Here is a 56,729-nt window from a genome sequence, read left to right as displayed (position 1 = left end):
TTAGGTGATATTTATTTTAACCAGAACTTTTATAAAAAATCGATCTGGTACTATCTTGATGCTTCACAACGAGATCAAAATAACAAGGATATTTTATATAAACTAGGAGAGAACATTTATTATTTAAAATATTATGAACTTACAGAAGCGTTAATGAAAAAAATCATAGAAAAGGATCCTTTATATACTCAAGCATACATTACTTTAGGTTTAGCTCAGCAAGAAATGGATAATATAGAAGAAGCAATCATGTGTTATGAAGATGCAATTAACATTAATCCTAAGGAAGTTTTTGCTTACCTCAACCTAGCCCTAATACATAAAAAAAATAAGAATTTTGATGAAGCGATAAAAGTTTATCAAAATGCAATTACAAATAACCCCAATAATCACTTTATTTTAAGTAATCTTGGGAACTTATTTTATCTTCAAAAAAAATATGATGACGCCGTACTATGTCATGAAAAAGCGGTAAAAATAAAACCAGACTCATCAATTGCACATTTTAATTTTGCAAATACCTTATTCCATTCTGGTAATTTTGATCGTGCAAAGGAAATTTATGAAGCAACTTTAAATTTAAGTCCAGATTTTAGTCGTGCGAATACAAATTTAGGGTCTATTCATTTATTAACGCAAAATTTTAATGATGGATTTGACCGTTATCACTCACGAATATTTAATGATCCATTGTTAAAAAATATTTTAAGTAAGAAGAAAACAATTTGGCGTGGTGAACCATTAGCTGGAAAAAGAATACTAGTTTGTAGTGAAAATGGTTATGGAAATATTATTCAGTTTTCAAGGTATATTCCACTTTTAAAACAACTTGATTGTGAAATAGTTTTTAGTTGTCCAATGGAAATACAACATCTGTTTGAAAATATAGCTGAAATTGACGAGTTTGTATTACCTGATCAAAATTATGATAATTTTTTCTATTGGGTTCCATTATTAGATTTACCAAAAATCTTAGCACCTAATATTTTAGAGCAATGTCCTCAGCCAATTGAAATTAAAGTTAATGATAATAAGCTTGAGGAATGGGAAATGTTACTTGGGGTTGATCAAAAAGTAAAAATTGGTTTATGTTGGCAAGGAGATCCTTTAAATCCAAGAGATCACTTGAATAGTGTAAATCTGTCTATGTTCAAAGATGTATTATCGATTCCAAATGCATCATTTATCTCACTACAAAAAGGTTATGCAAGAAACCAAATTCTAAAAAATGAATTTGAAAAACAAATTATTGATTATGATCCTCTAATCGATCAGGGATCAAATAAGTTTCTAGATACCACCGCAATTTTAAAATATTTAGATTTGGTTATTACGACCGATACGTCTATTGCGCATCTTGCAGGTTCTCTTGGAACACAAACATGGGTATTATTATCTAAGGTTCCTGATTGGAGATGGTTCTTAGATAAAGAAGATAGTATTTGGTATGACAATATGAGATTGTTTAGACAGACAGATCACCATTGGGAAAAAGTTTTTAAAAATTTAAAAAATGAATGCGAAGCTTTAGTTAATAATATCTCTGAAATTCGAAAAGAAACTGAAACTACTTCTGAAGCTTAGTCCAGAAACTTCCATTAATATCATTTGATAACGTCTTCATTCTTTTAATCATTAGTTTTGCTTTTCTAAAAATAACGACATCTTTTGTCATAACGTCTCGCATTTTTTTATTCTTAGTAATTAAATAAGCAAACACTTCAGCTTTATCTTCAAATTCATTATTTTTTGCATAATGACTTACAAACCCTCTACCATCTGACAAAACCTCATTCACATTGGCTTTTAAGTTTTCACTACTATAAGGATTTTTATTTATTTTAACCCAGTCATCATCAACTACAGCTTTAGTTAAAGTGCTATCAATGACATGGTAATACTCATGGTGAAAAATATGTTTAATAATTTGAGGTTGACCAGCATCGATTTGTTTTTTTATTTTTTGAACTGATAACATAAAAACACCTGGGGATTGATCATAGTGAGCAGGTGCTAACCCTTCAGGTGAACTTCCCAATGCTTTGATATCACCACATATTAAAACAAACTTTAATCCAGCTTTTCCTAAAAAAGAATTTGGATAAAGATCAATTTGAGATACGATCATATCAACAATAAAATCATTGTCTTTAGTGGTCTTTGCACAAGTAAAATCTTTGGCTTGATAATCTGATGTTGAAAAGACAAATGAAATTCCTTTGTGAGATAACATAAAATTTGAAGGGATATCCTCCAGACCAACATTTAAGCTTCCTTTACTATTGTCAAAAACTGCAAATCGATTGTATTCAGGGTTGATCGCCAAACCCCTAAACCTAATTTTGCATCCTTTATTATTTCTTTTTTTACACGTGTTAATCGCTTGAGCTTCAACTTCATCTTGAGACTTTTTATCTAATGCTTGAAAAAAAGAACCTGTAAGAGATTCTGCAATTGCTCCGTTATAATCGGGATCTTTTTTTCTTAACGCTTGGAGTTCTGTAATATATTCTTTTATAAATTTTGCTCTTCCTTCATAAAAAGCTTTATTGTTAGACAAAGATGGAAAAGAGCAAAATACAAGAAGCAGTATGTAAAAGCTAATTTTCATCAATAAATAATTTTAAAGAAAAATAACTTTTAATATCTCTATATGACTCAGGATAACAACTCATGTAAATTTCTGATGGTTGAATTGCGCTTGTAACTAATAGCAATTGATCAAGATTTTCTTCTCTACTCTTTTTTTCAAATTCAAAATTGCTAAAATATTCTTTCCATTCCGCAATTAAAGATCTGCAGTAATCAACATTCCCAACTCTATAATCTCTATAAGCGATTACTCCATAAACGTGTTTATTAGCATTTATGTAATAATAATATTTATTAAAGTGAGTTGATTTTTTTTTGGGAACTACAATTTTACAATCATAACCCTCTTGGGCAGGTGTACAGTTACCGGATAAATTTGCATATCTTGGATCTATGGGTTTGCCTAGCGGTTGAAGAAAAATTGTATCAATTGGATTTTTTGGTAATTGAATATCTGTATTAACTAATTTTTGTTTTATAACTTCTTTCTTTTTAATAGTTTTTTGGCTATCAACTTTTTTATCTTGTTCGATTTGCTGAGTTTGTTCTGTTCCAGGCTCACCTGCATAACCACTTATAGTTAAAAATATAAGTGATAAAGATAACAAAATTACTTTTAAAAATACCATCAAATAATGTATATCAATATTTGATTTTTACTGAAATCATTCATGAACGAAGTTGTTGAGCAAAATATAAAAGAAATTATGTCTTTACCTGGTCTAAAAAAGGTGAAAGATGAAGTTAAATCTTTGGTTGCTTATCTTGAAACTGCAGCTGAGAGAAAAAAATCTGGCCTGAGTGATTCTCCAGATATTTCAAATCATTTAATTTTTTCAGGAAATCCTGGAACTGGTAAAACTACAGTAGCTAGAATTTTAGCAAAAATTTTTAGAGAGCTTGGATTAATCTCAGGTGGTAAACTAATTGAAATTACAAGAAGTGATCTTGTTGTTGCTCAAAAAGGTGAAACAGCAATTAAAGCAGCGGATAAATTTAACAGCGCTATCGATAATGTTTTGTTTATAGATGAGGCTTACACTCTTGTAAAGCCGGATGACCCTAATGACTTCGGGCAAGAAGCAATTGATGAATTGTTAAAGTATATGGAGGATTATCGTGACAGATTAATTGTCATTGTTGCTGGTTATGAGAAAGAAATGCATCGATTTATAGATGCAAATGCAGGATTAGCTTCAAGATTTAAAAGAACAATTTTATTTGAAGATTATAATGATTTAGATCTTTACCAAATTTTTTATAAATTTGCTAAAGATAACCAATACCTTATTCAAGGTGATGCAAACAATACTCTCAAAGATTGTTGCAAAAAAGTCATATCTATAACTGGTGACAAGTATTCAAATGGTAGAGATATCAGACGTTTCTTTGAATCTTCACTTCAACAACAGGCAGTCAGACTTGGAAAACAAGAAAACAAAACTAAAGTTGACTTGATGATGCTTAAGAAACAAGACTTAGAAACAGCAATACAAAATTTTGGTTAATAATTAGCATCTGAAGACACATTAATCTCAGAAGTAGTATATCCTGTTGAACCACACCTAGCAATTCCAGCACTTTCGGTTAACCATGCTAAATTAGGATTTGATCTTTCTGCAGCAGGAGGATTATTATCACCTTTATTCCACCACTGTGATGCAATGTTGCCCGTTGGTACATAAGTTGCTGTACCACCAAGCCTTGTATTTGTATCAGATCTATTTGAATCTTTGACTAAACCATCTTGATAGTAAGCAAGAATATGAAACAATGAGTCTTGTATTTTGCAATTCCACCCTTTTGTAAAACCAGATGATCGATGACAAACAAGCTGTAACATGCCTTTTTTATGAAATGATTGTGCTTTTGTATCAATAGTTATCATAACTGTACTTTTTGTTCCCCAAGGATTTTTAAATTCTTTAAAATGTTCTTTTACAGAATAAAGAAAATTTTCACATGAAGTTTCACTATTAATTTTTCTTTGTGCACCAGCAGATGTAGTGGTCATGCCGCTTCCATCAATCATATTGCCATTTCGATCTACTTCTTTAATTGCTGAACTTAATTCGTTTTTAATTACTGTATATTCAAAATCTATTGCGCGGGTTACTGTTTCTACATTTTGGTCAAAAACTTTTCTTTTTGCATTTTCAACATAACGATCATAACCAACAACGCCGACACCAGCTAATACGCCAATGATTGCAACAACAACTAGTAACTCAACTAGTGAAAAACCTTTTTTAGAATTTAAAGCTTTGCAAATATTATGTGCAAGGCTGTCCACTTGATCCTCCACATGAACCTCCTGCATCTGCTGATATTGTACTATTCTGAATATACCAAGGGCTCGGGTTTCCACAGTCTGCCTGAGCTTCGGCTTGAGTTGCTCTTTTATTTCCACCAAAAAATTTTATCCAAACGCAATCTGATTGTGTTTCAGTTAAATCAGTTGTTCCAGGTGCCATAGTTCCACCGCATAATCCATCTGTAGTATTCCATCTGCCTCTATCTTTGAGATAATTAATAACTAAAACCCTACAAGCATCCATACCGATTGGACACCCTCCGCCATTACCAAAATTTCCAAACATTGAATAACAAACTAGCTGTATCTGTCCTTGGCGATGGGCTGATTGACCTACTGTATCGACAGTTATAGCTTCTAAACTTGGATTCCAAGGATTTTTAAATTCTGCAAAATGTTCCTTAACACTAAATAAAAAGTCATTACAAGTTGTTGTAGAACTAATTTTATTTCCAGTTGCGGTACCATCCGATTGTACCTCATTAACTGCACTTGAAAGTTCATTATTTGCTACTGTTAACTCGAAACCTACAGCTCTTGAGACTGTTTCATAATTTTGTATTGCAACTTTAATTCTTGCATTATTAACGTATCGATCATAACCAACAATTCCAACTCCGGCCAATACACCAATGATCGCTACAACAACTAATAATTCTACTAATGAAAAACCACTTTGTTTCATAAAACTTTAAATAATATAATTTTTTAACATTAACAATTAATAATCTGCTTCAGATAAAATAGAATTTGTAACTTTCCAAGCACCATAAACAGGATCAGTACTAGCTGAACTGTCGGCCCAACCACAATCAGATTTTTTTTGCGGCCAATTTGTTGAAAAATTTCCACCTCCTATATAAGCAACCATTTCTTTTGGATTGGGACCAGTTCCCTGTGAACCTCTATCGGTAAAATAAGTATGAACTCGAGCGGCAGCAGCTCCTGAACTTATAGCACATCCAGACCCTGAACCAAATCCACCATTTGTTAGATAACAATACATCTGAATATGGCCTTGTTTATGATTTGCTCTACCCTCAGTATCAATGGTTATTGCTTTTTTTCCTTTAACCCATGGATTTTCAAATCCATTTTCATTCGACTCAAAATGTTTTTTTAATGACCATACGAAATTATAACAGGTTGTATATTCTCCAACCTTTGAAGCAGTCGCTTCAGTAATCCCGGCAGTCGTTGGTGTACCATCTGTAGCTCTTTGGATCCAATTACCTGCATTATCTCTTTCTCTCATCGCAGATCCAAGTTGATTTGATAATATTGTAAATTCAGTTTCAACAGCACGAACAATGTTATTATGCATTTGTTCTAAAACTTTTCGTTTAGTATTTTCTACGTACCTGTCATAGCCAACAACTCCAACGCCAGCCAATACGCCAATAATTGCAACAACAACTAACAACTCTACTAATGAAAAACCCTTATTGCTCATGTACAAATTTTTAATAATATTGACGTCAAATTTCAATACCCAATATCGTAATGTCATCATGAAGTTTTTGATTTTCAATAATTAAAGATTGATTGATTGATGATATAATATGTTTTATTGGCCTATTTTTTAATTGATTAATTTTCTCTTTAACGCCTTCTCTTCCAAATTCTTTTCCAGAACGAAGTCTGCCTTCAGTGACACCATCAGTAAAAGTTAAAAAAAAGGCTTTCTCATTTTTTGGGTTATAGGTTTGTAAAACAAAGTCATTAAGTTCAATTTCCATCATTCCCATTGGAGGAGATTTGCTCTCGAGATCAACAAATGAACCATTATCCTTTGCAATCATGACTGGCTCATGTCCAGCGTTTATAAATTCGATAGCTTTAATTTTTTTATAATAAATTCCCATCACAAGGGTGACGAACATTCCTTGAGATGAGGTTTCGCATAATTCTTTATTTACTCTCCATGCAATTTTTTGGATATTTTTTTCTATTTTAGTTAAACTTCTAAAAAGAGCTGACGTTTTTGCCATTAAAATTCCAGCATGCATTCCTTTACCTGATACATCAGCTAAAATAAATGCATATCGATCGCTATCAATATCAATGCAATCATAAAAATCTCCAGAGACCCCTTTTGCAGCAATATTACTTGCATAAAAATTATCTGGAAAATAAGCTTCAGATGGAATTAAACTTTTTTGAACATCCGCAGCAACTTGTAAATCATGTTTTTCACGGTCTCTAAATTTTTTTCTTTCTAAAGAAGAATAAATTTTTGCTTTTAATAATGTACTATTAATTGGTTTAGTTAAATATTCATCAACACCAGCTTCTATACATCTCACAATCGTATCTTCTTCTTTAAAACCACTGATCATAATGACGGGAATATCTTTAAGTTTAAAACTTTGTTTCATTTCCATTAAAACTTCATAACCATTTTTTTTAGGCATTAACACATCAAGCAAAACAGTATCGTAATCAGATTTATTAAGTTCATTGATTGCCTCAACCCCATCAAAGCAAGTCATTGTTTTGTGCCCTTCTCTTTGCAATTGTCTCTCGATCATTTCGCAATTACTTTTATTATCATCAACAATTAAAATTTTACCTGTAATCAAATTATTCTTATCTTGCTTGGCCAAAGGTTTGATCATTGATGCAAGTTTTTTTAGAATTTCACTTTCTTCTGAATTTGTTTTTTGTTCTTGCGTTGATAGGTTTAATTGAACAAGCTGCTCTAAATTCGAATTAAATTTTTTTGTCTCTTCTAATAAATTTTTTATATCAAAATGATTTTGATGTGACGGATCAAGATCTTCTATAATCATTTCACTATAACCAAGAATAATATTTATGATATTTCTTAAGTCATGCCTTGTTTTTTTCTGAAATTCCAAAACTTCGTTGGATTCTAATTTTAAAACATCATCTGAAACTGCATGATTGATTTCATCGATAAGTTTTTTAGATGCATCAATAATTTTACTTAACTCATCTTCAAACTCACCAAGTGATCGGGAGACATTTTTTTCGTTTAAAATGTTAGCATATGATAAAATAATATTTGATGGCTCTAATAAACGCTGTTTAAGTGCTTCTATATTGTTTCTATCAATTGAAGACATATGCAATGATACTTAACATAATTGATTAATAATCTAAAAAAAATTTAGATTATAATGTTAAAAAAATAGGTAAATTAATATAAAGAATAATAATGCTAAAAGCACTTAAAGTACTCACTATTTCTATTTTTTCGTTATCTAGTTCCATTGCTTTTGCGTCAAACCTCATCTTGTTTGATAAACCAATCAAGGAATACAGAATAAAAAACTATGAGGGTGAAAATAAAATTAGTAGAATTAAAAGCTTAGATGATGAGGTTATCATCACTCATAAATCTAATAGCTCTGCATCTGGGCTATTTTACGATATAAATATAAATTTAAGAAAACAAGGTTATCGTTATTTAAATTTTGAATGGAAAGTTGAAAAATTTAAAAATACAGATGAGAAGAAGAAAAAGTTTCATGATTTTCCAGCTCGAGTTTATCTCACTTATAAAGATGGGATGATGCCATGGAACAAGTATTTTATTAACTATGTGTTTTCTAATACCAATTTAAAAAATACTCATTGGAAAAGTCCATATAACAACTTGTTTACCAAATCATATGATGTTGCCTTAAATGGTTATCATGATCCAGGTTTTTATTGGATAAAACATAAAGTAGATTTAAGAAATGATATTCAAAAATTTTGGAACATCGATATTGATTATTTGGAATCAATTGCCCTGATGGTTGATACCGATAATACAAAAACAAAAACTGAAACTTCTTTTAAAAATATTTATTTAAGTAAAAACTGATGCAATTTTTAAATAAAATAAAAATGAGCTTGTATCAAAAGCTATCCATATTGGTATTTTTGATATCAATGATGGCGATACTTGTTTTTGGAACTTTTACTTTCGTACAATATTCTAATGATGTCAAAAATGAAAAATCTTCTTTACTAAATAACCTAAGAGATAGACAGCTAGAAACGCTTAATGAATACTATAAAAGTTTAGAAAATTTAATTTTATCAAAAAGCCAATCGCTTGATACAAAAATGGCTTTGAGTGATTTTGAAAAATCTTACAAAGAAATTAAAATTACAGAATTTCAAAAAGAAGATTTAAAAAAAAATGTAAGAATTTTTTACGAGGATCAGTACAAATTTAGAATTCAAAATGAATTTAAAGATGTAGATCAAACCCAGTTAGATCTTTTCTTAAAAGTAGCTTACGCATTCGGAGAACAACAAGATCAAACACTTTATTTACAAAATGCCTATCTAAATAACCCTGATCACCCGACGGGTTTTAAAGATAAAATTTATTATTTAAACGATGGTACAAAGTATAACTTGGTAACCCATCCAAAATATCATGATAAGTTCAAGCAATTTAATGATTTAAATAATTTTTATGATGTATTTTTAATCTCTAAAGAAAATCTACAAATTGTGTATTCGGTGTTTAAAGAAACTGATTATGCCACAAGTTTAAAAGACGGTCCTCATAAAGATACAAATTTTGCTAAAATGGCAAAAAAAATTGTAAATGAATACGAAAGTAATGCGTTTAAAGAACCTGAAGTTTATTTTACAGATTTTGAAAGATACGGCCCCTCATACTTTGCGCCTGCTGCATTTGTAATGGCGCCCATTTTTACTGCAGATGGTGATTTTAATGGAGTATTTGCTGCGCAAATTAAAGCTGACAATTTAAATCGAGTGATGGCTAACAATTATCAATGGAAAAAGATTGGTTTAGGTCTTACTGGAAACTCTTATCTTGTTGGTGAAGATTTATTACTAAGATCAGACCTTAGATTATATATTCAGGATAAAGAAACATTTTTTAAATCAATTACCGATCAAAATAACAAAAAAAATATAAATAGAATAAAAAATTTAACCACTTCAAATCTTCTTTTAAAAGTTGAAAACGAGTCTGTTGATATGGCTTTTGATCGTGAGACTGGACTAAGAGTTTCGTCTAATATTCAAAATAAAGAAGTCTTATCATCTTATACTTTGTTTGAGTTTAAAAACATTAAGTATGCTCTTGTTACTGAAATGCAAACTAGTGAGCTCTTTGGACCAATTCGAAACCTATTTATTAATATGTCATCTGCAGTTTTGGTTGCGCTGTTACTGGCATTTGCTTTAACGACCTATTTAATCTTAGGTCTATTAAAACCATTAAGGAAGCTAATTGAAGTCTCGGAGAGAATTAAGCTTGGATATTATAGTGAAAGAGCGCGCGTTCAGACAAGAGATGAAATAGGTGAATTATCTAAGTCATTTAATGAAATGGTAAATGCTGTTGAAACAGATGTCATCCGAAGAGAAAAAGATAAACAAACTGTAAGTGTTTTAAAAGAAGAGGCTGAACAAGCAAACAAAGCAAAGAGTGCTTTTTTGGCTAACATGAGCCATGAACTTAGAACTCCGATGAATGCGATTATTGGTTATAGCGAAATTTTAACTGAGGATGCAACAGATAATCAGCATCAAGAATATATTCCTGATCTTAAAAAAATTAATTCTGCTGGAAAACACTTACTTCAATTAATAAATGACATTTTAGATATTTCTAAAATTGAAGCTGGGAAAATGGAGCTTGATATACAAGATATTAATTTTACCTCATTAGCTCAAGAAGTAGCAGATACAAGCAATGCACTTGTTACCAAAAATGGAAACACCTTAAAAATCATAAAAGATGAAAGCATCCAAGGTATCACTGGTGATAGTGTCAAAATTAAACAAATTCTATTTAACTTAATTTCCAATGCTGCAAAATTTACAGAAAATGGAACGATTACGTTAGGTTATAAAACCTATCAATATGATAACAATTTTTTAAGTTTTTATGTTCAAGATACTGGAATAGGAATTGAAAAAGATAAAGCTGCAAAAGTATTCGAAGAATTTGGTCAAGCAGATAGCTCCACAACAAGAAAATATGGTGGAACAGGGTTAGGATTATCTCTTGTTAAAAAATTTAGTGAGTTAATGGGTGGATCAATAAAACTTGAAAGTGAAATTGGAAAAGGATCAACGTTTACAGTAACTATTCCAAAAAATATATCAACGTCTGAGAGCATTACAGAAGATGTAAAAAATAATGAAGAGATTGAAACTGGAAAAAAAATAATTTTAGTTGTTGATGATGATAAATCAGCAAGAGATTTAATTAAAAGAAACTTAGAAAAAGAAGGGTATATTGTCTTGACTGCTTCAAATGGAGATGAGGCAATAGAAATTGCAAATCAAAAAAATCCTCATTTGATCACCCTTGATATTATGATGCCTAAAAAAAGTGGTTGGGAAACCCTTAAAGCATTAAGAGAATATATAAAGTTTAAAGATACCCCTGTGATTATGATCTCTATGTTAGATGATGACAATACTGCAAAAGGATTAGGTGCAGACGATTATTTAAAAAAACCAGTCGACCGAAATAAATTAATTGATGCAATAACAAAACAAAAAGAAAAAATGAAAAACAATAATATTATGATTATTGATGATCTAAAGGATAATCGTGATATCGTAAAAAGACATTTGAAAGATTATAACTTTAATTTTTCAGAAGCACATAATGGTAAAGATGCGATTGAAAAGCTTCACGCCAAACCAGTTGATGGAATTATTCTGGATTTGATGATGCCTGTAATGGATGGATTTGAATTTTTGACAAGAATTAAAGAATATAATCAATTAAAAGATATTCCGATTATCGTTCTTACTGCAAAAGATTTAAATTCTGATGAAGTCATAAACATCGAAAAAGATGTATCTTTAATTATTCAAAAAACTGATCTTGGAGAAAGGGTAATAAAAGAATTAGTAAATAACTTAGTTATAGAAAAAAACTAATTTTTTTTATCATCTGAACCAAGTTGTTGTTTTTTTAAAATATCTTGAATATTTCTTCCATTTCTCTCAACAACATAAAGAATTCTTCGAAGACCAATTTCAATTCGATAAACTAAAAAAATCAAAATAACAACAACCAAAGATATGAATATTAACTCTGCCATTAAGATATAAATTTATTAATTTTTTCTAATAATCTTGGAAGTTCAACTGGCTTTGTATCAAATTCATCACAGCCAGCATCTAAACATTTTTTTTTATCAGACTCTAGCGCGTGTGCAGTTAAAGCAATGATTGGAGTTTTTATTCCCTCTGATCTTAATTTTTGCGTAATTTCCCAACCATCCATCTTTGGCAAGCTCATATCCATTAAAATCACATTATAATTTGGCAATTTTCCTTTATTATAACCCTCTTCACCATCTATCGCCATATCAACTTCAAAACCTTTTTTTATTAATCGTCTCGATAACATATCTCTATTCATCTCATTATCTTCAACTAAAAGTATTTTTGCCATAAATTAATTATATATGAATTTAAAAATTTCTAATAGACTAATAATCCGCGTCAGTGGAGATCATATAATTTGTTCCAATCTCCCAAGCAATTCCACCATTTGTTGATCCGCATAAAGTTTCCCCCGCAGCTGGCTGCATAAACGGACCGTTGGCAAAACCTGTAGCTCCATTGTTATCCCAAATCTGCGATGATGAATAGCCTGCTCTAGTTAAATTAGTTAAACCTCTATTGTAAGAAATTCCAATTATTGAACTATCAGCATTTGATCTGGCGACAAATTCTGAAGAGTCTCCGGACTCTGTATAGCCTTCAGATGCATATGTTGTTCCGTCTCTATAATGTGCATAGACTTGAAAATTTGAACTCTCAACTGGACAATTCCATCCTTTTCTAAAACCGTTACCACTTGGCGTAGAGCGATTACACATAATTTGAACCATACCTTTTTTATGCTGACCACGATACTCGGAGTCTACTGTAATCATTTTTTTATTAGGAAACCATGGATTGACCATGTCTTTGAAATGCTCTTTCACCGAAAAAACAAAATGTGCACAAGTTGAACTAGTTGAAATTTTATTTCCTGTTGCAGTACCATCTGGAGCTATTTCATTCATTGCTGAAGATAGTTCGTTTGAGATAACAGTGTATTCAAAATCAACTGCTTTTAATATGGTTTGAACATTTTGTTCAAAAACTTTCAACTTAGCGTTTTCAACATATCGGTCGTACCCTACAACTCCAACCCCAGCTAATACGCCAATAATGGCCACAACAACTAAAAGTTCAACTAAAGAAAATCCTTTTTGCATTAAATGTAATATATAGACTAACTTCCTGGTGTATATGCGGCATCAGTATCAATCGCATCTGCACCGGTATGCCAGTTACCATGTTCAGTTTGACTCCAGCCACAATCTGCTTGAGCAGATGCTACATTATTTATAAATGTGCCAATTGATTTATGTGAATATTTAGGATTTACATTATCATTTTTACTTTTTGGATCATAATAAACAATCACTCTAAATCTTGCTTGTATCATTGGACACCCTCCACCAGATCCATATCCCCCACTGGACTTATAACAAAAAAAAGAGATCATGCCTGGTTGATGTGTTGTCCATCCAGCATTATCAACTGTTATACTTGTTTTGTCTGTTCTGTATGGATTTTTAAATGCATCATTATCTTGATTTAAAAACTTTTTCATTGAAACTAAAAATTCATGACAAGTTGTATCGCCTGAAATTTTGTTACCAGTTGCAGTACCGCTAACATTATATTCATCTACAGCGCTACCCAATTCATTTCTTACAATAGTCGCCTCCGTTTCCATCATTCTCAAAATCTTTTCATAGTTCTGGTCTAAAACCTTTCTTTTTGTACTTTCAACATATCGATCATAACCAACAACTCCTACTGAAGCTAGCACCCCTATAATTGCAACTACAACCAATAACTCTACTAAAGAAAATCCTCTTTGATTCATAATTATCTCTATAGCAAAATTTATCTTATTCTCCAAGATACCGGGGTTAAAATTACTTTTTCTCTAGCAGAAAGATTTTTTGTAAATCCGTGGGTTTCATTAAAAAGTGGATTTGTATAATTAAGCTGAACTCTAACTCTTCTTACTCCTGGAGTATAAGTTTCTGGATTGTTGCCACAGTCATGCTCTTTACCGCAACTATCATAAAAAACATTGGTCAAACCCTGTTTAAATTGATCCATAGTAATTCCAGCTTGTGGTGTAATTCGAAGCGGTGTTGCATTACCATCAAAAGCTTGATTTACCGTCCATCCCGTTGGAATATTGGTAATATGAATACGATCCTCATTATTCATATAAATTGAATTTGAAGAACCATCAGTGAAAAAATTAAATTCTACGGTATTAGGAACTTGAGTTTGAGTAAAACCATAATCTGCAAGTGTAGTTCCAACCTCTCCTTCGGTACCAATATCACCTTTTACCACAGGGGCAGAAACAATTGATTCTAATGGTATAAGTTGTCCATCGGGTCCTCTACCGCACGATAAAATTCTGTAATAAGCAACATCCTCACCTGGAGGAACGTTTATCTCTGGAGTATCATTATGATCAGTTACTAACGGGTATTTTGCAAATGTTGATTGCCATTTTGTTTGATTGTCACCTGTCAAACTAAGTCCCATGACAGTTAAATGATTTTTGTCAGCATCAGCTTTGGTCGCATTATCATTTACAGTACTCCCGCTCCCTTCATTAAATTTATAATAACTCACCAAATTAGGTTCTGATCCTGTTAACCTTGTTCTATAATTATCAGCTATGTTTGATTGTGTTCTTGAATTGCTCCAAATTCTAACTTCCGTAATATTACCTAGCCAAGGCACACCTTGAAACTCTACACCATTGTTTTTTGCTGTAGTAACCGTATCTCCTGTCGTCCCTTCATCAAAACCATTAAGCCCATTACCAATAACTAATGGTAAATAATCTACACTCGTATCACCATCATCATTTTGATTTGGTAACAAATTCGATCCACTTGCGTCTGTTCCATAACTTGTGTCATTATTTGTAAAACTTGCGTTCCAAGTGCCAGTTAATGATCCGTTTTGATATATTCTAGTATTACCTGTTCCAGATCCTCCGTCCCAAACCCAGGCAAGATGTGTCCATTGTTTTCTTACGACATTTAAATTATTTGCAGGGTCAGTTGATGATAATTCGTATGCACCAATTCTTGGAGAATATTTATGATCGTAAGAATTATTATTAATTACTTTTAAAACAACATCCCAGTACCGTCCGTACTCCCAGGCATGCATATTATAATTCACATCATCCTTGTCGTTATAAACCCACATTTCAACTGTGAACTGATCATCTGGAAAATCTTTAAACTTTCTTACATAAGCACCTGAACGTGATTCACCTAAACCATTTGTAGCTCCGCCAGGACCAAAACCGCCAAAATATAAAGATCTGATATTATCAGCATATCTTTGAACAAAAACTTCATATTCTATGCCAGCAAATTTAGAATCTGTTCCTAAATTACCTTTGATCCATTTGGTAAAATGAATATCTTTTGTACTATCTGTGTAGCCATGACGGTTTAGGCATTGGTTATTCGAATTATCAATGTGCGAATTATTTTGGATATCAAGTAAAGAAAACTGATCTTTATTCATCTCTGTAAGTAACCAGTTCTTCGCTGCCTGAACACCTGTTTCTGATGCAAGTTTGATTTGCTGATACACACTATTTCTTGTCGTAGATTTTAATGCATTATCATAATAAAAATTCATTGATGCTGTCATCAAAGAGAGTGCAGCAACCACTGCAATTACAAAAACAAGAACAAAACCTTTTTGATTATTTTTCATTAATAACTCACATTCCTCATAAATGCTGCAGCATTATATTTTTCAACAATTTTTTTTCCAGGATCTTCAAGTTCAATATCAAAATTTAAAATATTATTTTTTTTTTGAATTTTAAATTTTTTAAAATTTTTAGCTACCGGTTCCCAAGATAAAGGCATAGTATCATCATCATTTAAGTTACAGTTATTAGAATCATAAACTCTTTTTTTTAAAATAGTTTTTTCAGTATCACTGGATTGTTCAGTTCCAATTTCATATTCAACGATTTTTCTTTGAACTGTTCCATCATTATTTTCATGATCAAAACAAGCAGAAACACGATCTGCATCATTGCCATCAGAAACTGCGTTATTTGAAGTGTCAAATAATCGAATTGCATTTGCGTCCGTTATATCTGAAGTAGAGTCTATGTGTTTGTACCCCGCCATTCTTAAATCTAGTTGTAACGAATGAATTGCAAATCGTACTTCTTGTTTAATAACGCTATGATTTAGTTGTCTTACAAATGTTTGTTGGAAATTGTTATAAATAAAATAGGCAGTACCCATCACAATAGTTGAAATTATCACGGCCATCAATGCTTCAGCTAATGACATACCCTTTTGAAATTTAGGATTATTATTAAGAACCATTGGTATAATGTCTCCTAAATATCTCTGTGATATTATCTTGTTTAATTGTAATTGTAACTTGAGTCTTATTGACGGATGTAAATTGATCTACTCCACTGACTTGATCTGTTACCCCATCATTATTATCGTCAACGGGAATATTTACGGTAACCTCATCAACCTCAATTAACCTCTTATCATCTGTTAGTGCACGACCTAAATGATTGTTTAAAAGATCGCCCCACTTTTCTAAACTTGTAACTAGATCTGATGACAAAGAGGATTTGTAAGTACTGTCTTGATACTTTAATAAGTCTAAATCATCATATGGATCCAAAGATCCATTTGCATTTAAAGTGAATGTAAGTTTAGCGTTAGCAACAGCATTACTAGCTAAACTTAGGTTTGGTGATGTATCTGGAATATCTGACCTTTTTACAGTTAAAGTTGATCTTGTATTTGTTAAACTTGTAGCAGCTGTAATTTCATAAGTGCCAGGTACTCCAGCTATTACAAATCGATCTCCAACTTCAGGAACTGATGTTAAGGCACTAATCACAATTGATTGAGTTGATCCTCCAGAGGGATTTGTATTTTGAAAAACAACTGGATCTCCATATTGATTTGGTTTTGGTGCATAAACTGCATTCAATTCTTCAAAAACTAAATCTACAGCATAAGCTGCTTTGTCAAATTTTCTAAGAAGAGTGAAACGTTTTTCTTGCTCAGACTGCAATGTCATAAACACAATAACTGATACCGCAAGTATTGTTGAAGCGGTAATGGCTTCAATAATGGATAAACCTTTTTGTTTTTTAAATTTATTTTTAATCAATCCTATCTCCAATATTAAAAAAACCTGATGAATACACATTTAAAAAATCAGCTTTACCACCTGCTCGGTTTGAAGCAGTTATTGATCCTCTAGCATTTTCAGGCATGGTTGCATTAGGTAATATACAAAAATAATTATTTGCATTTGATACAGCAGTGCAGTTTCCTGTTAATGATGTACATTTTTTTATCGTAAAATGCTCAAGGTCTTTCGTTAAATCATCAACTTTAGCACCATTATTTCCTACTCCAGAAAAACTTGAACAAGGTGGAGAAGAGTCTTTGTGAAATTCTGTATTAAAACGATTTAAACTTTCATCTCTATACACTTCTAATTCAGCAGTATTATCTGTATCATTATTTACAATCTTAATTCGATATGCATTTCCATCCTCCATGGCCATTTGTCGAACCAAATTAAATTGAGACCTAACAATTGAAATATCTCCTTGATAATTTTCACTAACACCAAAATTATTTATTGCTGGGAGGCCAATTCCAACGACAATTGAAGCAACTGCAATAACAACTAATAATTCGAGAATACTAAAACCATTGCGATTCATATTTATTATAGTATGTTTTTTTATAATGAATTGGTCAATTTTAAAAACTAAGTTTTTCCTTCGGGTTTACCTTATGGTAACTTTTTCATGCATGGTCAATATGGTTTCGGGAAAAATTTTACTAATTTCGATGAAACATTTTATAATCGCTTCCAAAGTAGGATTGGTATGTGCCGGAGGCTTTGCATTAGTTACCTTGCTAACTTCTAAACTTATGCAGAATAAATATTTTTTAGCAGGGTACGTTTTTTTAGCTACTGGGATAATTGATTATTTTACCCATCCAACACATTTTGGAGCTCACTACACTGAAGCGGTTACAACTGGACTTGGAGCAGCTTTAATATCTATTATAGTTTCTTTTATTTTAGATAAAAAAAATCAGCCAACAGCCTGACCCACGCTGAATATTGGAAGGTACAAGGCCACCATCAATAAACCTATAATAGCACCAATTACCACAATCATTAAAGGTTCGATGATTGATGATAAAGCGGCAACAACACCATCAAATTCTTCTTCATAATATACAGCAATAGATTTAAACATTTCTTCCATATTTCCTGTTTTTTCACCAACCGCCGTAAGTTGGGATAAAGCCAGAGGAAATACATGTGTTTCATTTTTTAATAGTTCTGACAATGTCTGACCTGTTACAATTTTTTTTGAAATTCTCTCTATAGCATATGCAAAAACTAAATTAGTTGTGACTGTTTGAGCAATTCTTAAAGTTTCTATAATGCTTACACCGGCTCTCGTCAGGTTTTCCATAATCATACACATTCTGGAAACTGTAGACTTGATAATTAAATCTCCAAATAAAGGAAATTTTAAAAATCTTTTATGCATCATGTGCCTAAAACTTTCAATGTTGTTATATAAAAATTTGTAAATAAACCTGACTACAAAAATAGTAATTGCAATTCTTAATATATTACCTCCATCTGCAATAAACCGACTTGCATCTACTATAATTAAAGTTGGACCAGGTAATTTAACTCCCATATTTGCATACATCTTTTCAAAGACTGGAACTACTTTCCATAACATGAATATGGTAATTGTGGTTGCAACTGTAAGAAGCATGATTGGGTAAAAAAGAGCGCTTTTAATACCTGATTTAATTTTTTGATTTTTCTCTAAAAGTTCAACTAGCTTAATTAAAAATTCATCTAACTTACCACTAGCTTCTCCTGCTGAAATCATATTAATATATATATTATCAAAAATTTTTGGATGTTTTTTAAAAGCATCTGTTAAGTTCATTCCAGAATTTAAATCTTTAACAATATTATGAGCTGTCATTTTCATTTTCATATGTACAGTTTGATCTCTAATCATCATAATAGACTCTAAAATTGGAAGGCCGGCCTTAATCATGGTTGATACTTTTTTTGTAAATTGAAGTAGTTCTTTCGCTGGAACAGTTGCCCAGGGTCCAAAGTTTAAATAAATCTGACCACCTTTAAAAATAATTGGTGCATTACTTACTGGAATATCAACAATCTCATTAGTTTTATTTTTACTTGCAGTTGCTTTTTTTATTCCAGTTACAATAATTTTTTTTTGTCGAAGAGCTAAAGAAGCTGCTTTTGGATCAGAAGCGTTAATTTCTCCATTAACCCTTTTTCCAGCCTGGACACCTGAGTATGCAAATGTTGCCATAGACTATGTAACTAATATCCTTGAATATTCATGGATATCAATTACTCCGCTTTTAATGAAACCACGACCAATATCTTGCATGGTTTTAAAACCACCTTTTACGGCAACCTCCAGGAGTTCATCACCTCTAGCATCTCTTAAAATTGCAGATTCCAATTCCGGCGTTTTTTTTAAAACTTCATAGATTCCTTGACGACCTTTGTAGCCAGTGTTGTTACACTCTCCACAACCTTGTCCTTTTTTGGCTTTAAATGTTGATAGCTCTTCTTGTTTAAAACCTAGTTTTAATAAACTTGGTTCAGTAGCCTGATCATCTTCAACTAAACAACTTTGACATGATTTTCTTGCAAGACGCTGAGCAACAATAAGGGTTAATGCAGACGCAACCATAAAATTTGGAACACCCATATTTGTCAATCTTACTACAGTTGATACAGCGTCATTAGTATGAAGCGTACTTAGAAGTAAGTGACCAGTCAACGCTGCTTTGATTGCAATATTTACAGTATTTTTATCCCTGATCTCTCCAACCAATATAACTTCTGGATCTTGTCTTAAGAATGATTTTAAAATGCTTTCAAAAGTTAATCCAATTTCTTCATTGGCTTGAACTTGGCCCACACCTTTTAGATAAAATTCAACTGGATCTTCTGCAGTCATGATATTTTTTCCAGGACTATTAATTTTTTTAATACAGCCATAAAGCGTTGTACTTTTACCACTCCCTGTTGGTCCGGTTACAAGTACCATTCCTTGTGGCGCGGTTATTGCACTCACTAAATTTTTATAATCTTCAGGATCAAGTCCTATCTGTTCGAGACCAAGATCAGGGCCAGCTGCAAGTAAACGCATAACAACTCGCTCACCTTCTTTTGCTGGAAGACAAGAAAATCTCACGTCAATATCTTCATCATCTGCACTTTTAGGTTTTGGATTTTTAAATTGTAATTTACCATCTTGGGGCAAACGCCTTTCAGAAATATCACATCCCGCCATGATTTTAAGTCTGGTAATTATGGCATTATAATTTTCCATTAAAAAACTAGTAAACTGAGATTGCTCTTGTAATACTCCATCTTTTCTAAAACGAATTCTAGCTTCGCCTCGTCTATAAGGCTCGATATGAATATCTGAAGTACCTGTATTAAAAGATTCTAATAATATTGCATCAACAAAAGATACTACATCACCTTCGCCAGGCTTAACACCTCTTGCACCTGGTATTTTAATACCTTGAGCCATAGGTTTAGGTTTTGTGGCAGATTGATCTGGTCCACCTGTAGACTTTAAAGCCTCAACAACTACTTTAAACTTTTTCGCACTTTCAATATTTGAAGGTTTGGCAACATAAATTTCTATGTTACAACCAGTCATACTTTTCATCTTGCTTGATAATGTTGATTTGGTTGGATCAAAAATCGCAACTTTCAAAATTTTTCCAACTAAATCAAATGGTATTATTTCATTTTGTTGAATAAAATCTTTTGGTAATTTTGCTAACGCTTCTTTTTTTACAGTTTGTTCAGTTAACTGAATTTTTCTTAATGCATAATTTCTTGAGATTGCCGCTACAATATCATCTTCTGTAATTTTTTTATCTTCAATTAAATAATGCAAAATTCCAAGTGGTACTTTGCCATTTCCATCGTGTTTTTTCTTGGCCTCTGCAATCATTGGATCAGATAATTTACCCATAGTTTTTAGAAGGGCAGAAACTTTTAAACTTATTTCAGGAGTAATTGACGGCATGTTGAAAATATAAAGATTTAGCTAATTTATACAATATTAGCAGTAACAAATATTAACAGCTGAGATTTAGTATCGCTTTTAGTCTTCTTTTTAAAAAACTCACCCAAAACAGGAATTCTATGCAGTAAAGGTACAAATATAATATCGTCTTGTTTTGTATTTTTGTAAACTCCACCTAAAATAGCAACATCTCCATTATTTAACACCACCGTTGAAGTAACATTCTCCGTATTTTTAGGTGTGTTAGCATCTGTTCCTCCCTGGCCAAGAGAATCGTTCGCTAGAGAAATTTGCAATCTTACCTTATCGCCAACAATTGTTGGAGTTACTCCAAAATTTAATGTGAAATCTAAAGTTTCAAAACCACCGGCATCCCCTCCAGAAGCAGGGACTGATCTTACTTGCTGGGTACCTTGACTAATGGTTGCCTGTTGGCCATCTATTGCAAAAATCTTTGGATTAGAAATAGTTTCGGAATTTGTATCAGATACTGATGCGGCTATAGTTGCTGATAACAAAGCTCGACCAATACTTCCAATAATTAGTGTTCCTCCTTGCAAAGTTGGAGCGGTTAAAGACGTATCAGCACTCGGACTTGGTGTTCCAACTTCTAATTGGTTACCCTGAGGGTTAGTTGCACCAATTATAGTTCCGATACCGCTTTGATTACCTCCTCTAAAATCTCCAGCTGCAGTCGAGCTTATCATCTCTAAATTTGCATCAAACTTTTTTGCAAATCCATCCTCGGCATTCACTATAAAAGCTTCAATCATGACTGATTTACGTTCAATATCAATTTTATCTAAAAGTTTTTCAGTTTGATCCAACTGTTGTTTAGTTCCAGTAATAATTAGTTGATTATTAATAGCATCATTTGTTACTGATAAACCATCAACTACAGCATTTAAACTTGCAATTAAATCCTGTGATGTTTGATTAAAAACTTTAAAAATTTCTGTAGAGGTTTCTTCTTCTACAGATTGAGTTGCGGTTCCAGTTACATCTGTAGCTGAGCTGACTGGTGCAGTTGATACACTATCATTTCCAAGAGACTCTAAATTTTTATTTATTGTATTTGTGTTATCAATATTTTGTTTTTCTAAATCTATAAATTTCTTTTTCGTATGCACTCTTAACATTCCAGATGATTGATCATGTAACATTACAAGATTATTCATTTCCAGAATTGCATAAACTGCTGAACCCCATTTAATATCTTGAAAGTCAACTGTGATATTTCCGCTTACCTCGTCTCCAATGATGAGGTTTCTTTTTGCAATACTAGAAAATAATTTAAGGGCCGATCTGATACTCATTGAGTCAAACTTCAAAGTTACAGGAATTGTCTCAAGAGTTTTGATTGGTAAATTTAAATCAATAATATCTTTTGGCCCTGAAGAAACTTCAGTGACCGAAGGCTGATCTATAGGAATTCTTCTTTTTGAAGTTGCTTTCTTTTTAGATTTAAACGAATTAACCTGCTTTAAAAACTCGTCTGAATTTTTCTTTAATTCTTTAATTGAATTCTTTACATCAAAATTTTCAATATCTTGCTTAGTTGTTTTATCATCTCTTTTAGAGGCCATATCAGGTCTCTTTTTTCCGCAAGAAGCCGTGAAAATCAAAAGTACAGATAAAGTTAAAACAAAAATTTTTCTCATTATCTAAATAAATCCTCTACATTCGTTATTGAGTTTTCTTCGCTTGAAGCTGACTCTTGCGTCGATGGTGTTTGGGCTGCAGATGATGCTTCAGAACCTGGCTCAGCCGAAGTTTCTCCAGTTGGAGTAGCTGCAGTGCCTGTTGAAGAAGGTACAGTAGGTACTTGGGGTATTGATGCAACTTGATTTACAATTGGTGCATTAATTTGAAATGAAAACTCTTCATAATTTTCTAAAACTTTCATTTCGTGGTTTGTGATTTTAACAATCTTACCACCGTTTTTCCCTAACTTATCTCCTTCTCTAACCATAAATTGATTTCCACGAATTTCAATAATTGCTAAATTTTTTGGATTAATTGTATAATTTAATAAACCTCTTTTTGTTTTCATGATTTCTACATTTAAAACCGGGTTCACAAAGATAGGTATCTTTACATATTGTCCTTTATTCAATTTATCATTTCTCGAAAGGTTATTTATTTTTAAAACTTCCTTCTTGGTTCTGTTAAATTTTTTGGAAATTTGCTCTATAGTTTCCTCGGAATTAGTTCTGTAAACATAAAAAGGTAACAACAATTTTTCACCTAATTGAAGTTCATCACCAGGCATCAAATTATTAAAACCAATTAAATCTTTTAATTCTAAACTATAAATTTCAGCAATCATTTCTAAAGATTGACCTTTTTGAACTTTATGTACTCTTGCAGGTAAAGTTATTCTGGTTCCCATAATAAGTTTTGAACCAGGAACAATTGAATTTGCGATTTTTAATTCTTGAGACGCATAACCATATCTTGCTGCAATACTTTCGATGGTATCATTTTGATTAACAATATGAGTAGTTTTTATGTTCCCATAATCAACTTTTTGAGCCGATCCTTCTCTATTGAACGCAACCATATTTAAATCTTGAGCTGCATTAAGGGCTGTTCCTTTTAATGTATACTCAACTAAATCGTAAGCAATTAATGGATTAGGCGCTAATATATTTCCAATCGGTTCAAGCTTGCTTAACACAGGTTGTGATACAGGTTGCTGCACTTGATTTACTGGAATTTCAGTTTGAGAAACTGCCTCTTGCTGAGTGGCATCATTATTTTCTGCTGATTTTTCTTTGTTGTTTTCATTTTCACTTGATGCCTGATTAAGCTCGCTGCCATCACCTAAACTTCTTGTAAAAGGGTCCTCCACATTCGCGAGTAAAGCTTTGTTTGAAAATATAAATATAATAAAAAGTAGTAATAAAATTTTTTTAATCATAATTATTTTTTCTTAATAATTTTATCTAACACTTTAAAGTTATCAAATTTCTCACCTTCTATCGGTGCCATAGCAATAGTTGCTGAGAATTTTTTTGTAATATCTTCATTGGGTAAAGTCTTTGGAGCGCTCTTTCCTTTTTCACTATAAAGAATAGTTCTGTCTTGTTCAGTGAAATTGGTAACGTTATTTACTTTTGCTTCTTTTACAATTTCAGCTGCAGAAAACTTATCAATCATTTGAATGATAGACTGGTCATCTTTAGCAACACCGTCTATTTCAACTCGTCTTTTGTCATTAATTTCAAATTTTGTTAATCTTACATTTTCTGGAACATTTGTAGATAAAGATGCTATTAATTCAGCAGTCGTTTTTTTATTTTCACCAAAATAATTTGAGGTGCTGACTTGTCCAGTTATCTTTCCAACTTTACCCTGGAAAGCTTGGACAAGCTGTTCCTTAGATTGAACATCTTGTGTTATTCCAGCTAATTTAGAAATTTCCGACGAATTATCTAAAATTGTAAAAAGACTTCCAACAACTAAATGAATGCTTCCAAAGAAAAAAATTAAAAAACTTATCACATAACAATATTTAGAAAATGAATTTGCTTTTCTATTGATTTTTAATTGGTCGGCTCTTGGAATTAAATTGAAATCATACATCTGATTTTCATTAACGACATTATAAGCATTTAACTTTCTTACTCCCGCACCAATACAATTAATTGTTTTTGATTTATTTGGTAAAGCATCTAAATATTTTTTTTCATCATCTTCAAATGTTATACTTTCTTCAGGATCGTAAGTTTTAATAACTACTTCCCCAAATTGTTTCTCTAATCCGGCAAAGAGATTTTTTGTTTTAGGTTTGTCCGTTACAACATTTACCAAAGAAATTGGTTCACATTCATACTGAGTTTCAAACTCAACTAAGCCTTGTTTAATTTGTGATGCGAGACGATCAAAAATCTCATCCCAAAATTCAGTTGTAACATCTTCAATATCCTCAATCGTATCTAAAAGCACCTGATCTGCTTCAACAATATTAATATCTGAAATATTCAAACCTTTATTAGAACAAACAGTTAAATAACTATTATCTTTACTGTAATTAAAAATAGCAACAGGACTATCAAATCCTTCTTTTCCAAGTGAAGCGTATAGTGCATTTATTTGAGATGCAGGATTAATATCAATGATAATTGGATTAAGTCCTGCTAATCTGAAAATATTAACATAAGCTTCAACTAATTTTTTTTCAATTGTAACGAGAGCAACATTCATAACGCCTAATTCTTCATTAGATGAAATGATTTGATAACTTGTTTCAAACTCCTCTAAAGTCTCAGGTGTTTCATCAAACTGTTCCCAAAAGCCCCCAAGACTAACTGTCTCTGCTAAGTCCTTCGGATCCATAAGTGGAATTTGAAGATTATAAAAAGTTGTGCTTAATTTATCTAAAGTAATCGCAACATCTTTGGTTTTAGTATCAATAGAATCTAAGCAGTTTTTTATTTGATCACTCAGATAAGTTGATGCTGAATAAATATCTTGATCTTTTCCAATTCCTGCAATTTGTTGATAGGTATAATCTTTTACCTGCCAAATTTTTTTCTTATAAACAAGTTCGATTAATTGAATTTCATTGTCTTTGAAAGCAACACCTAAAATTTTTTCTCCATTTAATGAGATTTTTCCTAATTTTTGAAAAATAGGTTCTAAATTTTTATTTAATAGTTCAGTTATGTTAGCCATCTCTATTTAAAAACAAATCAACTATGCGTTGTAAATGTAACATTAGTTAATTAGTGTTTATTTTCAATGCTTTTATTGGTAATGCTAGATTCTTGAGACTCAAATTAATGTTGTTAATCAAAGGTTTTAGACTGTCATGTTAGAAGGCTTACTTCGGGACTTACCTAAGCAATACGACTTATCCGATATTCATATCAGATCGAATCAACCCATCGCGATAAGAGAAAATGGTGAAATAAAAGTTTTTAATGAAAACGTAATTAAAAGAGAAGATTTAGAAAGTTATTGGAAAAAAGCGTTAGATAAATCTCAATTTGATTACTTGATCAATAATGGAGATTTAGATTTTGCAATTGTTGTTGATGGACAAAGATTTCGTGCCAACGGTTATTATTGTTCTTATGGACCAAGTATGGTGCTCAGAAAAATTGTAACTGAAATTCCTGATATTAATAAACTTGGACTACCTGAAGCGGCACATGTTGCTATCACTCATAAGACAGGTTTAGTTTTAGTTACAGGTCAAACTGGATCTGGTAAATCAACTTCGCTTGCTGCAATGATTGATCAAATCAATTCAAACCGTGCAGAAAATATTATTACCATTGAAGATCCGATAGAATTTGTTCACCCTGCAAAGAAAAGTATTATTTCGCAAAGGGAAGTTGGAAAAGATACAGGTAGCTTTGCACGAGCATTAAAGTCTGCACTAAGACAAGATCCTGATGTTATTCTTGTGGGTGAGATGAGAGATTTGGAAACTATTTCTTTAGCATTAACTGCTGCCGAAACAGGTCACTTAGTTTTTGGAACATTACACGCAAGTAATGCAGGATCAACTATTACAAGAATACTTGACGTATTTCCTGCCGCACAAAAAACTCAAGCTCAAACTATGCTTGCGGGATCAATTAGACTAGTAATGTCTCAACAATTATTAAAAAGAAAAGGTGGCGGAAGAATAGGTTGTCATGAGATTATGACAGGGACACCAGCAATAAGAAATTTAATTCGTGAAGGAAAAGTTGAACAAATTCCATCTACACTTCAAACATCTGCAAAAGATGGGATGTTTACGATGGAAAAATGTTTAGAAGGCCTCAAACAAAAAGGTCTAGTTGAATAATTATTTTTTTATGTCTGGTTTTTCAACAAAACGTTGTTGAGGAAATTCAGCTGTAAAAGTTCCAGTTCCTTTGCACTGATTTTTAGTATTTTCTCCTCTGCCCCGATTATCCGTAGTTGCTTTTGGTAATGTAGAACCATTACAATCTAAATCTAATTGGACATTGCCAACAACTTTTACAGTAATTTCCTTAAATGTTATTCCTTTGGCAACTGTTTCTGTGCTAAAGTTATTATAAATAAAACTTGCAAACAAAAATGCAAAAAAAGCTAATGCAAAAACTTTTAAATCTCTTTTATTCATCAATACTTATTTTAATAACAATGCTTTTATTTAGCAATCAATCTTTTGCTAATATTTATGGAATAGATTGTTCAAATAAAAAAGGGACAACAAAATGGGTTTATTCCTTTAAGAGAAAAGCTATCGTTTTATATGAGCAAGATAGCAAAAAAACTAAAGTTAAATTTGAAATTAAAAAAGAAACTCCAAGCTTTTTAGAAGCCAAAGGAACATTAAATGACTTTAAAACAACAGTTACCTTTGATATTGGAAAAAAAGAAGTCACTGTTTTACAATCAGCAATTCAAGGTAAGAACTATTTCATGCAGTGTTCTGAGCCAAAAGTTTTAAAGCAAGAATAATTAAAATGTTAAAGTAAGCTTGGTTCCACCACCTTCATCCATGTGCTGGTAATCAACTTTTTCACAAATATTTCTAATAAAATGAACGCCGAGTCCTCCTGGTTTTACATCATCTAGTTCTCTTGGTTTAATTTGTTCAATTGGAACCTGTTTACCATAATCTCTAATTTGAATAATTAAATTTGGATCTTTAACCTCAAAAGTTACATCAATTTTTTTATCTTTTTCTAAATTATATGCATACCTAATAACGTTTTGAACAGCTTCATCAGTTGCAAGAATAACGCTGTCCCGGTCTACTTTTTGAAATCCTTTTTCTTTAATAAAAGATTTAAGGTGATCTCTAACTATTTTTAAATTTGATGGATCTGATAAAATACTAAAATTCATATATTTTAATTAATAATACTTTAATCTATAACAATTCATAAAGAATAACCATGAATGAAAAAAAAATTATTCAAATTGCAGCAAACACAAAAAGTTTTGGTTTAGAAAAGAAATTTCCTTTAAAAGCAAAGTCAAAAAATAAAGTTTGTGGTGATGAAATTTCAGTTGAGGTGAATAAAGATATCAATGAAATGAGATTTGAGACTCAATCTTGTATCTTTACCCAAGCCTCAGCAGCTATTCTTGCTAATCATTTAGATAAAATTCATAAACTTGGGTTAGAAAATGTTCTTGATGCAATCAAAAAAAAACTTAACGGTGAGACGGTAGATTTGCCAATACAAATTAAAGATTTAGATTTTTTAACTCATAAAGATCACAAAACTAGAAAAGAGTGTATTGCACTACCCTTTAATGCTGTCATAAAAGCAATTCATGATTAAAGATTTAATTAAAGCAAAGGGTGATGAAATTTCTGTATTGGAAGGGACAGATCGACTTCAGTATTTAATTGATCTTGCTAAAGAAGCTGGTGCTTTAGAGGATAAATATAAAGTTGATCAAAATAAAATATTTGGGTGCGCATCTAATCTTTGGGTTGTAGGAGAAAAAGATAACGGAAATATGAAATATCAATTTGATGCAGATGCTTTTATAACAAAAGGGACAACTAAATTTGTAATTGATATTTTGAATAATCAATCCGCTGAAGAAATTTCAAAATTATCTAAAGAAGACTTTAAACCCCTTGGTATTATGGAGCTTCTCACTGCTCAACGCCAAAGTGGATTGAGTAATTTATTAGATTTCTTGATTAAACTGGCTAAATAATCAACATAATGTTGCCAGAAACAATATTCAAAAAACATTGATATGAAAAAAATTATTCTTTGTACAGGTGGTACAGGTGGGCATATCTTTCCAATGATTGCGCTCTATGAAGAATTAAAAAAAAATCACAAAGTTAAAATTATTACAGATAGTAGAGCCATAAAATATTTAGATCAGGTTGATGATTTAACAATTATTCCAGCAGAAAGTCCTTACCGAAAAAAAAGCTTTATACATTTTATAAAATCAGCATTTATTATTTTTATTTCAATGATTAAAAGTTTTTTTATCATTTTTTTTTATAAACCAAATATCGTGGTTGGATCAGGTGGCTATGTTTCGTTTCCAGTATTAATGATCGCAAGATTTTTAAAAATTAAGTTTTTTCTTTATGAAACCAATTCTGTTTTAGGTAGAGTGAACCAATTATTTTTACCTCATTGTTATAAATTATTGACTGGATATGAGCTTATTTCCTCATTTCCAGAAAAGTTTAATGACAAAATGATTTATGTAGGCCAGCTTGTTAGGTCGCAATTTAATAAAATTAATGAAGAAGGATTATTTTATGGAAAAACATCAAAAGAAGATGAGGCATTAAATATATTGATATTAGGTGGTAGCCAGGGTGCAAAAGTATTTGGTGAAAAACTTCCCGAAAAATTTCTTTCTTTGGCGAAGAAAAATGTGAAACTTTCTTTGAGTCAACAAGTTCAAGAAGATCAAATAAAAAAAGTTGGCAGTTATTATGAAAATAATATCAAAGCCTTTCAGATTAATGAAAAAAAACTCGGATTTAGCTTTATGCTTTTTACCTTTTCTAATCAGATTGAAGATTTTGTTAAAAAAGCAGATATAGTTATTTGTAGATCAGGTTCATCAACTTTGTCTGAACTTGCAAGTGCAAACAAACCTTTTATTGCTGTACCATTAAAAAATTCTTTAGATAATCATCAACATCACAATGCAAAGTATTATGCCGATCAGGAGTGTTGTTGGTTAGTTGAAGATAATCAAGAGATGGGTTTTAAAATTGAAAGAATAATTGAAAATGTTTTTCGAACAAGAGTTTTGCTTAATCATAAAATCGAAAATTTAATTAAGTTAAAAAGAGGAAACCCAATAGATAATTTTATAAACCAAATTACAAAATAAATTAGGTCACCATTGGTGATGTGAGCTCATATAATCTACTTTTAGTTCTTTTAAAAACAAACTCTAATGCACTAGCAGAACTGATATCTTCTAATGAAGTTTTTGAACTTACCATTAGTTTTATTCTATTTTCATAAAAGACGTCGATTAAAGTAATGAAACGTTGCTGTTGATTTGCAATTCCTTCATGAAAATTTGGAATGTTTTCAATGATGATAAATTTACAAAATTTTGCAATCTCAATATAGTCTTCTGCACCAAGGTTTTGATCACATAGTTCTTTAAAATCAAACCTTGCTACACCATCATAAAATTGTTCAAGTGGAAACTTTCTTCCTCTAATAATAATTTCTTTTTGTAGTTTCTTTCTATCCTTTGTAAGTTTTCTAAATAATTGATTAATACTTGATAAAGCCTTTTTATCATTTGGGTAAAAGAAACGATTAATTTTTGTGACATCTTGTTTTCTAAAATCAACGTCGCCTTTAAGTTCGTACTCATGAATTTTTTCTTTAATCACTTTTAAAAAAGGTAAAAATTGTTCTCTTTGCAACCCATCTTTATAAAGATCGTTAATTTTTATATTTGAAGTAATTAAGATAAATATTTTTTCATCAAATAAACTTTCAAATAACTTTCCTAAAATCATGGCATCAACGATATTCGTGACTTGAAACTCGTCAAAATATAGAAAATCTATTTTTTCTTTTAATGCTCTTGCATATTGAGTAAGTAAATTTTCTGCTTTGTCATTTTTTTGGTTTTGTTGAAGATAATCATGCACTTCAATCATAAATTTATTAAAATGAGTTTTTTTCTTTTTAGTATCTAAGTACTGATAAAACTCATTACAGATCATGGTCTTACCCACTCCAACATCACCATGAATATAATAACCAAGCTGAACAGGTGCTTTTGAAAATAATTTTTTTAACAGTGTTTTATCTTGCTTTATAATGGCATCAAATTCTTCAAATTTTTCAACTAAATCAAGCTGTTCGTTGTTTTTTTTAATGCTGTTTTTTTTGCAAAAGCTTTCAAATGCCTGTTTAAATGATTTCATATTTTTAATTCGAATATGTTATAACAAATTTTAATACCAATAATGAAGTCTATAAATTTACATATAATTGCTGATAAAACTAAAAAAGGTGAAAAAGTCAGACAATCATTAATAAAATCTCATTCAAATTCTACTCCTGCTGCCTGTGACTATATTGTCGTCATTGGTGGAGATGGTTTTATGCTCCATAGCTTAAAGAAACTTCAAAAATACAATAAGCCCTTTTATGGGGTTAATACGGGTAACAGAGGTTTTCTTTTAAACAAACATGACGCTGGAAATATTATTTCAAAAATAAAAAAATCATCACCAATAAGTTTGTATCCACTGGAAGCAAAAATCAAAACTGCAAACACAACAAAAAAAATAATAGCTATTAATGAAGTATCCATTTTCAGACATAGTAAACAAACCACTAAACTAGAAATTCAACTTGATAAGAAAAAAAGAATTAAAGAACTTGTTGGTGATGGAGTGTTAGTCGCGACACCTGCGGGCAGTACGGCTTATAATTTATCTGCCAAAGGGCCTATTTTAAATTTAGATAGTCAGTATTTAGCGGTCACACCTATTAGTCCTTTTAATCCAAGAGGTTGGAGGGGTGCAATTGTATCCAACCAGTCAAAAATTATTATTAAAAATCTAGATTCTAAAAAAAGACCAGTCAATGCAGTTGCTGATAATATTGAGGTTAAACATATAAAAACTGTGGAGATTAAATTAAATAAAAATAAAAAATTTATTCTACTTTATAATAAAAAGTTTGGCTTAAAAGAAAGAAATTTAGCTGAACAATTTAAATTTTAAAAGACTCACCGCATCCACATCTTTCAGTTTCATTTGGATTATTAAACACAAATGATGATGTAAATTTATCAACTTTATAATCCATCTCAGTACCAAGGAGATACATAATTGCTTTTGGATCAATAAAAACATTTACGCCTTCAACTTCAATTTTTTCATCTCCATCAACAAGTTGTTCAACATAATTCATATCATAAGTCATTCCAGCACAACCTCCTGATTTAACTGATATACGTAAACCTAAGGCATTTTTATATTCATCAGAACTCATGATTTCTTTAAGTCTTGTTTTTGCTTGATTTGAAAATGTTAATATTGAACTCATAAGCCTAATTCCAATCTTGCCGCCTCTGACATTTTAGTTTTATCCCAAGGTGGTTCCCAAACAATTTTAACTTCTACTTCTTCAAGTTCATCAATTTCTTCAACAGTTCGTCTTACTTGCATTGGTAAAGTTTCAGCAACTGGGCAATGTGGACTGGTTAATGTCATATCAAGTGAAGCTTTTTTTCCATCGATTTTAACATCATAAATTAAACCGAGTTCATAAATATCAACTGGAATTTCTGGATCATAAACTGTTTTTAATTTCTCAACAATTTTATCCATTAATTTTGTATCTTGCTCATTCATACTTTTGCCTCTGTATTATAATTATCACGATTCAAAGCTGCATTAAAGGTAGACCAGCTCATCGTTGCACATTTTGAGCGCATTGGAAATTTTTGTAATTCAGAAAAAGTCATTAATAATGTTTTTTCCTCATTATTTAGTAAATCAAAATTAAACTCTTTATTTTCAACCATTTTAATAAAATTTTCTAAGATATTTTTTGAGTCTTGTACTGACTTTTTATTTAAAACTTTTGTTAGAATAGAAGCTGATGCGATTGAAATTGCACACCCTGTTCCTTGAAAACAAATTTCATCATTAATATCATTCTTAATATTTGTAAAAATTTCAACCTTGTCTCCACACAAAGGATTGTTACCGTTAGCTTGATGGGTACAAGTTTTAAGTGATTTAAAATTAAGTGGATTTTTACTGTGTTCTAAAATGGTCTGCTGATAAATTCCAATCTCACTCATTTAACCAAAAATCTTCTGACATTTTTTAATAGCCTCATCTAAAACTAAAATGTCATCTTTATTATTATAAACTCCAAATGATACTCGAACTGATGAATTCGCATTTAATCTGTCATGTAAAATTTGACAGCAATGATGTCCTCCCCTAACTGCTACGCCCTCCTGATCAAATATAGTGGATACATCATGAGAGTGAATATTTTTAATATTAAATGAAAATACACTTCCTTGCTCTTTAGGTGAACCAACAAACTCCACTGCATTATTTTTTCTAAGTGTCTCTAAAGCAAAATCCTTTAATTGATCTTCATATTTACAAATCTTTTGTTTTCCTATCTGATTTATAAAATTAATCGATTCCTTTAAAGCCACAACTTCTGCAGTTGGCATAGTTCCAGCTTCAAATTTCCAAACTCCTTTTGCATAAGCAACGTCATCTTTTGATACAAAATCAATCATACCGCCGCCTCCGATAAAAGGATCAAAAGATTCTAACCATTTATACTTTACATAAAGCAAACCCAGTCCTGTTGGACCATACATTTTGTGAGCTGAAAAGGCGTAAAAATCACACCCCAGTTCTTGCATATCTGTTTTTAAATGAGCAGCACCTTGTGTTCCATCAACACAAACTGGAATATTATGTTTATCTGCAATTTCTTTAATTTTTTTTATGTCAACAATCGTACCCGTTACATTTGACATATGTGTTACAGCTATAATTTTTGTTTTATCAGTAATTAATTCCGGAAGTTTATCAATCAGTAAATTTCCATCATCATCTACTGGAATAAATTTGATTACTGCGTTTTTCTTTTTTCTAATAAAGTGCCACGGAACATAATTTGCGTGATGTTCTAACTCAGTTGATATAATTTCATCTCCTTCATTGATAAATTTTTCTCCAAAACAATGAGCGATTAAATTTAATGACTCTGTTGAATTCTTTGTAAAAATGATTTCTCCATCATCTTTACAGTTAATAAATTTTTTTAATTCTTGTCTTGTCTCTTCATATTTCTCAGAAGCATTAGATGCTAACTGATAAATACCTCTTCCAACGTTTGCAAATTCATATGAATAAAACTCATTCATTTTATCAATAACTGATTTTGGTTTTTGTGATGAGTTTGCACTATCAAGGTAAGTTAAATTTTTACCTTTAATTTTTTTTTCAAAAATTGGAAACTGGTCTTTAACGTCTATCATTTCTAGGCGTTATTAATTTCATTTAATTTATTGTAAAAAATATTTCTCACATCTTCATTTTTTACTTTATTTATCACTTCAGCTAAAAAACCTTCAATCATCATACGTTTTGCTTGTTGCTCATTAATACCTCTTGATCTTAAATAAAATATAGATTCTTGATCAATACTTCCAGAAGATGAACCATGAGAACATTTTACATCATCAGCATATATTTCTAATTCAGGTTTAGATAAAAATTTTGACCTGTCTGATAATAATAATGCTCTTGATAATTGATACCCGTCAGTCTTTTGAGCTTTTGAATCGACAAAAATTTTACCTTGAAAGGCTGCAACAGAGTCATCATGAAGTGCAGATTTTACAAACTGAGAACTTCTCGTGTTTTCTTCATTATGATTGATTTCCCATTTAATTTCATGAAAACATTTTTGACTTAAATGCTGAATGTTATTCAGTGATACGAATGCATTTGTTCCATTCAAATTTGCGATGATTTCATCACGGCAAGAACTCACATTATGAGAAAAGTTAAATTTTTCAAACTCAGAGTTTTGTTTTAAATTTGATCTTATAAAATTATAAATTGTTTTATTATTATTTGTACTATTTAAATAATATTTTACTAAATTAGCATCTTGTTCTAATTCAATGTCTAAATTTTTAGTAAAGAATAAATCTTTTTCATCTTCAAAAATATTTTTTTCATAAATTTCAGCTTTTGAATTTTTATCCAGATAAATAAAATTTTTATTATTGATATTGTTTCCATCAAAATTTTTTGAAAAATAATTATAAATGACTATTGGTTTTTTAATATTTGCATTACTATCTGCTTTGATTTCAAATCCAGGTGCATAGAATGCATTATTAAAATCTAAGATTTGATTTTTTTTAATCTCATAAAATTGATCTTGTTTATATTTAGTAATTTCTAAACCATCTTCTTTAATATCTTCACTAATAAGTACTCCGTCTTTTAACAAAATTTTATAATGATCAAATTTTTCAAAGTGAGTATCATTAAAAGATTTGTCCTGATTTAGAGAAAACTTTAAATTTTGAAACTGAATAAGGTCTTTTGATAAAGGTGAATATTTCCAATGCTCTTGCTTTAAGCTTGGAACTCCTTTTTGACAAAATCTTTCAAATGCATCAACACGTGATTGTATACTTTCAGAATTAATGAATTCTAAATTTTTAAATCCTTCAAAATGATTTTTAAGTTTTTCTAAATCGTTCATTTAACTTACAAATTTAGCGTAACCATCGTTTTCTAATTCCAACGCTAGTTTCCAATCACCACTCTCAACTATTTTTCCATCAGAAAACACATGGACAAAATCAGGCTTAATGTAATTTAACAATCTTTGGTAATGCGTAATAATTAAAAATGATCGTTCAGGTGATCTCATTGCATTAACACCATTGGATACGATTTTTAATGCATCAATATCAAGGCCAGAGTCAGTTTCATCCATAATAATAAAGTTTGGCTCAAGTAATGACATTTGTAAAATTTCATTTCTCTTTTTTTCACCGCCAGAAAAACCAACATTAAGTGGTCGAGATAACATTTCTTTATCAATCTTTAGTTTTTGAGATTTTTCTTTAACCAAGTTTAAAAATTTAACTGCATTTAACTCTTTTTCACCTTTTGCTTTTCTTACAGCATTTAGTGAGGTTCTTAAAAAATTGTTTGTAAAAACTCCTGGAATTTCGATCGGATATTGAAATGCTAAAAATATTCCTTTTTGGGCTCTTTCTTCAGTATTAAGTTCTAATATATTTTCGTTATTATAATTAATCTCTCCTTCAGCCTCGTACCCTTCTTTTCCTGATAAAGCGTAAGATAATGTACTTTTTCCAGATCCATTTGGACCCATGATGGCATGAACTTCACCTTTGTTAATTTTAAGATTTAGTCCTTTAATAATGTCTTTATCTTCAACGCTTACTTTTAAATTTTTAATATCAATCATTAACCAACACTTCCTTCTAAACTAATTCCAACTAACTTTTGAGCTTCAACTGCAAACTCCATTGGTAATTGCTGTAATACTTCTTTACAAAAGCCATTTACAATTAAACTCACCGCTTCTTCTTGGTTTAAACCTCTTTGTCTACAGTAAAACAATTGATCATCACTAATTTTTGAAGTTGTAGCTTCATGTTCAACTTCTGATGAGGAGTTTTTATTTTCAATATAAGGTACTGTATGAGCTCCACATTTGTTTCCAACTAAAAGAGAGTCACACTGGGTAAAGTTTTTTGATCCCGTTGCTTTTGGATGAACTGAAACTAAACCTCTATAAGTATTATCAGCTTGTCCAGCAGAAATTCCTTTTGAGATAATTTTACTTTTAGTATTTTTTCCAAGGTGTATCATTTTTGTACCTGTATCTGCTTTTTGAAAATTATTTGTAATCGCAACAGAATAAAATTCGCCCTGGGAGTTATCACCTCTTAAAATACAACTTGGATACTTCCAAGTAATTGCAGATCCTGTTTCAACTTGCGTCCATGAGATTTTAGAATTTTTTCCTCTACAATCTCCTCTTTTGGTAACAAAATTATAAATTCCACCTTTTCCTTCTTTGTCTCCTGGATACCAATTTTGAACAGTTGAATATTTTATTTCTGCACCATCTAACGCAACTAATTCTACATTTGCAGCATGAAGTTGATTTTCATCTCTCATGGGTGCCGTGCAACCCTCAAGGTAAGACACATAACTATCTTTATCTGCAATAATAAGTGTTCTTTCAAACTGACCTGTATTTTGAGCATTAATTCTAAAATATGTTGAAAGCTCCATAGGACATCTCACACCTGGTGGGATGTAAACAAATGATCCGTCTGTAAAGACTGCAGAATTTAATGTTGCAAAAAAATGATCTGTAACTGGAATAACTGAGCCTAGATATTTTTTAACAAGTTCTGGGTGTTCTCTTGTTGCTTCTGAGATTGAACAAAAAATAACACCAATTTCTTTTAACTTATCTTTAAAAGTTGTTGCAACAGAAACAGAGTCAAATACAGCATCAACAGCAACACCTGATAATCTTTTTTGTTCTTCTAACGGAATACCTAGTTTGTCATAAGTTTTTTTAATTTCTGGATCAATTTCATCTAAAGATTTTGGTCCGTCTTTAAAACTCTTTGGAGCAGAATAGTAATATAAATCTTGGTAGTTAATTTTTGGGTATTTTGGTTTTTGCCAATCAGGCTCTTCCATTTTTTGTAGCCTGTTATAAGCATTTAATCTCCAGTCTAACATCCACTGGGGTTCTTTTTTTTGTTTGGAAATAAATCTTATCGTCTCTTCAGATAAACCCTTAGGAACTTCAATAGTATCAATATCAGTTACGAAGCCATGATCATATTCTGACCTGTCTTGATACTGTTGTATTATTTCATCACTTGCGCTCATTTTAATCCCTAAATTTAGTTAATTCCCCTTCGAAAAAACTTTATTTTTAAAGGTTACTTATGATATAAGCCACCTTCTTTAATTTACAACTATAGTATGAAACTTAACAATTCTGAAATATTTATCAACGGCCCAGACGGAAAATTAGAAGCAAAATACGTTCAAAGTAAGAGAGAGAATGCTCCGTTGGCGGTCATTTTGCATCCTCACCCAGAGTATGGCGGCACGATGAATAACAAAGTAGTATATCACGCATATCACACATTTTTAAAAAATGGTTTTTCAGTTTGTAGATTTAATTTTAGAGGCGTTGGAAAGAGTGAAGGAAAATTTGATAATGGTCTTGGCGAGTTATCAGATGCGGCAGCGGCACTAGATTTTATTCAAAGAAATAATGCAAACTCAAATGAAAGTTGGGTTATTGGATTTTCATTTGGTGCACTGATTTCAATGCAACTATTAATGAGAAGACCAGAAATTTTTAGATTTATTTCAATCTCACCTCAACCCAATATTTTTGATTTTAATTTTTTAGCACCATGTCCCACATCAGGTCTTGTCATTCACGGTGACCAAGATCAGCTTGTGCCCAAAGATACAATGATTGTTCTAAAAGAAAAATTAGTTAGTCAAAAAAATATTACCGTTGATTTTAATGAAATCAAAGGTGCTAATCATTTTTTTACAGGTAAAGAAAAAGACTTAGTTGATTGTATTGATGGTTATATCAAAAAAGAATCTAGACTGTTTTAATTTCTCCGCCACTTATAGGATTTGCAACTCCAGTTGTCTCTGGGAAAGTAATTGGTAATTTATTTACTGATCTTGCAGCTAAATATGCAAAAGCTTGAGACTCTATAAAGTCTCCATCATAACTAAATTCATCAATATCAAATGCTCTACCTTTTAAATAATTCATAATAGCTTTATTTTTACGTCCACCACCAGAAATTAGAACTTTATTAATTTTTTTTTCATTTAAAAAAGTTAAAATTAAATTTGCAGTAATATAAGACAAGGTTGAAAGTCCAAAATCTTTATCTAAACTTCTAAATTCTGAAATAGAAAAATCATTAAAATCATATGATGCATTCTCATTAAAGCTAAAACGATCAATATAATTATTAGCTAAAATTAAATCTGGTTTAGACATTAGTGATTTCTCGCCGTCCTTATCATAATCAATATTAAAAAACATCTTACTCCATTCATCTAAAAGACAATTTCCAGGACCTATATCAGTTGCAAATAATTTATCTTTTTGAATGTAGCTAATATTTGATATCCCTCCAATATTTACTACTGCATCAAAGTTTTTATTTTTTAATTGCTGTAAAATAAATTGATGAAAAACAGGAGCTAAGGGTGCGCCCTGTCCTCCATATTTAAGATCATTTTGTCTAAAATTATAAACAATAGGTATTTTAAATTCTTTTGATAATTTTTCAGTATTTCCTAATTGATAAGTAAATTGTTTTTTTGCATCATGAAACAATGTAATCCCATGAAAGCCAATTAGATTAACTTTGTTTTCACTCTTTAAAATCAATTCTTTTATTAGTTTGATATGAAGATTGGTAATTTTGTCTTCTGTTTGTGTAAATAATTTTGTTTTTTTAATTTCAATTAAATCTTCAGGATTTTTAATGCTATTTTTTATTTGTTTTAGATTGTTCTTTAACTCATCATCAAATTGCTCGTATAGATTATAATGATTATTATAAATATCTTTTCCATCAGTTGTAGCTAAAGAAATATCAATCCCATCAAATGATGTTCCTGACATAGTGCCTATAGAATTGAAGGTTTTGCTCATATTTATAACTTTAAAATAGTCATTAAATACTGTATTCAAAAAAAAATGACAGTGAATGCGCTAAATATATTTAAAAATCGTGGTTATTTTTTTCAATGTACGAATGAAGAGGCATTAAACAAATTACTGGGTAATAAGAAAATTCATTTCTATATTGGCTTTGACTGTACAGCAAAGTCTCTGCATGTTGGTAGTCTTCTCCAAATTATGTGCTTAAGACAATTACAAAAGCTTGGGCATACTCCTGTAGTTTTATTAGGGGGTGGCACTACACTTATTGGTGATCCATCTGGAAAAGAAGAAAGTCGAAAGATATTAACTGAGGATGTTATTGAGCAAAATGTAACCAGTATAAAAAAAGTATTTTCAAGTTTTTTATCAAATGAAGGTGATAACAAAGTAGTTTATGTAAATAATAAAGATTGGTTAAAGGATTTAAATTATATCGAATTTTTAAGAGATTATGGAAAGCATTTTACTATTAATAGAATGCTAACTTTTGATAGTGTAAAGCTTAGACTTGATCGTGAGCAATCTCTAAGTTTCTTAGAATTTAATTACATGATTTTTCAAGCTTATGATTTTATGAAGCTTTATGAGACACATAATTGTTTATTGCAAATAGGGGGCTCTGATCAATGGGGTAATATTGTAAATGGAGTTGAGCTTATCAGAAGAACAAAATCAAAAGAAGCTTATGGTCTTACCACACCTCTAATCACAACTTCTTCAGGAGCCAAAATGGGCAAAACTGAAAAAGGTGCAGTTTGGCTAGATAAAGAACTTTTATCTTCCTTTGACTATTGGCAGTTTTGGAGAAATACGGATGACAGAGATGTGATTAATTATTTAAAATTATTTACTGAACTTTCTGAAGAAGAAATTGAAAAATTGTCCAAATTAGATGGTGCAAATATCAATGAGGCTAAGATCATTTTAGCTAATGAGGCTACAAAAATGCTACACGGTAAAGAAGAGGCTGAAAAAGCATTGGAGACATCAAAGAAAACTTTTGATGATAAAAGTTTTGATGAAAATCTTCCAACTTTAGAGATCAAAAAGAATGAGTTGGAAAAAGGAATTTCTCTAAAAGAAATGTTGATTAAAATTGGTTTTGCAACATCCAATAGTGATTTTAAAAGAAACTTTCAAAACGCTGCTTATAAAATCAATAATAAAAATGTAACTGATGAAAACCAAGCATTGACTATTGATAACCTGGATGGAGATACGATTAAATTATCATTTGGTAAAAAAAAGCATCACTTAATAAAAGCAAAATAATTATTTTTTAAATACAGCTAAAAATCTCTGTACAAATCTTGGTGTAATAGTTCTTATTGGATTAACTTCAGTTTTAAGTTCTTTTGTACCTTTGATCTTAAAACTGGCTCCAAAAATACCATCTCCCTTTTTACCTGTTAAAACTTTTCCAATTATAGGTATGCCTCTTACAATATTATTTATTGTATTAGCTGGTGCAAGACTACCTGATAAACTTGTAAAATTATCTTTACCTACCCTTCCTTCAATAATAAATCCAAGTGAGGGACCAGTTCCATAACATTCTATAATTTTTAATTCATTATTTCGTAATTCATACTTCAAGTATGCTTCTTTAAAGAAAATTCCCTTTCCTTCCAAAACATCTAAAGCGCCAGTTAATGATGCAATGGATAAAATGTTTGTAAGTATTGGCATTTCTTTTAAATAAAAATTATTTATCTTTATTTCAGTTACAGAAAAATCCTTACTTAAAGTCTCTCTTCTAATATCAAGAGTTCCTTTTTCTAAGCCTTTTAAAAATTCATAATTTGATAAAAACGGCTTTGCCTTATCGCTTCTGATAATTAATTCTTTGTTACCTGCTTTATTATTTTTAACCTCATGAGAAAAGGTGGTTAGATCATCAAAATTAGCAAATGAATTAAGTTTTGTAATAGTTCCTTTTTTAACCAAACTGGTATTTTTATAATTAATTAAAGAAGCGCCAGGTAAAAAAATTCTTTTTAAATCTACTTTTAAAGACCCGTCAATCATTGAATTAAATTCAACTTCTTTATTTCTTTCTCTTTGATTTAAAACTCTTCTTAAATCTAATTTTTCACCTTTAATTAAATAACTTCTTTTATTCTGAGTAACACGAAGTTTATTATTATCTCCTAAATTAATTTTAATATTATCAAAATCTTTTAAATTAAATTTTTCATCAAGATATATGGACTGAATATTTATTCGGTCATTTTTAGAAACAAAATTTAATTTTGAAATTTTGATATTTTTATTATTTTTATAAAAAACAAAATTTAATTTTGAATTAACACCTTTATTTTTAGTATAATTAAAAAGTGATAAATCAACCTCTGAATTACTTAAATCAAGTGAAATTTCGATATTAAATTTATTAAAATTTTTTAGTTTTGTTTTGATATTATAATTTAGATCATCTTTAATTAAAAAATCATTTTTTTTAAAAAATATCTCTTTTAAATTAACTTCGCCATTTAATTTAATATCAAAAAAATCTTTTGAATTCTTTCTATTAATAATAAAGTTATTTTTTTTATTATTTAGGATAAAATCACCATTAGCAACAAGTTGTCCTTTACGATCAAATTTAATTAAAGAATTAATATTTTTAAAATCAAATTCATATGGATCGCTATATTTAAAATTAAGATTAGTAGTATTTAGATTGAATTGAGTTTTGTCTTTTATAACTTTAAAATTATTATCAAATTGTATGTCGAGATTAGAATTCAAAGATAATTGACCGCCAATGTCTTTGATTTTTTCTAAGTTTAAATTTAATAAACTAGTGGAAATTTTATTCAAATTTAAAGAAGATTTTAACTGACCGTCTATATTAATGTTGCCGCGTAATTCTCTATTATCAATTGAATAACTGACTTCATCAGATTTTACACCAAAAGTTCCAAAAACCCCAATTACATTAGATAATACTATTTTATTGTTTTCAAAATCAATATTACCGGTCAAATCTTTGACAAAAGGAATATCCTCGTAGATATCAATTGAAACATTATTTAATTCACCTGTAAAACTGGTTGATACTTTTTGTTTTTGAAACTGATCAATTACTAGATTACCTTTTGCAATACCGTCTAAAAACTTTGTTTGATCTAAAACAGGTACTTTTTTGATTAATGACGTTTTTTTTAAATCCAATATTTTGTTATCATCAAAATCAATTTCTATTTTTTGTAACAAATATTGTTCTTCAAAAGATGATTTTAAATCTGAAAAAATTGTAAAAGATTTTAAATTTATACTTTGTCTATCAACCGATATGTCAGGTTTATTAATTTTTATTTTTAAACCTAAAGTAAAAATATCTAATGAAATATTAGCTTCTTTAAAGTTAGCTTTTGAATTTGGAATACGTTTTTCTATTTGGGTAATAATTTTATTATTAAATTTATCTGTTGAAATTCCATAAGATAATACAACTAGTGTGATAAAAATTATAAAAATTAAAGCTGATAGTATTTTAAAAAATAGTTTCATTAATTTATTTTAATTAAAGCTGACTCTAAAAATTCTCCAATTTCACCGTTTAGCACATCGTCTGGACTTGTGCTTTCAACATTTGTTCTATTATCTTTAACAAGTTGATAAGGTTGTAAAACATAAGATCTAATTTGATGCCCCCACCCAATATCAGTTTTACTATCTTCTGCAGATTGAGCTGATTCTTCTCTTTTTTTTAATTCAAGTTCATACAATCTTGATTTTAACATTTTCATTGCAGTGTCTTTGTTTTTATGTTGCGATCTTTCATTTTGACATTGAACAACAATCTTAGTTGGTAAATGTGTTATTCTAACGGCACTATCAGTTGTATTCACGTGTTGTCCACCTGCGCCACTTGAACGATATGTATCAACTCTCAAATCTTTTTCTTTTATTTCAATTTCAATTTTATCATCAATTACTGGATAAACCCAAACACTTGCAAAACTTGTATGTCTCCTTTGATTTGAATCAAAAGGTGATATTCGAACTAATCGATGAACTCCACTTTCATTTTTTAAATAACCAAAAGAATTTAGTCCACCAATTTTAATTGTGGAAGATTTAATACCAGCTTCTTCACCTTTGCTTTCACTAATTAACTCACATGATCGGTCTGTTTTTTCTGACCATTTTAAATACATTTTTCTAATCATATCAGCCCAATCTTGACTTTCTGTACCCCCTGCTCCCGCGTGGACTTCTAAATAACAATCAAATTTATCAGCATCGCCTGACAAATAACAATTTGCCTCTAGAGATTTAATTTTTTTAGTTAATTCTTTTAGAGATTTTTTTAATTCAGAATAAAGTTCTTCATCAAATTCTTTTTCTAAGGATATGATAAACTCATTTAAGTCGTTGTAAATTTGATTTTGGTTTTTAAATTCAGTTACAATTTTTTCAATTGTGTTTTTTTCTTTTAATATCTCTTGTGCTTTTTGGTTGTCATCCCAAAAATTTTCTTCAATAGACTTTGCTTCTAATACTTTTAATTTTTCTTCAAGTGAATTTTGGTCAAAGATACCCCCGGATATTTTTTAATGAATTATCCAACTTTGACAGTGTGTTTTTTTCTTCTAACATTAATATTCTCTTAAAATTTGATTAGAATTATAGCTATCGATATTTGTATCTAATTTAAAGCTTTCGTTGATAGAATTTCTTTGGTCTTTAGACAACTTTCTTCCAGTTTTTGAACTTATCTTTGCAAATTTAACCGTCTCTGGTGGTTTAAAAAAAGGTATAAAATTATTTGGTTTTAACTCTTTCATTATATCGTAAAAAATAGGCAATGCAGCTTTAGATCCTGTTTCTTTTTTTCCAAGAGTTGAGGGTTCATCAAAGCCTACATAGACTCCAACTAATAATTCGGGTGTAAATCCAACAAACCAAGCATCTAAATTATCATTTGTTGTTCCTGTTTTACCAGCAAGCTCTAGTTTGAGTTTTTTTAATTTTTTTCCAGTTCCTCTTTCAACAACTCCTTTTAGAATATTAACCATTTGATAAGAAACATCTTCATTAAATACCCGTTCATACCTATCTTCTACTGAAGGAGGTTTTTCATTTTCAAAACTATCGTTGCACCCTAAACAAAATAATTTTTCATTTTTATAAATAGTTTTTCCTTCTCGGTCCTGAATTAAATCAATTAATGTTGGCTCTAGTCTTTTTCCCCCATTAACAAAAGAGCCATACGCTGAAGTAATTTGTAAAAGTGTTGTTTCTCCAGATCCTAAAGACGAAGATAAAATATTTGCCGTATTTTTATAAATACCAAGCTGCTTTGCTTTACTATTTATTTTATTTAATCCAATGTCGTTTGCTATTCTAACAGTCATTAGATTATTTGATTTTTCTATTCCATATCTAAAAAGTTGTTTTCCATTAAAACGTCCAGAATAGTTTTTGGGTTTCCATTTATATTCATCTTTATTTTGATAAATAACAAAGGGTGCATCAAGAACTACGGAGTTTGGTTTATAATTGTTTTCTAGAGCTGCAGCATAAACAAAAGGTTTAAATGCTGAACCTGGTTGTCTTTCGGCTTGCGTAACTCGATTAAATTGATTTAAGTTAAAATCAAAACCACCAGATAATGCAAGAACTCTGCCACTCCATGGGTTCATTACAACTACAGCTCCATTTGCTTTTGGAATTTGTTCTAGTGACCATAAATTAGTTTTTTTTAATTTTTTAACATAAACAATATCACCAACATTAAAAATATCTTCCATATTTTTTGGAAAACCTTCGTGTAAATCTTGGGTTATTCTTTTTTTTGCCCATTTAGTATTTTCAAATAAAATAATTCCTTCTTTATTTGTATCAGTAAAAATTTTAGCTTTATTTTGATCGATATTTTCTATTAAGGCTAAATTAAAATCTCTTGATTTAAGTTTTCCATTTTTTTTGAGTTGATTAAATTTTTCTCTAGTATAGTTTTTATATAAAGGTCCAGTCCAACCGTGTCTTTTGGAATATAAAATAATATTTTTTTTTAATGCTGAGCTTGTAACTTCTTGAATTTTTTTATTTAATGAAGTTTTTACAAACAAACCTTGCCTGTAAAGTTTTTTATCTCCATACTGATCTATTAAATTTTTTCTCACTTCTTCGACAAAAAATGCGGGCGAAGTATCTATATTTAGATCTCTCTTTTTTAATTTAATTTTATAATTTAAAGATTTTTGCAACTCTTCCTTGGATATAAAACCATTATCTTCCATACGTTTTAAAACCCAATCTTTTCTACCCTTAACCGTATTAAAATTTCTGTATGGATTATATTTACTTGGGGCTTTTGGAAGTGATGCCAATAAAGCAGCTTCAGCATTATTAATATCTTTAATTGATTTATCAAAATATGTCATGCTAGCAGATGCTATTCCATAGGATCTTTCTCCTAGGTAAATCTCATTTAAGTATAATTCTAATATTCTTTTTTTTGATAATACCTTTTCAATTCTAAAAGCTAAAATTGCCTCTTTTACTTTTCTTGCAAGTGATACATCAGAGGTTAGTAAAAAATTTTTTGCAACTTGTTGGGTAATAGTAGAAGCGCCTTCTAACCTATTTCCTGAAATTATGTTTTGAACATTCTTTATTACCGCTCTTGTAATCCCTATTGCATCTATTCCTGGGTGTTCATAAAAATTTTTATCTTCTGCTGATAAAAATGCATTGATTACTCTTTTGGGAACTTGATCGATCTTTACAAAGGATCTTCGCTCTCTAGAAAAGTCTGCGATCACATCTCCGTCAATATCATAAACTTTTGTTGATACTGGTGGCTTATAAGTTTTTAAAAAACCAAAATCTGGTAGATCATTTGAAAAATACCAAAACAGGGAAAAAATTAAAAAAAGACCTAAAAATGAAAAGATTAGAAATAAAGCGATAATCTTATTTAAGTAATTTCCCATAAATTTTCTTTAAATAATATTTAAATGATATAAATATGGCAATTATTACTATGTTTAAAAATTTTATCAAAAAAACAATGCAAACAAATTTAAAATTTAAGAGAGATTTATTATGGATAAAAAGATTCTTATTGATGCTTCACAAGAGAAGCAAACAAGGGTTGCGATCACAAATAACGGTAATGTTGATGGCTATGAATTTGAAAACATCAATAAAAAGCAACTAAAAGGAAATATTTACTTAGGAAAAGTAAGTCGAATAGAACCATCTTTGCAAGCAGCTTTTGTTGACTTTGGCAATGAGCGTCATGGGTTCCTGGCTTTTAACGATATTCAATCTCAATATTATCAACTACCACAGTCTGACAAGGATGCTTTGAAGCAAGAAGAAGAGGAAATCAGAGAAGAATTAAACAAAGCAACAGAGAATATTGAAGAAAACCAGAATGAAGATCAAGAAGCATTAGATGAAATTGCACAAGTAGATGTTCAATCCAATACTGACGAAGAAAATCAAGTAAGTGATGAAATTTCCGAGGTAGAAAATATTGAAAACAACAATACCCTAAATGAGAACCAACTTGATAAAAAAATTGAAAAAATCAGAAGTAAAAGGAAAAAAAGATATAGAATTCAAGAAGTCATTAAGCCTGGGCAAGTAATTTTAATTCAAATTGTAAAAGAAGAGAGAGGAAAAAAAGGAGCTGCTCTTACAACTTATATTTCGCTTGCGGGAAAATATATTGTTTTGATGCCAAATACTGCAAAAGGTGGTGGTATATCTAGAAAGATTTTTAACTCGCAAGATAGAAGACATATAAGAGAAATCATTAATTCACTAGAAATTCCAAAATCTATGGGTTTAATTGTAAGAACTGCTGGAGCTAAAAAAACCCAAAATGATATAAAAAATGACCTAGAAGTTTTGATTGGCATTTGGGATAAAATTAAAGATAAAACTTTAAAATCAAACGCACCAAATTTAATTCATGAAGAAGGAGATTTAATCTATAGATCTATAAGAGATTTTTTAACCTACGATACTGAAGAAATAATTATTGACGGTAATGATGCTTATGAAAAAGCAAAAAATTATGCGGATATAATTGCCAAAGATTCTTTGCAAAAAATAAAAAAACATAAAAATAAAATTCCACTTTTCCATTCAACAGGAATAGAAAAGTATTTGAATAAAATTTACGACTCTAGAGTAACTCTTAAATCTGGGGGTTATTTAATTATCAGTCCAACAGAGGCTTTGGTCTCTGTTGATGTTAACTCGGGTAAAGCAACAAAAGAGAGGAATATTGAAAAAACGGCACTTGCTACAAACATTGAAGCTGCCGAAGAAGTAGCTAGACAAGCAAAACTAAGAGATCTTGCTGGTTTAATAGTTATCGATTTTATTGATATGGAAAATTATTCCAACAGAAGATTGGTAGAAAGAAAAATGAAAGAATCCTTAAGATCAGATAAAGCTAGGACACAAGTTGGAAGGATAAGTAATTTTGGCTTACTTGAAATGACAAGACAGAGATTAAGGGAAAGCTATATTAAATGGGAGACTGTACTATCAAAAGAGTCTTTTTGTGAAAAGATACTTAGAAAAGTAGAAGAGAAAATATTTGATATTCCAAAAGTCAAAAAAGTAGAAGTTGAATTGTCACCAAAAACCATTCTTTATATGAAAGAAAATATGAGTGATGAGATTGATTTTTTTGAAAAAAAATTCAAATTCAAAACTACTTTTGCAAAAAACGAAAATCTTCTCTCAAGAGAATTTAAAGTAAATTTCTTAAATAATAAAAATAAAATATTGGATACATATTCAGAGATTTCAATTAAATTAGAAGAGCCTGAGGATCTAAAAGATACTAAAAAAAACAAGAAATTTAGAGGCAATAAAAAATATAAGAATACAAAAAAGAAAAAAATAAAAAAATAATTTTTATTACTTAAATTTTTCTTTTATGAGTTGTTGAATTTTTAGCTAAGAAAGACTTTTCCATAATTCCAGATAAATAAGATAATCTTCCAGCTTCAACTGCTAATTTCATAGCCTCTGCCATTAAAATTGGTTTGCTTGCTTTAGCTATTGCAGAATTTACTAATACCCCGTCACAACCTAGTTCCATTGCAATACTAGCATCGGATGCACAACCAATTCCCGCATCAACTATTACTGGAACTTTAGAGCGTTTTTTTATTAGTTTGATATTATTTTTATTTGGAATACCGTGCCCAGAACCAATTAAAGATCCAAGAGGCATTACTGCTACTACTCCTATTTCTTCAAGCTGTTTGCAAGCAATGGGATCATCTGAACAATAAACCATCACATCAAATTTTTCTTTTACCAAAATTTTAGCGCACTTTAATGTTTCTTCCATATTGGGGTATAAAGTTTCTTGATCTCCTAAAACCTCAAGTTTAACTAAATTCCAACCCCCACTATCTCTTGCTAACCTCAAAACTCTTAAAGCGTCTTCAGAATTAAAACATCCCGCTGTATTTGGAAGGTATCTAATTTTTTTTGGATTAATGTAATCCATTAATAGCGGCTCTTTTTTATTTGTAATGTTAACTCTTCTTACGGCAACTGTAACCATGTCAGCGCCAGAAGCTTTAATAGCCTTTGCTGTTTCAGAAAAATTTTTGTATTTTCCCGTTCCAACAATTAATCTAGATTTAAATTTGTATTTACCTACTCTAAATAAATCTTTCATTAACCGCCTCCAATAAAAGTAACAACTTCAACTTTATCATTTTTTTTAAACTTAAAATCTCTATATTTTTCCTTTGGAATAACAACTTTATTTACTTCAATGGCTACTTTTGATGATTTAATATCAATTTTCTTTAAAAGGATATTGATTGTATCTTTTTCATTGATTGAAAATTTTTTGCCATTTAAAACAATATGCATTATTAAAGCTTAATATTTTTCAATTAATAAAATGTCAAAAAAAATAGAAATTATAAATGGTCCAAATATAAATCTTTTGGGTAAAAGAGAGCCAGAGATTTACGGTAATCTTACATTGAAAGATATAAATAACCAAATTAAAGACTATGCTAAAAAACTAGAACTAAATGTTTCTTTTTTTCAATCTAATGTAGAAGGTGAAATTGTGAACAAAATTCAAGAATGTGATAAATCGGATGGATTAATAATAAATGCTGCTGCTTTTACTCATACCTCAGTGGCAATTCATGATGCTTTAAAAAGTTTAAATATACCTAAAATAGAAGTTCACATTTCTAATATTTATAAACGTGAGGAATTTAGGCATAAATCATTAATAAGTAATGTAGTTGATGGAATAATTTGCGGTCTTGGAATTAATAGTTATAAATTAGCGTTGCAAGGTGTGAAAAATATCATTGATGAAAATTAATAAAGATAAAATCAAGGAATTAGTTAAAATTTTAGATGAACTTAATCTAACTGAATTAAGTTACTCTAATGGAAAAGAGAGTATCAAAGTAGGAAAAGGTACATTGTCAGCACCAAGTGTAGTTTCATCAAACAATTTAGCTTCTGCTCCAACAAAGTCTTCTGAAAAATTTAATGGAGTAAAAAGTCCAATGGTAGGTACAGCTTATCTTGCACCTGAGCCTGGGGCAAAACCTTTTGTTACTGTTGGATCAAAAGTAAAAAAGGGAGATACAATTCTAATTATTGAAGCCATGAAAACAATGAACCATATACCTTCAACACAAGATGGTGTTGTGGAAGAGATTTGTGTTAATGACGGTGAATCTGTCGAGTTTGATCAAGAATTAATCAAAATTAAATGATAAAAAAAATACTCATCGCAAATCGCGGTGAAATTGCTGTAAGAGTAATAAGAGCTTGCAAAGAACTTGGTATTAAAAGTGTAGCTGTACATTCATCGGCAGATAAAGACGCAATGCATGTTCAACTGGCTGATGAAAGTGTTTGTATTGGTCCACCAAAAGCAAGTGACAGTTACCTTAGTATTCCAAATTTATTATCTGCTTATGAATTAACAGGATCTGACTCAATTCATCCTGGGTACGGTTTTTTGTCTGAAAACTATGAGTTTGCTAAAATTCTAGAAGATCACAAAATTAATTTTATCGGACCATCTTCAAGTTTAATAAAAAAAATGGGTGATAAAATTGAAGCAAAAAAAATCGCTAAAGAATTAGGCCTGCCAACAATTAAAGGTTCGGACAAAGGCATTACGGATATTTACGAAGCTAAAAAAATGGCAGAAGAAATTGGTTACCCTGTACTAATTAAAGCTGCTGGTGGCGGTGGTGGAAAGGGTATGAAAATTGTTTATGAAAGTAAGGAATTAGAAAAAAATGTAATTGATGCAAAAAGTGAGGCTAAAAAATTTTTTAACAATGATGAAGTTTTTATTGAAAAGTTCTTTCAAAATCCAAGGCATATTGAAGTTCAAATTTTATCTGATGGAAAAAAAGTTGTTCATCTAGGTGAGAGAGATTGTACTGTCCAAAGAAGATATCAAAAGCTAGTTGAGGAAAGTCCAAGTCCTGTTTTAACAAATGAGGAGAGGAAAAAACTTTTAGAAAATTCTGTAAATAGTATTTTAAAACTTGGCTATAAAGGCGCAGGTACTTTGGAGTTTATTTATGAAAATGGTGAATTCTTTTTTTTAGAAATGAATACCAGACTTCAAGTTGAGCACCCGGTTTCGGAGGCAGTAACAGGCGTTGATTTGGTAAAAAGACAAATTGAAATAGCATCAACTGGCAATTTAGAACTAGATCAATCACAAATAAGTTTTAATGGTCATGCAATTGAGTGTAGAATTAATGCAGAAAATTATAAAAAAGATTTTCAACCTAGTGCTGGAAAAATAACATCTTGCCATATCCCGTCAGGACCAGGAACTCGAGTAGACTCCGCAATTTATCAAGGGTATGTTGTACAGCCATTTTATGACAGCATGATTGCAAAGCTAATTTCTCACGGAAGAGACAGAGAGTCAGCTTTGGCAAGATCTCTTCGAGCTTTAGATGAATTTGTAATTTCTGGTATCGATACCACAATTGACTTGCATCAAGAAATATTAAAACATAAAGATTTTCTAAGCTTCAACTATGATGTCAATTGGTTGACGAAATCAGACATCTTAAATAAAAGTTAGTTACAACTTTTTAATGAAATATCGTAATTTGGATGCTCTATTTCATTAATTGATGAATTTGAGGCAAACATCCAATTATTAAATAAAAAAACTCTATCTTTAGTTTGATTTTTAACATCTTTAATTTGTACTAAAGCAGAGGTTTCTAAAAACCCTTTCCTGGTATCAAGAACACACTTATCAATAAAAATTTCAAAATCTTTAATATTTTTTAAAATTTTTAAATTAATTTTTTCAGTGGTTAATCTTGAAGTTATTTTGTCAATAATTTTTATCTCAGCATAATTATTATCATTGTTTAAAATTTTTACTAATTCATTTCCAAATGATGAAAAGCTAAAAATAAATAAATAAATAAATATAATTATTTTGGTTGCCATCTTTTGTAGGGCAATTTTTTTTCGTGCTGAGGAACATAAGCTTGATTAGTACCAGTAAGATTTTTTTTATGTTCTTTCTGCCAATTAAAATTATTAAATTTGACCTGATCTGGTGTAGTTTTAATTATTTTATGTAACCAAGAATGCCACTCGGGAGGTATTGTTGAGGCATCAACGATACCATTGTAAATGACCCATCTTTTTGTATCATTTTTATTTTGATAATATTTATTTCCATAACGATCTTTTCCGACCATGTTTCCATAAACTAAAGTTTGCAAGAATGTTCCCAATGTTTGTCCATTCCACCAAGAAAAAATAATTTTAAATAAATTCATTAACACAATTGAAAGTTGTTTTTTTTTAAATGGACTTATAACAAAGAGTCACTTAGAAAACTATTTTAATATTAACGATTCTTAAAGGAAAATATGAGTAAATTTGTAGCTGAAAGTTTTTATACGTGTCTTTTTAAAATAAGTCATAAACTAAATGAAATAAGTAATGAGTCTCTGAAAGAAATTGACAAAAGGGATGATGGAAAATTTGAAATTATTGATGTTAAATTTAATAAAAGAAAAACTAAAGCTATAGGGGATGTTAAAAATACTTCAAAAAAGGCTCAAACTGAAGACCTTAAAGATTTAATTCAAAATAGTGTAAATGAAGCGCCAAAAAGCTCAGGTGTAGAAAATAATTTAAACGACAAGAATTTTAATTTCAGAAGAAGAATGCCTGATAGAAGAAAGGCATATATTCAAAAAGCGACAATTGATGACAATAAGGTTTACTTGCATATTGGAGAGTATGAAGATGGTAAGATTGGAGAAATTTTCATTGATACTAATAAAGAAGGTGAACTTGTAAAATCAATGATGAATAATTTTGCTATAGCAATATCACTAGGGCTGCAATACGGAGTTCCTTTGGAAGAATATGTTGATGCATTCATTGATACTAAGTTTGAGCCATCTGGTAAAGTTCATGGTAATGACAGAATTTTAAGTGCAACATCTATATTGGACTATATCTTTAGAGAATTAGCGATCTCTTACTTAGGTAGAGAAGATTTAGCCCATACTCCATCAATTAAAAAAGCTGAATCTTCGGAAGCTTCAAGCCCAGAAGAAGCCAAATTTCTTGATGTACTTAAAAATGTTACAAGTAAGGGATTTGTAAGAAATCAATATAAAGAAAAGTTAGTAGATCTTACAAATGTGAGATTAAATATTAAAAGTAAAAAAGCCTAATCTTTTTTTGTTGTTTTAATATTAAGATCTTTAAGTTGGCTTTCTTTAACTGATGATGGTGCGTTCATCATTAAATCTTGTGCATTTTGATTCATAGGAAACATAGTAACTTCTCTGATATTTTTCTCATCAGCAAGTAACATTATAATTCTATCAATACCCGGGGCTATACCTCCATGTGGTGGCGCTCCATAACTAAAAGCATTTATCATACCTGAAAATTCTGTATCTACTTCTTCTTTTGAGTAACCAGCAACTGAAAAAAGTTTATACATTAAATCAGGTTTATGATTTCTAATTGCACCAGAAGATAATTCTATTCCATTACAAACAATATCATATTGATAAGCTTTAATATTAAGTGGATTATCAAAGTCTAAATTTTCAATATCACCTTGCGGCATAGAAAATGGATTATGACTGAAAGATATTTTTTTCGTTTTTTCATCGACTTCATACATTGGATAATCAACAATCCAACAAAAGGCAAACTCATCTTTATTAATCAAATTTAAATCTTCGGCAATTTTTGTTCTAGCAAGCGATAAAATTCTTTCAACTTCACTTTGAGAACCGCATGCAAAAAATATACTATCTCCTATTTCAGCACCTGTAATTTTCATAATTTCTTTTAATGAGTCCTCTGAAAACAATTTTCCAATTGTACTTTTACCAGAAATTTTGCCATCACTTTTCTCAAAAGAAAAATAAGCCAAACCAGATGCACCTTCACTTCTTGCCCATTTATCAATTCCATCAAAAAAACTTCTGGGTTTTTCTACTGTTTGTTTAGTTACAATTGATCTTACAATATTTCCTTTAGAGACTAGTTTTTTAAATATTTCAAATTTAACATCCTCACGCTTAAATATCTCACTTACATCTGAAATTACCAATGGGTTTCTCAAATCTGGTTTATCAGTTCCATACTTTAGCATTGATTGTTCATAAGGTATTCTTGGAAAAACTTTATTAATTATTTTTTTATTAGAAAATTTTTCAAAAACGCTTGAAAGTAATTTTTCTAAAATATCAAAAACCTGATTTTGATTAACGAAAGACATCTCAATATCTAATTGATAAAACTCTCCTGGGCTTCGATCAGCTCTCGCATCTTCATCTCTAAAACATGGTGCAATTTGAAAATATTTATCAAAACCCGCAACCATTATAAGTTGCTTAAATTGTTGTGGAGCCTGTGGTAGCGCATAAAATTTTCCAGGGTTTAATCTGCTTGGAACTAAAAAATCTCTTGCCCCTTCTGGACTTGATGAAGTTAAAATTGGAGTTTGAAATTCTAAAAAACCAAATTTTTTCATTTCATCTCTTATAAATGAAATCACCTCTGATCTTAAAATAATGTTTTTATGAATTCTTTTTCTTCTTAGATCTAAATACCTGTACTTTAACCTTATATCTTCGGAATAATCTTCATCCAAAAATACCGGTAACGGCAATTCTTTTGCTGATCCAAGTATTTCAAAATTATTTATCGATATTTCAATTTCACCAGTTTTTAAATCTTTATTAATAGTTTCACTTGATCTTTCTAAAACTAGGCCTTCAATCTTAACAACTGTCTCCAATGAAGTTTTTTCAATATTTGAAAAACTTTTATGACCCTTTTCAATTACACACTGACTAATGCCATAATTATCTCTCAAATCTATAAAAAGTAAATTTCCATGATCTCTTTTTTTATGTATCCATCCAGATAAAATCACATTTTTATCTTTATGGGATTTATTTAATTCTCCACAAGTATGTGTTCTATAAGTTATCATTTAGGATAAATCCTAATATATACAAAAAATACAAAAAACAAGAAAATATAATGATTGTAAATAATCAAAAAAAATTAGAATTATTTGAAAAATATTTTAACAAAAAAAATTGTTTATGTGTTGATACTGAATTTGAAAGAAAAAAAACTTATTATTCAAAGCTATCAATAATTACAATTTCTGATGGACAGAAAATTTTCATATTTGATTTATTAAAATTTCCAGATCAAATTAAGACCATTAGAGAAATATTTAAATCAAAGAAAAAGGTCAAAATAATACATGGGGGAATGCAAGATATAGAAATTTTTCTTAATCATAATGTTAATATTGAACCATTTTTCGATACTCAAATAGCAAGTGGATTCTTAGGATTGGATAAAAATATTTCATACGCAAACTTAGTAAAAAAATATTTTAAAAAAGTTTTGGATAAAAAACATCAAAATGAAGATTGGTTGAAAAGGCCACTGTTAAATTCTCAAATAAAATATTTAGAGCATGATGTAAAATATTTAAAAAAAATGTACTTAATACAAATCAAATTGCTTAAAAAAGAAAAAAAACTTAATTTTGCTAAAGAAGAATTTTCTCTAATATTAAAAAAAATAAAAAATAATAATGGGATTAATTCAAAATTTAAAAAGAAATTAGGTATTCAATTATATAATAATAAAAATTTTATAAATCTTATTAAAATAAGAGATGATTTAAGTAAGAAAAAAAACTTACCAAAAAATTGGATATTAAAAGATGAGGAAATCATTACAATAATTAAAAATAAATCTTTTCATGCAATTAAAAAAAACAAAATTTTTTCCCAAAATCAAATAAAAGATATTACTAATTTATTAAAAAAACTTTCAAAAATAAGGGTTAAAAAAGAGAATAATGAAATTCAAATTAAGAGTTTAGAATTTTTTAGATTTTTAGTGTCAAAAAAATATTCTATTGATCAGAATTTGATTGCATCTAAATTTGATATTACTGAATATAAAAGTATTAAAAAAAATTCCAAATGGAGAAATAAAATTTTTTATGACTTATATGAAAAAATTATTACAGGTAAAAAGAAATTTCTTATCAAAGATTTCAAACCATTTCGTTAAGAACTTCATTAATTAATTTATAATCTATTTTTTTTTTCTTAATTATACTCTTATCATTTAGTTTAAGTAAAAATTTTTCAATACTTGAATAAGATCTATCTACTTTTTTTACAATATATTCTACTAAATCTTTTTTTATAACAATCTGATTATCAGAAAAGTATTTTAATATTAAAGAATATATAAGATCATCGCTTGGATTTTGTATTTCAATCAATAAAAACTCTTTCAATCTAGACTTCAAATCTAATAATTTAATCTCTAACATAGTCAATGGTTCTCTTGATGATATAATTAAATATTTCTTATGAAGTATAAAATGATTTATTAATGAAAAAAATTTATCTTCACTAATTTGAAAACCATCTAAAATAAGTTTATCAAGAAGAAAAAGCTCATCATATTTCTTTTCAAAATCTTCTTTGTTGCTTATGTAATTAAATTGATTTTTTTTTTTAAATAATTGTAAAATAAATGATTTTCCAGATTTTTTTTCACCAACAATATTAATTAATTTGGTTTCCCAATTTGGAAATTTATCTAGGAAATTTAATACATTGCTGTTTGATGTATCTCTAATTAAGTTCTCTTCAAAAAAATTTTTAGTATTATTAAAATTAAATATACGTTGTTCAGTCATTTTTTTTTAAAATTATATTTCCATTTTTATTTTCAACAATTAAATTAAATTCTAACAAAGATTCTATGAAATTGACCTTGGAACCTG

Annotated in this window: 58 protein-coding genes (1 of these 58 running past the window's edge); 19 read left to right on the top strand and 39 right to left on the bottom strand. The window is 29.9% G+C overall.

Annotated features, from left to right (window positions below):
* Positions 1 to 1,584, top strand: the 3' portion of a protein-coding gene (locus ACTTAQ_RS05220; protein ID WP_440696181.1) for a tetratricopeptide repeat protein. The gene continues 129 nt to the left of window position 1, outside the view; the window shows 1,584 of its 1,713 coding nt (coding positions 130-1,713); its start codon lies beyond the left edge, outside the window; it ends in the stop codon at positions 1,582 to 1,584.
* Here the strand turns inward: ACTTAQ_RS05220 and ACTTAQ_RS05215 are convergent.
* Positions 1,568 to 2,611 (bottom strand): putative zinc-binding metallopeptidase, encoded by a 1,044-nt coding sequence (locus ACTTAQ_RS05215; RefSeq protein WP_440696179.1) that lies wholly within the window; start codon positions 2,609 to 2,611, stop codon positions 1,568 to 1,570. The two genes, ACTTAQ_RS05220 and ACTTAQ_RS05215, sit on opposite strands and share 17 nt — an antisense overlap.
* Positions 2,601 to 3,221, bottom strand: a complete 621-nt coding sequence (locus ACTTAQ_RS05210; protein WP_440696177.1) for a hypothetical protein — start codon at positions 3,219 to 3,221, stop codon at positions 2,601 to 2,603. The genes ACTTAQ_RS05215 and ACTTAQ_RS05210 overlap by 11 nt, the downstream gene beginning before the upstream one ends.
* 42 nt (positions 3,222 to 3,263) lie before the next feature.
* Here ACTTAQ_RS05210 and ACTTAQ_RS05205 point away from each other — a divergent pair, with 42 nt between their 5' ends.
* Positions 3,264 to 4,100 carry an AAA family ATPase gene (locus ACTTAQ_RS05205; RefSeq protein WP_009360332.1) on the top strand — a complete coding sequence of 279 codons (837 nt, stop codon included), beginning with the start codon at positions 3,264 to 3,266 and terminating at the stop codon, positions 4,098 to 4,100.
* Here ACTTAQ_RS05205 and ACTTAQ_RS05200 read toward each other — a convergent pair.
* Genes ACTTAQ_RS05200 through ACTTAQ_RS05185 form a run of 4 tightly spaced genes read right to left on the bottom strand, consistent with a single transcriptional unit; the run spans position 4,097 to position 7,995 of the window.
* Positions 4,097 to 4,897: a type II secretion system protein gene (locus ACTTAQ_RS05200; protein WP_440696175.1), complete on the bottom strand. Its 801-nt coding sequence runs from the start codon at positions 4,895 to 4,897 to the stop codon at positions 4,097 to 4,099. The two genes, ACTTAQ_RS05205 and ACTTAQ_RS05200, sit on opposite strands and share 4 nt — an antisense overlap.
* Entirely contained in the window at positions 4,866 to 5,591 is a 726-nt protein-coding gene (locus tag ACTTAQ_RS05195; protein WP_440696173.1) for a type IV pilin protein, read from the bottom strand. The genes ACTTAQ_RS05200 and ACTTAQ_RS05195 overlap by 32 nt, the downstream gene beginning before the upstream one ends.
* 36 nt (positions 5,592 to 5,627) lie before the next feature.
* Positions 5,628 to 6,359 (bottom strand): prepilin-type N-terminal cleavage/methylation domain-containing protein, encoded by a 732-nt coding sequence (locus ACTTAQ_RS05190; protein WP_440696172.1) that lies wholly within the window; start codon positions 6,357 to 6,359, stop codon positions 5,628 to 5,630.
* Between the two features lie 25 nt (positions 6,360 to 6,384).
* Positions 6,385 to 7,995 carry a SpoIIE family protein phosphatase gene (locus ACTTAQ_RS05185; RefSeq protein ID WP_440696170.1) on the bottom strand — a complete coding sequence of 537 codons (1,611 nt, stop codon included), beginning with the start codon at positions 7,993 to 7,995 and terminating at the stop codon, positions 6,385 to 6,387.
* Positions 7,996 to 8,087: 92 nt separating this feature from the next.
* Between ACTTAQ_RS05185 and ACTTAQ_RS05180 the strand changes: the two genes are divergently transcribed.
* The gene (locus ACTTAQ_RS05180; RefSeq protein ID WP_440696168.1) at positions 8,088 to 8,741 is read left to right on the top strand and encodes a DUF3047 domain-containing protein; all 654 of its coding nucleotides are present in this window, start codon (positions 8,088 to 8,090) and stop codon (positions 8,739 to 8,741) included.
* A gap of 23 nt (positions 8,742 to 8,764) precedes the next feature.
* Entirely contained in the window at positions 8,765 to 11,806 is a 3,042-nt protein-coding gene (locus ACTTAQ_RS05175) for an ATP-binding response regulator (RefSeq protein WP_440696166.1), read from the top strand.
* Here the strand turns inward: ACTTAQ_RS05175 and ACTTAQ_RS05170 are convergent.
* The 8 genes from ACTTAQ_RS05170 to ACTTAQ_RS05135 are packed head-to-tail and all read right to left on the bottom strand — an operon-like array spanning position 11,803 to position 17,717.
* Positions 11,803 to 11,970: a hypothetical protein gene (locus tag ACTTAQ_RS05170; RefSeq protein WP_440696164.1), complete on the bottom strand. Its 168-nt coding sequence runs from the start codon at positions 11,968 to 11,970 to the stop codon at positions 11,803 to 11,805. The two genes, ACTTAQ_RS05175 and ACTTAQ_RS05170, sit on opposite strands and share 4 nt — an antisense overlap.
* Positions 11,970 to 12,326 (bottom strand): response regulator transcription factor, encoded by a 357-nt coding sequence (locus ACTTAQ_RS05165; RefSeq protein ID WP_009360340.1) that lies wholly within the window; start codon positions 12,324 to 12,326, stop codon positions 11,970 to 11,972. Before ACTTAQ_RS05165 ends, ACTTAQ_RS05170 begins: the two co-directional genes overlap by 1 nt.
* A gap of 37 nt (positions 12,327 to 12,363) precedes the next feature.
* Entirely contained in the window at positions 12,364 to 13,140 is a 777-nt protein-coding gene (locus tag ACTTAQ_RS05160) for a type II secretion system protein (RefSeq protein WP_009360341.1), read from the bottom strand.
* A gap of 17 nt (positions 13,141 to 13,157) precedes the next feature.
* Positions 13,158 to 13,820: a type IV pilin protein gene (locus ACTTAQ_RS05155; RefSeq protein ID WP_440696161.1), complete on the bottom strand. Its 663-nt coding sequence runs from the start codon at positions 13,818 to 13,820 to the stop codon at positions 13,158 to 13,160.
* A 20-nt stretch (positions 13,821 to 13,840) separates the two neighbouring features.
* Positions 13,841 to 15,706, bottom strand: coding sequence for a LamG-like jellyroll fold domain-containing protein (locus ACTTAQ_RS05150; RefSeq protein WP_440696159.1), 1,866 nt, complete (start codon positions 15,704 to 15,706; stop codon positions 13,841 to 13,843).
* Positions 15,706 to 16,338, bottom strand: a complete 633-nt coding sequence (locus ACTTAQ_RS05145; RefSeq protein WP_440696157.1) for a PilW family protein — start codon at positions 16,336 to 16,338, stop codon at positions 15,706 to 15,708. Before ACTTAQ_RS05145 ends, ACTTAQ_RS05150 begins: the two co-directional genes overlap by 1 nt.
* Entirely contained in the window at positions 16,328 to 17,191 is an 864-nt protein-coding gene (locus tag ACTTAQ_RS05140; protein ID WP_440696155.1) for a type IV pilus modification PilV family protein, read from the bottom strand. Before ACTTAQ_RS05140 ends, ACTTAQ_RS05145 begins: the two co-directional genes overlap by 11 nt.
* On the bottom strand, positions 17,145 to 17,717 hold the full coding sequence (locus ACTTAQ_RS05135) for a prepilin-type N-terminal cleavage/methylation domain-containing protein (RefSeq protein WP_440696153.1): 573 nt from the start codon (positions 17,715 to 17,717) through the stop codon (positions 17,145 to 17,147). The genes ACTTAQ_RS05140 and ACTTAQ_RS05135 overlap by 47 nt, the downstream gene beginning before the upstream one ends.
* A gap of 130 nt (positions 17,718 to 17,847) precedes the next feature.
* Between ACTTAQ_RS05135 and ACTTAQ_RS05130 the strand changes: the two genes are divergently transcribed.
* Positions 17,848 to 18,114 carry a hypothetical protein gene (locus ACTTAQ_RS05130; protein WP_440696151.1) on the top strand — a complete coding sequence of 89 codons (267 nt, stop codon included), beginning with the start codon at positions 17,848 to 17,850 and terminating at the stop codon, positions 18,112 to 18,114.
* Here ACTTAQ_RS05130 and ACTTAQ_RS05125 read toward each other — a convergent pair.
* The 5 genes from ACTTAQ_RS05125 to pilM are packed head-to-tail and all read right to left on the bottom strand — an operon-like array spanning position 18,099 to position 25,811.
* Complete coding sequence (locus ACTTAQ_RS05125) at positions 18,099 to 19,382, bottom strand: type II secretion system F family protein (protein ID WP_440696149.1); 1,284 nt, start codon at positions 19,380 to 19,382, stop codon at positions 18,099 to 18,101. The two genes, ACTTAQ_RS05130 and ACTTAQ_RS05125, sit on opposite strands and share 16 nt — an antisense overlap.
* Positions 19,383 to 19,385: 3 nt before the next feature.
* Positions 19,386 to 21,131, bottom strand: coding sequence for a GspE/PulE family protein (locus tag ACTTAQ_RS05120; RefSeq protein WP_440696147.1), 1,746 nt, complete (start codon positions 21,129 to 21,131; stop codon positions 19,386 to 19,388).
* Between the two features lie 26 nt (positions 21,132 to 21,157).
* Positions 21,158 to 22,792, bottom strand: a complete 1,635-nt coding sequence (locus tag ACTTAQ_RS05115; protein ID WP_440696145.1) for a secretin N-terminal domain-containing protein — start codon at positions 22,790 to 22,792, stop codon at positions 21,158 to 21,160.
* Positions 22,792 to 24,054, bottom strand: coding sequence for a LysM peptidoglycan-binding domain-containing protein (locus ACTTAQ_RS05110; RefSeq protein WP_440696143.1), 1,263 nt, complete (start codon positions 24,052 to 24,054; stop codon positions 22,792 to 22,794). The genes ACTTAQ_RS05115 and ACTTAQ_RS05110 overlap by 1 nt, the downstream gene beginning before the upstream one ends.
* A gap of 2 nt (positions 24,055 to 24,056) precedes the next feature.
* Positions 24,057 to 25,811: a pilus assembly protein PilM gene (gene pilM / locus ACTTAQ_RS05105; RefSeq protein WP_440696141.1), complete on the bottom strand. Its 1,755-nt coding sequence runs from the start codon at positions 25,809 to 25,811 to the stop codon at positions 24,057 to 24,059.
* A 136-nt stretch (positions 25,812 to 25,947) separates the two neighbouring features.
* Here pilM and ACTTAQ_RS05100 point away from each other — a divergent pair, with 136 nt between their 5' ends.
* Positions 25,948 to 26,937, top strand: coding sequence for a type IV pilus twitching motility protein PilT (locus ACTTAQ_RS05100; RefSeq protein WP_440696139.1), 990 nt, complete (start codon positions 25,948 to 25,950; stop codon positions 26,935 to 26,937).
* On the opposite strand, the gene ACTTAQ_RS05095 is transcribed toward ACTTAQ_RS05100, so the two are convergent.
* Positions 26,938 to 27,240: a hypothetical protein gene (locus ACTTAQ_RS05095; RefSeq protein ID WP_440696137.1), complete on the bottom strand. Its 303-nt coding sequence runs from the start codon at positions 27,238 to 27,240 to the stop codon at positions 26,938 to 26,940.
* Positions 27,241 to 27,260: 20 nt separating this feature from the next.
* Between ACTTAQ_RS05095 and ACTTAQ_RS05090 the strand changes: the two genes are divergently transcribed.
* Positions 27,261 to 27,581: a hypothetical protein gene (locus tag ACTTAQ_RS05090; RefSeq protein WP_009360355.1), complete on the top strand. Its 321-nt coding sequence runs from the start codon at positions 27,261 to 27,263 to the stop codon at positions 27,579 to 27,581.
* Here the strand turns inward: ACTTAQ_RS05090 and ACTTAQ_RS05085 are convergent, their stop codons facing one another.
* The gene (locus ACTTAQ_RS05085; RefSeq protein ID WP_440696135.1) at positions 27,582 to 27,971 is read right to left on the bottom strand and encodes an ATP-binding protein; all 390 of its coding nucleotides are present in this window, start codon (positions 27,969 to 27,971) and stop codon (positions 27,582 to 27,584) included.
* 50 nt (positions 27,972 to 28,021) lie between these two features.
* On the opposite strand from ACTTAQ_RS05085, the gene ACTTAQ_RS05080 reads away from it, so the two are divergent.
* Genes ACTTAQ_RS05080 through ACTTAQ_RS05070 form a run of 3 tightly spaced genes read left to right on the top strand, consistent with a single transcriptional unit; the run spans position 28,022 to position 29,957 of the window.
* Entirely contained in the window at positions 28,022 to 28,414 is a 393-nt protein-coding gene (locus ACTTAQ_RS05080; RefSeq protein ID WP_440696133.1) for an iron-sulfur cluster assembly scaffold protein, read from the top strand.
* On the top strand, positions 28,407 to 28,802 hold the full coding sequence (locus tag ACTTAQ_RS05075; protein ID WP_440696131.1) for a SufE family protein: 396 nt from the start codon (positions 28,407 to 28,409) through the stop codon (positions 28,800 to 28,802). The genes ACTTAQ_RS05080 and ACTTAQ_RS05075 overlap by 8 nt, the downstream gene beginning before the upstream one ends.
* Before the next feature lie 42 nt (positions 28,803 to 28,844).
* The gene (locus ACTTAQ_RS05070) at positions 28,845 to 29,957 is read left to right on the top strand and encodes a UDP-N-acetylglucosamine--N-acetylmuramyl-(pentapeptide) pyrophosphoryl-undecaprenol N-acetylglucosamine transferase (RefSeq protein ID WP_440696129.1); all 1,113 of its coding nucleotides are present in this window, start codon (positions 28,845 to 28,847) and stop codon (positions 29,955 to 29,957) included.
* Between the two features lies 1 nt (position 29,958).
* Here ACTTAQ_RS05070 and zapE read toward each other — a convergent pair whose 3' ends face one another.
* Positions 29,959 to 31,020, bottom strand: a complete 1,062-nt coding sequence (gene zapE, locus ACTTAQ_RS05065; protein WP_440696127.1) for a cell division protein ZapE — start codon at positions 31,018 to 31,020, stop codon at positions 29,959 to 29,961.
* 42 nt (positions 31,021 to 31,062) lie between these two features.
* On the opposite strand from zapE, the gene ACTTAQ_RS05060 reads away from it, so the two are divergent.
* Positions 31,063 to 31,827, top strand: a complete 765-nt coding sequence (locus ACTTAQ_RS05060) for an NAD kinase (RefSeq protein ID WP_440696125.1) — start codon at positions 31,063 to 31,065, stop codon at positions 31,825 to 31,827.
* On the opposite strand, the gene ACTTAQ_RS05055 is transcribed toward ACTTAQ_RS05060, so the two are convergent.
* The 7 genes from ACTTAQ_RS05055 to sufB are packed head-to-tail and all read right to left on the bottom strand — an operon-like array spanning position 31,817 to position 37,557.
* The gene (locus ACTTAQ_RS05055; RefSeq protein WP_440696124.1) at positions 31,817 to 32,152 is read right to left on the bottom strand and encodes a HesB/IscA family protein; all 336 of its coding nucleotides are present in this window, start codon (positions 32,150 to 32,152) and stop codon (positions 31,817 to 31,819) included. The two genes, ACTTAQ_RS05060 and ACTTAQ_RS05055, sit on opposite strands and share 11 nt — an antisense overlap.
* Positions 32,149 to 32,460: an iron-sulfur cluster assembly protein gene (locus tag ACTTAQ_RS05050; RefSeq protein WP_009360363.1), complete on the bottom strand. Its 312-nt coding sequence runs from the start codon at positions 32,458 to 32,460 to the stop codon at positions 32,149 to 32,151. The genes ACTTAQ_RS05055 and ACTTAQ_RS05050 overlap by 4 nt, the downstream gene beginning before the upstream one ends.
* Positions 32,457 to 32,915, bottom strand: coding sequence for a Fe-S cluster assembly sulfur transfer protein SufU (sufU, locus tag ACTTAQ_RS05045; RefSeq protein ID WP_440696121.1), 459 nt, complete (start codon positions 32,913 to 32,915; stop codon positions 32,457 to 32,459). The genes ACTTAQ_RS05050 and sufU overlap by 4 nt, the downstream gene beginning before the upstream one ends.
* Entirely contained in the window at positions 32,916 to 34,124 is a 1,209-nt protein-coding gene (locus tag ACTTAQ_RS05040; protein WP_440696119.1) for an aminotransferase class V-fold PLP-dependent enzyme, read from the bottom strand. It lies immediately after the preceding gene.
* Positions 34,125 to 34,126: 2 nt separating this feature from the next.
* Positions 34,127 to 35,368: a SufB/SufD family protein gene (locus ACTTAQ_RS05035; protein WP_440696117.1), complete on the bottom strand. Its 1,242-nt coding sequence runs from the start codon at positions 35,366 to 35,368 to the stop codon at positions 34,127 to 34,129.
* Positions 35,369 to 36,106, bottom strand: coding sequence for a Fe-S cluster assembly ATPase SufC (gene sufC / locus ACTTAQ_RS05030; RefSeq protein WP_440696114.1), 738 nt, complete (start codon positions 36,104 to 36,106; stop codon positions 35,369 to 35,371).
* The gene (sufB, locus tag ACTTAQ_RS05025; RefSeq protein ID WP_009360368.1) at positions 36,106 to 37,557 is read right to left on the bottom strand and encodes a Fe-S cluster assembly protein SufB; all 1,452 of its coding nucleotides are present in this window, start codon (positions 37,555 to 37,557) and stop codon (positions 36,106 to 36,108) included. Before sufB ends, sufC begins: the two co-directional genes overlap by 1 nt.
* Before the next feature lie 96 nt (positions 37,558 to 37,653).
* Here sufB and ACTTAQ_RS05020 point away from each other — a divergent pair, with 96 nt between their 5' ends.
* On the top strand, positions 37,654 to 38,310 hold the full coding sequence (locus ACTTAQ_RS05020; RefSeq protein WP_440696112.1) for an alpha/beta hydrolase: 657 nt from the start codon (positions 37,654 to 37,656) through the stop codon (positions 38,308 to 38,310).
* Here ACTTAQ_RS05020 and ACTTAQ_RS05015 read toward each other — a convergent pair.
* Complete coding sequence (locus ACTTAQ_RS05015; protein WP_440696110.1) at positions 38,297 to 39,373, bottom strand: anhydro-N-acetylmuramic acid kinase; 1,077 nt, start codon at positions 39,371 to 39,373, stop codon at positions 38,297 to 38,299. The genes ACTTAQ_RS05020 and ACTTAQ_RS05015 overlap by 14 nt on opposite strands.
* Positions 39,374 to 39,418: 45 nt before the next feature.
* Here ACTTAQ_RS05015 and tyrS point away from each other — a divergent pair, with 45 nt between their 5' ends.
* Positions 39,419 to 40,657 (top strand): tyrosine--tRNA ligase, encoded by a 1,239-nt coding sequence (tyrS, locus tag ACTTAQ_RS05010; protein WP_440696108.1) that lies wholly within the window; start codon positions 39,419 to 39,421, stop codon positions 40,655 to 40,657.
* On the opposite strand, the gene ACTTAQ_RS05005 is transcribed toward tyrS, so the two are convergent.
* The 3 genes from ACTTAQ_RS05005 to ACTTAQ_RS04995 all read right to left on the bottom strand — a co-directional run bounded on the left by ACTTAQ_RS05005 (position 40,658) and on the right by ACTTAQ_RS04995 (position 46,335).
* On the bottom strand, positions 40,658 to 42,901 hold the full coding sequence (locus tag ACTTAQ_RS05005) for a hypothetical protein (RefSeq protein WP_440696106.1): 2,244 nt from the start codon (positions 42,899 to 42,901) through the stop codon (positions 40,658 to 40,660).
* Positions 42,901 to 43,993, bottom strand: a protein-coding gene (gene prfB, locus ACTTAQ_RS05000; protein ID WP_440679393.1) for a peptide chain release factor 2 whose coding sequence is annotated in 2 segments (ribosomal slippage) — positions 42,901 to 43,935 and positions 43,937 to 43,993 — 1,092 coding nt in all. Because the reading frame shifts where the segments join, the coding sequence is not laid out codon by codon here. The genes ACTTAQ_RS05005 and prfB overlap by 1 nt, the downstream gene beginning before the upstream one ends.
* Positions 43,993 to 46,335, bottom strand: coding sequence for a penicillin-binding protein 1A (locus ACTTAQ_RS04995; protein WP_440696104.1), 2,343 nt, complete (start codon positions 46,333 to 46,335; stop codon positions 43,993 to 43,995). The genes prfB and ACTTAQ_RS04995 overlap by 1 nt, the downstream gene beginning before the upstream one ends.
* 112 nt (positions 46,336 to 46,447) lie before the next feature.
* On the opposite strand from ACTTAQ_RS04995, the gene ACTTAQ_RS04990 reads away from it, so the two are divergent.
* Positions 46,448 to 48,280: an Rne/Rng family ribonuclease gene (locus tag ACTTAQ_RS04990; RefSeq protein WP_440696102.1), complete on the top strand. Its 1,833-nt coding sequence runs from the start codon at positions 46,448 to 46,450 to the stop codon at positions 48,278 to 48,280.
* Between the two features lie 10 nt (positions 48,281 to 48,290).
* On the opposite strand, the gene ACTTAQ_RS04985 is transcribed toward ACTTAQ_RS04990, so the two are convergent.
* On the bottom strand, positions 48,291 to 49,061 hold the full coding sequence (locus tag ACTTAQ_RS04985) for a thiazole synthase (RefSeq protein ID WP_440696100.1): 771 nt from the start codon (positions 49,059 to 49,061) through the stop codon (positions 48,291 to 48,293).
* Positions 49,061 to 49,261 (bottom strand): sulfur carrier protein ThiS, encoded by a 201-nt coding sequence (gene thiS / locus ACTTAQ_RS04980; protein ID WP_440679397.1) that lies wholly within the window; start codon positions 49,259 to 49,261, stop codon positions 49,061 to 49,063. The genes ACTTAQ_RS04985 and thiS overlap by 1 nt, the downstream gene beginning before the upstream one ends.
* A 31-nt stretch (positions 49,262 to 49,292) precedes the next feature.
* Between thiS and aroQ the strand changes: the two genes are divergently transcribed.
* The 3 genes from aroQ to accC are packed head-to-tail and all read left to right on the top strand — an operon-like array spanning position 49,293 to position 51,479.
* Positions 49,293 to 49,733, top strand: coding sequence for a type II 3-dehydroquinate dehydratase (aroQ, locus tag ACTTAQ_RS04975; RefSeq protein ID WP_440696098.1), 441 nt, complete (start codon positions 49,293 to 49,295; stop codon positions 49,731 to 49,733).
* The gene (locus ACTTAQ_RS04970) at positions 49,723 to 50,136 is read left to right on the top strand and encodes an acetyl-CoA carboxylase biotin carboxyl carrier protein (protein ID WP_440696096.1); all 414 of its coding nucleotides are present in this window, start codon (positions 49,723 to 49,725) and stop codon (positions 50,134 to 50,136) included. The genes aroQ and ACTTAQ_RS04970 overlap by 11 nt, the downstream gene beginning before the upstream one ends.
* On the top strand, positions 50,133 to 51,479 hold the full coding sequence (gene accC, locus ACTTAQ_RS04965) for an acetyl-CoA carboxylase biotin carboxylase subunit (RefSeq protein ID WP_440696094.1): 1,347 nt from the start codon (positions 50,133 to 50,135) through the stop codon (positions 51,477 to 51,479). Before ACTTAQ_RS04970 ends, accC begins: the two co-directional genes overlap by 4 nt.
* Here the strand turns inward: accC and ACTTAQ_RS04960 are convergent.
* Positions 51,476 to 51,859, bottom strand: coding sequence for a DUF2155 domain-containing protein (locus tag ACTTAQ_RS04960; RefSeq protein WP_440696092.1), 384 nt, complete (start codon positions 51,857 to 51,859; stop codon positions 51,476 to 51,478). The two genes, accC and ACTTAQ_RS04960, sit on opposite strands and share 4 nt — an antisense overlap.
* Complete coding sequence (locus ACTTAQ_RS04955; protein ID WP_440696090.1) at positions 51,844 to 52,197, bottom strand: NADH-ubiquinone oxidoreductase subunit NDUFA12 family protein; 354 nt, start codon at positions 52,195 to 52,197, stop codon at positions 51,844 to 51,846. Before ACTTAQ_RS04955 ends, ACTTAQ_RS04960 begins: the two co-directional genes overlap by 16 nt.
* 93 nt (positions 52,198 to 52,290) lie before the next feature.
* Here ACTTAQ_RS04955 and ACTTAQ_RS04950 point away from each other — a divergent pair, with 93 nt between their 5' ends.
* Positions 52,291 to 53,109 (top strand): TSCPD domain-containing protein, encoded by an 819-nt coding sequence (locus ACTTAQ_RS04950; protein WP_440696089.1) that lies wholly within the window; start codon positions 52,291 to 52,293, stop codon positions 53,107 to 53,109.
* Here ACTTAQ_RS04950 and aspS read toward each other — a convergent pair.
* Positions 53,106 to 54,893 carry an aspartate--tRNA ligase gene (gene aspS, locus ACTTAQ_RS04945; RefSeq protein ID WP_440696087.1) on the bottom strand — a complete coding sequence of 596 codons (1,788 nt, stop codon included), beginning with the start codon at positions 54,891 to 54,893 and terminating at the stop codon, positions 53,106 to 53,108. The two genes, ACTTAQ_RS04950 and aspS, sit on opposite strands and share 4 nt — an antisense overlap.
* A 50-nt stretch (positions 54,894 to 54,943) precedes the next feature.
* On the opposite strand from aspS, the gene ACTTAQ_RS04940 reads away from it, so the two are divergent.
* A complete protein-coding gene (locus ACTTAQ_RS04940; protein WP_440696086.1) occupies positions 54,944 to 56,002 on the top strand; it encodes a hypothetical protein in 1,059 nt (352 codons plus the stop codon).
* On the opposite strand, the gene ACTTAQ_RS04935 is transcribed toward ACTTAQ_RS04940, so the two are convergent.
* A complete protein-coding gene (locus ACTTAQ_RS04935; protein WP_440696084.1) occupies positions 55,986 to 56,642 on the bottom strand; it encodes a hypothetical protein in 657 nt (218 codons plus the stop codon). The genes ACTTAQ_RS04940 and ACTTAQ_RS04935 overlap by 17 nt on opposite strands.
* Positions 56,643 to 56,729: the final 87 nt, after the last annotated feature.

The sequence above is a fragment of the Candidatus Pelagibacter sp. HIMB109 genome (assembly GCF_052048155.1).
Classification (GTDB): Bacteria; Pseudomonadota; Alphaproteobacteria; order Pelagibacterales; family Pelagibacteraceae; genus HIMB114.
This window is presented reverse-complemented; position numbering and strand designations above follow the sequence as displayed.

What these genes read in the sequence shown, in the direction of transcription:
- ACTTAQ_RS05215 (WP_440696179.1), bottom strand. Translation starts at nt 2,611, where the DNA reads ATGAAAATTAGCTTTTACATACTGCTTCTTGTATTTTGCTCTTTTCCA.
- ACTTAQ_RS05210 (WP_440696177.1), bottom strand. Translation starts at nt 3,221, where the DNA reads ATGGTATTTTTAAAAGTAATTTTGTTATCTTTATCACTTATATTTTTA.
- ACTTAQ_RS05205 (WP_009360332.1), top strand. Translation starts at nt 3,264, where the DNA reads ATGAACGAAGTTGTTGAGCAAAATATAAAAGAAATTATGTCTTTACCT.
- ACTTAQ_RS05195 (WP_440696173.1), bottom strand. Translation starts at nt 5,591, where the DNA reads ATGAAACAAAGTGGTTTTTCATTAGTAGAATTATTAGTTGTTGTAGCG.
- ACTTAQ_RS05190 (WP_440696172.1), bottom strand. Translation starts at nt 6,359, where the DNA reads ATGAGCAATAAGGGTTTTTCATTAGTAGAGTTGTTAGTTGTTGTTGCA.
- ACTTAQ_RS05185 (WP_440696170.1), bottom strand. Translation starts at nt 7,995, where the DNA reads ATGTCTTCAATTGATAGAAACAATATAGAAGCACTTAAACAGCGTTTA.
- ACTTAQ_RS05180 (WP_440696168.1), top strand. Translation starts at nt 8,088, where the DNA reads ATGCTAAAAGCACTTAAAGTACTCACTATTTCTATTTTTTCGTTATCT.
- ACTTAQ_RS05175 (WP_440696166.1), top strand. Translation starts at nt 8,765, where the DNA reads ATGAGCTTGTATCAAAAGCTATCCATATTGGTATTTTTGATATCAATG.
- ACTTAQ_RS05170 (WP_440696164.1), bottom strand. Translation starts at nt 11,970, where the DNA reads ATGGCAGAGTTAATATTCATATCTTTGGTTGTTGTTATTTTGATTTTT.
- ACTTAQ_RS05165 (WP_009360340.1), bottom strand. Translation starts at nt 12,326, where the DNA reads ATGGCAAAAATACTTTTAGTTGAAGATAATGAGATGAATAGAGATATG.
- ACTTAQ_RS05160 (WP_009360341.1), bottom strand. Translation starts at nt 13,140, where the DNA reads ATGCAAAAAGGATTTTCTTTAGTTGAACTTTTAGTTGTTGTGGCCATT.
- ACTTAQ_RS05155 (WP_440696161.1), bottom strand. Translation starts at nt 13,820, where the DNA reads ATGAATCAAAGAGGATTTTCTTTAGTAGAGTTATTGGTTGTAGTTGCA.
- ACTTAQ_RS05150 (WP_440696159.1), bottom strand. Translation starts at nt 15,706, where the DNA reads ATGAAAAATAATCAAAAAGGTTTTGTTCTTGTTTTTGTAATTGCAGTG.
- ACTTAQ_RS05145 (WP_440696157.1), bottom strand. Translation starts at nt 16,338, where the DNA reads ATGGTTCTTAATAATAATCCTAAATTTCAAAAGGGTATGTCATTAGCT.
- ACTTAQ_RS05140 (WP_440696155.1), bottom strand. Translation starts at nt 17,191, where the DNA reads ATGTGTATTCATCAGGTTTTTTTAATATTGGAGATAGGATTGATTAAA.
- ACTTAQ_RS05135 (WP_440696153.1), bottom strand. Translation starts at nt 17,717, where the DNA reads ATGAATCGCAATGGTTTTAGTATTCTCGAATTATTAGTTGTTATTGCA.
- ACTTAQ_RS05130 (WP_440696151.1), top strand. Translation starts at nt 17,848, where the DNA reads ATGAAACATTTTATAATCGCTTCCAAAGTAGGATTGGTATGTGCCGGA.
- ACTTAQ_RS05125 (WP_440696149.1), bottom strand. Translation starts at nt 19,382, where the DNA reads ATGGCAACATTTGCATACTCAGGTGTCCAGGCTGGAAAAAGGGTTAAT.
- ACTTAQ_RS05120 (WP_440696147.1), bottom strand. Translation starts at nt 21,131, where the DNA reads ATGCCGTCAATTACTCCTGAAATAAGTTTAAAAGTTTCTGCCCTTCTA.
- ACTTAQ_RS05115 (WP_440696145.1), bottom strand. Translation starts at nt 22,792, where the DNA reads ATGAGAAAAATTTTTGTTTTAACTTTATCTGTACTTTTGATTTTCACG.
- ACTTAQ_RS05110 (WP_440696143.1), bottom strand. Translation starts at nt 24,054, where the DNA reads ATGATTAAAAAAATTTTATTACTACTTTTTATTATATTTATATTTTCA.
- pilM (WP_440696141.1), bottom strand. Translation starts at nt 25,811, where the DNA reads ATGGCTAACATAACTGAACTATTAAATAAAAATTTAGAACCTATTTTT.
- ACTTAQ_RS05100 (WP_440696139.1), top strand. Translation starts at nt 25,948, where the DNA reads ATGTTAGAAGGCTTACTTCGGGACTTACCTAAGCAATACGACTTATCC.
- ACTTAQ_RS05095 (WP_440696137.1), bottom strand. Translation starts at nt 27,240, where the DNA reads ATGAATAAAAGAGATTTAAAAGTTTTTGCATTAGCTTTTTTTGCATTT.
- ACTTAQ_RS05090 (WP_009360355.1), top strand. Translation starts at nt 27,261, where the DNA reads ATGCTTTTATTTAGCAATCAATCTTTTGCTAATATTTATGGAATAGAT.
- ACTTAQ_RS05085 (WP_440696135.1), bottom strand. Translation starts at nt 27,971, where the DNA reads ATGAATTTTAGTATTTTATCAGATCCATCAAATTTAAAAATAGTTAGA.
- ACTTAQ_RS05080 (WP_440696133.1), top strand. Translation starts at nt 28,022, where the DNA reads ATGAATGAAAAAAAAATTATTCAAATTGCAGCAAACACAAAAAGTTTT.
- ACTTAQ_RS05075 (WP_440696131.1), top strand. Translation starts at nt 28,407, where the DNA reads ATGATTAAAGATTTAATTAAAGCAAAGGGTGATGAAATTTCTGTATTG.
- ACTTAQ_RS05070 (WP_440696129.1), top strand. Translation starts at nt 28,845, where the DNA reads ATGAAAAAAATTATTCTTTGTACAGGTGGTACAGGTGGGCATATCTTT.
- zapE (WP_440696127.1), bottom strand. Translation starts at nt 31,020, where the DNA reads ATGAAATCATTTAAACAGGCATTTGAAAGCTTTTGCAAAAAAAACAGC.
- ACTTAQ_RS05060 (WP_440696125.1), top strand. Translation starts at nt 31,063, where the DNA reads ATGAAGTCTATAAATTTACATATAATTGCTGATAAAACTAAAAAAGGT.
- ACTTAQ_RS05055 (WP_440696124.1), bottom strand. Translation starts at nt 32,152, where the DNA reads ATGAGTTCAATATTAACATTTTCAAATCAAGCAAAAACAAGACTTAAA.
- ACTTAQ_RS05050 (WP_009360363.1), bottom strand. Translation starts at nt 32,460, where the DNA reads ATGAATGAGCAAGATACAAAATTAATGGATAAAATTGTTGAGAAATTA.
- sufU (WP_440696121.1), bottom strand. Translation starts at nt 32,915, where the DNA reads ATGAGTGAGATTGGAATTTATCAGCAGACCATTTTAGAACACAGTAAA.
- ACTTAQ_RS05040 (WP_440696119.1), bottom strand. Translation starts at nt 34,124, where the DNA reads ATGATAGACGTTAAAGACCAGTTTCCAATTTTTGAAAAAAAAATTAAA.
- ACTTAQ_RS05035 (WP_440696117.1), bottom strand. Translation starts at nt 35,368, where the DNA reads ATGAACGATTTAGAAAAACTTAAAAATCATTTTGAAGGATTTAAAAAT.
- sufC (WP_440696114.1), bottom strand. Translation starts at nt 36,106, where the DNA reads ATGATTGATATTAAAAATTTAAAAGTAAGCGTTGAAGATAAAGACATT.
- sufB (WP_009360368.1), bottom strand. Translation starts at nt 37,557, where the DNA reads ATGAGCGCAAGTGATGAAATAATACAACAGTATCAAGACAGGTCAGAA.
- ACTTAQ_RS05020 (WP_440696112.1), top strand. Translation starts at nt 37,654, where the DNA reads ATGAAACTTAACAATTCTGAAATATTTATCAACGGCCCAGACGGAAAA.
- ACTTAQ_RS05015 (WP_440696110.1), bottom strand. Translation starts at nt 39,373, where the DNA reads ATGAGCAAAACCTTCAATTCTATAGGCACTATGTCAGGAACATCATTT.
- tyrS (WP_440696108.1), top strand. Translation starts at nt 39,419, where the DNA reads ATGACAGTGAATGCGCTAAATATATTTAAAAATCGTGGTTATTTTTTT.
- ACTTAQ_RS05005 (WP_440696106.1), bottom strand. Translation starts at nt 42,901, where the DNA reads ATGAAACTATTTTTTAAAATACTATCAGCTTTAATTTTTATAATTTTT.
- ACTTAQ_RS04995 (WP_440696104.1), bottom strand. Translation starts at nt 46,335, where the DNA reads ATGGGAAATTACTTAAATAAGATTATCGCTTTATTTCTAATCTTTTCA.
- ACTTAQ_RS04990 (WP_440696102.1), top strand. Translation starts at nt 46,448, where the DNA reads ATGGATAAAAAGATTCTTATTGATGCTTCACAAGAGAAGCAAACAAGG.
- ACTTAQ_RS04985 (WP_440696100.1), bottom strand. Translation starts at nt 49,061, where the DNA reads ATGAAAGATTTATTTAGAGTAGGTAAATACAAATTTAAATCTAGATTA.
- thiS (WP_440679397.1), bottom strand. Translation starts at nt 49,261, where the DNA reads ATGCATATTGTTTTAAATGGCAAAAAATTTTCAATCAATGAAAAAGAT.
- aroQ (WP_440696098.1), top strand. Translation starts at nt 49,293, where the DNA reads ATGTCAAAAAAAATAGAAATTATAAATGGTCCAAATATAAATCTTTTG.
- ACTTAQ_RS04970 (WP_440696096.1), top strand. Translation starts at nt 49,723, where the DNA reads ATGAAAATTAATAAAGATAAAATCAAGGAATTAGTTAAAATTTTAGAT.
- accC (WP_440696094.1), top strand. Translation starts at nt 50,133, where the DNA reads ATGATAAAAAAAATACTCATCGCAAATCGCGGTGAAATTGCTGTAAGA.
- ACTTAQ_RS04960 (WP_440696092.1), bottom strand. Translation starts at nt 51,859, where the DNA reads ATGGCAACCAAAATAATTATATTTATTTATTTATTTATTTTTAGCTTT.
- ACTTAQ_RS04955 (WP_440696090.1), bottom strand. Translation starts at nt 52,197, where the DNA reads ATGAATTTATTTAAAATTATTTTTTCTTGGTGGAATGGACAAACATTG.
- ACTTAQ_RS04950 (WP_440696089.1), top strand. Translation starts at nt 52,291, where the DNA reads ATGAGTAAATTTGTAGCTGAAAGTTTTTATACGTGTCTTTTTAAAATA.
- aspS (WP_440696087.1), bottom strand. Translation starts at nt 54,893, where the DNA reads ATGATAACTTATAGAACACATACTTGTGGAGAATTAAATAAATCCCAT.
- ACTTAQ_RS04940 (WP_440696086.1), top strand. Translation starts at nt 54,944, where the DNA reads ATGATTGTAAATAATCAAAAAAAATTAGAATTATTTGAAAAATATTTT.
- ACTTAQ_RS04935 (WP_440696084.1), bottom strand. Translation starts at nt 56,642, where the DNA reads ATGACTGAACAACGTATATTTAATTTTAATAATACTAAAAATTTTTTT.